This is a genomic window from Pseudomonas sp. NPDC087346, from assembly GCF_044744235.1.
Lineage (GTDB): Bacteria > Pseudomonadota > Gammaproteobacteria > Pseudomonadales > Pseudomonadaceae > Aquipseudomonas.
In genome coordinates, this window is record NZ_JBIUXX010000052.1 from 1 (window position 1) to 43466 (window position 43466).

The window sequence follows — 43466 nt, forward strand, 5'->3', positions numbered from 1 at the left end:
AAAGAAAGATGCAGGCCATCGTTGCGGTCATGCGCAAATACCTGACCGGACTGTGGGCCTGCATGCAAGCGGGTGAAGATTTTGATACGGCCAAGTTTTTTAGCGACAAACACCTCGCAAAAGCTTGACCGTGAACAGAGTATCTACAGAGATCGGGTTTACAAGGCGAGTTCGCGGTTCGAGGCCTTGAGGAACTCCTGCTTCAGCTCGGCAAACGTATGCACCGCCGGGAACTGCGGGAATTCGCGGATCACGTTATCCGGCGCATGGAACAGAATCCCCGCATCCGCCTCGCCCAGCATGGTGGTGTCGTTGTACGAATCGCCCGCCGCAATCACCCGGTAGTACAGGTTCTTGAAGGCCAGAACCGACTGACGCTTGGGATCTTTCTGACGCAGTTGATAACCAGTGACCCGCCCAGTGTCATCAGTAATCAGCCGATGGCAGAGCAAGGTCGGAAAGCCCAGTTGGCGCATCAACGGCTGGGAAAACTCGTAGAACGTATCCGACAGAATCACCACCTGGAAGCGCTCGCGCAGCCAGTTGGCGAACTCCACTGCGCCGTCCAGCGGCTTGAGGGTGGCGATCACTTCCTGGATGTCTGAAAGCTTCAAACCATGCTCGTCGAGGATGCGCAGGCGTTGCTTCATCAGCACGTCGTAGTCGGGAATGTCCCGGGTGGTGGCCTTGAGGGATTCGATTCCGGTTTTTTCGGCAAAGGCGATCCAGATTTCCGGCACCAATACCCCTTCAAGATCAAGGCAAGCAATTTCCACAAGACACTCCCGTTTGTATTGATTATTAAGTCGAGCGAGGCCGAACTCTAGCGACTCCGTCCCGGCCGCGCAACGCAGAGCGCGCCCCGATTCCCGCCACTTTTTGTTACCATCGGCGCCATATAGAGCGCCCAGCGCCACCGACCTGTAGGAAGCCGCCCTGATGAGTGCAACGTTCGACGTCGTGGAACTCGCCACGACCTATGCCAACAAATCCGCGCAAGACATCCTGAAACTCGCGTTTGCCGAGTTCGGTGATGATCTGTGGATATCTTTCAGCGGCGCCGAGGATGTGGTGCTGGTGGACATGGCCTGGAAGCTCAACAAGAACGTCAAGGTGTTCAGCCTCGACACCGGCCGCCTGCACCCGGAGACCTACCGGTTCATCGATCAGGTGCGCGAGCACTACAAGATCGATATCGAACTGGTGTCGCCGGACTACACGAAACTGGAACCGTTCGTGAAGGAAAAAGGCCTGTTCAGTTTCTACAAGGACGGCCACGGCGAGTGCTGCGGCATCCGCAAGATCGAACCGCTGCGCCGCAAGCTGTCCGGCGTCAAGGCCTGGGCCACCGGCCAGCGCCGCGACCAGAGCCCGGGCACCCGCAGCGCCGTAGCCGCGATGGAGATCGATACCGCGTTCTCCACCCCCGAGCGCACGCTGTACAAGTTCAACCCGTTGGCGCAGATGACCAGCGAAGAAATCTGGGGCTACATCCGCATGCTTGAGCTGCCTTACAACAGCCTGCATGAGCGCGGTTTCATCAGCATCGGCTGCGAGCCTTGCACCCGTCCGGTGCTGCCGAATCAGCACGAACGCGAAGGCCGCTGGTGGTGGGAAGAAGCAACCCAGAAAGAATGTGGGTTGCATGCCGGGAATATCATCAGCAAGGCATAACACACCGCAACAGCAGTTCCCCTGTAGGAGTGAGCCTGCTCGCGATAGCGTAGTGTCAGTCGAAACATTCATTGACTGGTACACCGCTATCGCGAGCAGGCTCACTCCTACAGTGGTTTGTGGTGCCGTAAAAATGTGTACACACGAATGTCACCATCAGTGCCATTTATGTGTGCACTTTTAGTTTCTGCGCCCTGAAAAGTTACATCCCCTCCGGAAACACCTCCCTTCCGCGTCTCGCAAAAATCCCCCGCTGAAAATAAATAGCTGTTCAATCGGTCAATTTATATCGACCGGATTTCAGTCACTTAACCCTCATCCATAACAAAACGAAATCAGCAGCGCATTCCATAGATCCTGAACTGGCATAGATCTGGCTAAGGTGCATACATGTTTTGTATACAATAATTCAAGACATACACACTTTCGATCCGCAAGCCTGAAGCGCCCTATCCCGTACAGGCTGCAGATGCCCCGAATATCAGGAGCCTGCCGGAATGCGTACAAGTCTCTCCAATAACAACATCGCGCTGAATCTGCCTTCCTCCACGTTTGATCAGCCGTTGCCCGGCGAGCTTGCCGGGGAACCGCTGCAATTGAGCCCGCGCCTGCACAACAGCGACCTGGCACCGACCAAGGCCGAAGGGCGGCGCTGGGGCCGTTACAGCATCTTTGCCCTGTGGACCAACGATGTGCACAACATCGCCAACTACTCGTTCGCCATCGGTTTGTATGCGCTGGGGCTGGGCGGCTGGCAGATTCTGCTGTCGCTGGGGATCGGCGCGGCGCTGGTGTACTTCTTCATGAACCTGTCCGGCTACATGGGACAGAAAACCGGGGTGCCGTTTCCGGTCATCAGCCGGATCAGTTTCGGCATCCACGGCGCGCAGATTCCTGCGCTGATCCGGGCGGTGATCGCCATCGCCTGGTTCGGAATTCAGACGTATCTGGCGTCAGTAGTGCTTCGCGTATTGCTGACGGCAGTTCACCCGGGATTCGCCGATTACGATCACAACTCGATCCTCGGTCTGTCGACGCTGGGCTGGGTGTGTTTCGTGGCGATCTGGTTCGTGCAACTGGCGATCCTCGCCTACGGCATGGAAATGGTGCGCCGTTACGAAGCGTTTGCCGGACCAGTGATTCTGCTGACCGTCGCCGCCCTCGCCGCGTGGATGTACACCCAGGCCAACGCAACCATTGCCTGGTCGATCCGCGAACCGCTGAGCGGTGGCGAGATGTGGCGCAACATCTTTGCCGGCGGTGCCTTGTGGCTGGCGATCTACGGCACGCTGATCCTCAATTTCTGCGACTTCGCGCGTTCCTCGCCGTGCCGCAAAACGATCAAGGTCGGAAATTTCTGGGGCCTGCCGGTAAACATTCTGGTGTTCGCCTCGATCACCGTCCTGCTCTGCGGCGCGCAATTCCAGATCAACGGGAGGATCATCGAAAGCCCGACCGAGATCATCGCCTCGATCCCCAACACGTTCTTTCTGGTGCTCGGGTGTCTGGCATTCCTGATCGTCACCGTGGCAGTGAACATCATGGCCAACTTTGTCGCGCCGGCCTTTGTCCTGAGCAACCTGGCGCCGAAGTACCTGACCTTCCGCCGCGCCGGGCTGATCAGCGCAACCATCGCCGTGCTGATCCTGCCGTGGAATCTCTACAACAGCCCGTTGGTGATTGTGTATTTCCTTTCCGGCCTCGGCGCCCTGCTCGGCCCGCTGTACGGGGTGATCATGGTCGACTACTGGCTGATCCGCAAAGGCCGGGTCAACGTGCCGCAGCTCTACAGCGAAGATCCCAATGGCGCTTATTACTACAGCCACGGGGTGAATTTCCGTGCGGTCGCGGCGTTTATTCCTGCGGCACTGATCGCCATCGTCCTCGCATTGGTACCGGGTTTTCACAGCGTTTCGCCGTTCTCCTGGCTGATCGGCGCCGGGATCGCCGGAATGCTCTATCTGATCATCGCCAAACGTCAGCCGCACTACGCCGACGTCAGCGGTGAATCGATTGCCGTCGATAACGTCAGCCATTAATCCCTTCGCGGCCCGCACTTCGGGCCGCAGAACCACCCTGCTATAAGGACTTCCCATGCGAATTCTCGTGGTCAACGTCAACACCACCGAGTCCATCACCCAGGCCATCGCCCGCTCTGCGCAGGCCGTCGCTTCACCCGGCACGGAAATCGTCGGCCTGACGCCGTTTTTCGGCGCCGATTCAATTGAAGGTAATTTCGAAAGTTATCTGGCAGCCATCGCCGTGATGGATCGGGTGATGTCCTACGACCAGCCCTTCGACGCAGTGATTCAGGCCGGTTACGGCGAACACGGACGCGAAGGTTTGCAGGAACTGCTCAACGTGCCGGTGGTGGACATCACCGATGCGGCGGCCAGCACGGCGATGTTCCTCGGCCACGCCTATTCAGTGGTGACCACACTGGATCGTACCGTGCCACTGATCGAGGATCGGCTGAAGCTTTCCGGCCTGTGGGATCGCTGCGCCTCGGTGCGCGCCAGTGGTCTGGCGGTGCTGGAACTGGAACATGAACCGCAACGCGCACTGGAAGCCATCGTGCATCAGGCTGAACTGGCGGTGACTCAGGACAAGGCTGAGGTGATCTGCCTCGGCTGCGGCGGCATGGCCGGGCTGGATGAGCAGATTCGGCGGCGCACCGGGGTGCCGGTGGTGGATGGGGTGACGGCGGCGGTGACGATTGCTGAATCGCTGGTGCGGTTGAGATTGTCGACGTCCAAGGTGCGGACTTATGCGACGCCGCGGCCGAAGACCATCATTGGCTGGCCGCAGCGGTTTGCCCGTTAGACCGCGTTATCGTTCATCGCGGGCAAGCCACGCTCCCACAGGATTTGTGCAGAATCACCTATCAGTGAACGCCACAGAACCTGTGGGAGCGTGGCTTGCCCGCGAAGGCCACGACTCGGTCCCACGCCATACTCAAATAGCACTAAACCGCTGCCCCAACCCCCGCTCCGCAAACTGCTCAATAATGAAATCCACAAACGCCCGAGTCTTTCCCGGCAGCAATTTGTGCTCGGCGTAATAAATCGACGTGTAACCGTCATCGATGTACCAGTCGGGCAAGACCCGCTGCAACTTGCCCGTCTCCAGATACCCCGCCGCAAACGGCATGCTCACCAACGCAATCCCCAACCCCTGAGCCGCCGTGGCGCAGGCCGCTTCGGAATCACTCATGGTCATCCGTGCCTTCAGCGTCAATGGGCGGCAGATCTGCGGATCGCGACCGGTCAACTGCCAGGAGCGCACCCGCCCGGTTTGCGGTGAGCGGATCAGAATCCCGTCGTGATGCTTGAGATCGTCCGGCTCGGTGATCTCGGCGTTGGCTTGCAGATACTCGCTCGACGCCACCAACACCCGATGTGCCGGACTCAGTCGGCGCGCAACCACGCCCTGCGGCAGTTCGAAGCCGCCACCAATGGCCGCATCGAAGCCCTGGCCGATCAGATCGACCTGACGATTATCGAAATGCCAGTCCGGATTGATCGCAGGAAAACGCCGCAAGAACTCGCCGAGCATCGGCACGATATACAAACAGCCGAACGCGGTGCCCATGCTGACTTTCAACGTCCCGGCCGGCAGCCCTTCGACACTCGCCAGATTGGACACCGCGTTCTGAATGGTGGTGAGACTGCTGCTGACCTGACTCAGAAATAGCTGCCCGGCCTCGGTCAGCGTCAGGCTGCGTGTACTACGCTGGAACAGCCGCACACCGAGGCGCACCTCAAGTTTCGCCACACTTTTACCGACTGCCGCCGGAGTCAGACTCAGACGCCGGGCGGCCTCGGCGAAGCTGCCGACCTCGGCGCTGCGCACAAAGCATTCGATGCTGCTGAAGGTTTCCATGATCGCCACTATAAACTTCTGGTTTACACAGACTATAGCAATCATGGTCTACACGGTTGTCGATGAGAGGCCGATACTCGGCTCCAACAACAAGGCACCCCCGCCTTGAACACTCTGGAAATCGAACATGACTACTCAAAACCTCAGCGGTAAAGTTGCTCTGATTCAAGGCGGTTCCCGTGGTATCGGTGCAGCCATCGTCAAACGTCTGGCCGCTGAAGGCGCCAGCGTCGCCTTCACTTACGTGAGTTCCGCCGCCAAGGCTGAAGAGTTGCAGAACAGCATCACTGCCAACGGCGGCAAAGCCCTGGCAATCAAGGCTGACAGCGCCGACGCCGCGGCCATCCGTCATGCAGTGAGCGCCACCGTCGAAACCTTCGGCCGCCTCGACATTCTGGTGAACAACGCCGGTGTCCTCGCCGTTGCGCCGCTGGAAGATTTCAAGCTGGAAGACTTTGATCAGACCGTGGCGATCAACATCCGCAGCGTGTTCATTGCCTCTCAGGAAGCCGCCAAACACATGGGCGAAGGCGCGCGCATCATCAACATCGGCAGCACCAATGCCGACCGCATGCCCTTTGCCGGCGGCGGTGTATATGCGATGAGCAAATCCGCACTGGTCGGCCTGACCAAAGGCCTGGCCCGCGATCTCGGCCCACGCGGCATCACCGTCAACAACGTGCAGCCTGGCCCGGTGGATACCGACATGAACCCGGCCAGCGGCGAATTCGCCGACAGCCTGATCCCGCTGATGGCGGTCGGTCGTTACGGTACAGCCGCTGAAATCGCCAGCTTCGTCGCCTACCTCGCAGGTCCGGAAGCCGGTTACATCACCGGTGCCAGCCTGACCATCGACGGTGGCTTCGGCGCCTGACCGTTGTAAATCACGGACACAAAAAAACGCCGCTCATCTTTAAATAGAGAGCGGCGTTTTTTGTTGTCACGGCTTAGATCAGGCCCATTCAAGCGCCGGCAATCCGCAGGCTCCTGGGGTGAACGCCTTTAACGTGCGCAGAATTCCGTCAGCATGCGCATATTTTTCATCGGCCATGGCAGCATCGGGAATGGCGATGGCAGTCATGCCTGCCGCTTTCGCCGCAGTGACGCCAAATGGCGAATCTTCAAACACCAGACAATCTTCCGGCGCAACGCCCAAACGACGCGCAGCGGTCAGGAAAATATCCGGCGCCGGTTTTGCCGCACCGACTTCCGGGTCATCAGCGGTGACGATGAAGTCGAACAGCGCAAACCAGTCGCGGTGCAAAGTGGTTTTCTGGCCGAACGACTGACGCGACGAACTGGTGCCTACCGCGATTGGAATGTTATGGGCCTTGAGGTGACGAATCAGCTCTTCGGCGCCCGGCATCGCTTGCGCGGTAGGGAAACGCTCGCGCATCAGCGGCTCGCGGATCACCAGAAACTCTTCGGCAGTGATCGGCAGATCCAGCGCCTGCACCACGTAGTTCGCCAGATCATTCGCGCCACGGCCAATGATGTTCTGTTTGACGCTCCAGTCGAAGGTGCGCCCGTAACGCCCGGCGATGATCGAGGTGACTTCGGTGTAGATACCCTCGGTGTCCAGCAGCAAACCGTCCATGTCGAAAATCACGGCCTTGATCGGGCCGAACGTCTTCAGCGGTGCATTCATTATCGGATCCGTATCAATGACATCCCAGGCGGCGCGGGTGGTGGCGCGGCTCGGATCTGATTAAAGGGTTCAGCAGCATAACGAGCACGACCGCCATTGAGCAACGGGCAATATCGCCTGCGCCGCCGAACTGCTGGCGTGCATTTAGAGATTTTCCCTACAACCAAAGTCTCCTTGGCTGGCTTATTTCCTGTTTGATCCCCCGCAAAGTCTCGCGCCTCTTTATCGATATGCGCGAGTGACTGTCAATGCTTCCATCCGAGCGGCTCCTGGCCCTGAACAACAGCATCGGCCTGCTGGTGGTCGCCGCCCTCAATCCCGAACATCCCGACTTCGACACCCTGCTCGAAGAGTTTCGCCTGTGCCTCAACGATTACGACTCGTGGGCCGAGCAGTTCTGGACTGGATCAGCGCTGAATATCGAGCAGGTGTTCAAGGTCGGCAACGACGTGCACCTCAGCACTTCGGTCAACCAGCACAAACCCATCAGTTCCTCGGTGGCGATGTGTCCCGCCAGCGGCCCGTTGACCCTGGTCCATATGTTCGAGGCCGCACGTTTCGTCCCCATCGGCGATACCCCGGTGACGCTCGAGCCGGTGATCGCTGAAGTCGATGGCGTGTTGCGCTATGGCGAACCCCTGCATTATCGAATCGGCCCGAGCGGCATTCTGGAAGTCCCCGAGTGTGAACGGGGCCAGCGTTATCGCATCACCTTCTTTCCCGATGTTTCCGCCGCCCACATCAAAACCCTGTATGCGTCCTATCAAGGAGTGCTGGATGGACTGGAAACCTGGCTGCGCGGTGAATGGGTGGAGTTTCAGCCGCTGTGGACGGAGTTTTCCGGCGCCGGATTCACCGAGCGTTATGGCCAGTTGCAGCAAGCTGACTGGCGCGGATTCGAGAAAGCCCTGCACGGTTTCTGGGACGACATTAAACAGGTTTTCGCCCTGCTCGCCGACTTGCAGGCCAACAGCGAAAAACTCCTGCAATACCTGAGCGATATAGAACTCGATGCCTTGCTCGCGGCCTCCTCCGAAGCAATTGCCAATGGTCTGCTGATCCTCAGCGACGAACCGTTGCTGTTTATTCACCTCGCCGCGTTTACCAGTTGGTTGAAGATGCTGCCGCCGCAATATCTGGCGGAAGTGGTGGCGGAAGTTCGCGCCGAATTGCTGGTGAGCTTTCTGTTGATGCGCGTGGCCGGTGGGGTCGGCGTGCAGTTGCACTTGAGCAGTAAAGTGCTCGGCAGGATCAAATCGCCTCGGGCGCGGGAGTGGCTGGCGGCTTCGGCGTTGCGGTTGGCAGAGCTGAGTTCCACGCCTGAATTGGGCAAGCATGCGGGCGTGCTCAAGCCGGTGGCGATCAATGCGCGGGACGTACGGTTGAAACCGACGCCGTTGATTCCGCTGGAAATTGTTTCGGCGGACTCTTCTGTTTTGCAGGTTCGCAATCCAGCGCCGATTGCGCGCGACAAGTCGCAGAGCATGGCTCGGCTGGAGCGGCATGAGCCCCATGATGACTCCCCAAATCAGGCGAAAAACCCCAATGGCGACAGTGCTGATTGTGGGCCGCTGACCTGCACCAATGGCTGTCCGGTGTCGATGGTCACGGGCGAGGAACTGCTGACCCTGACGGATGGCACGCTGGATGGGCGGCTTCCGTTTTCCTTCACCCGCGTTTACCGCACCAGTGCTGTTGAACTGGATGTGGGCCTGGGGTTTGGCTGGAGCCATTCGCTGGCGCATCGGCTTGAGTTTGATGGCGACGCGGTGGTTTGGGTCGATCACGAGAACCGCCGGACGCGGTTTCCGTTGCCGAGTGTTGAACGGCCGGCGATTCATAACAGCCTGTCGCGGGCGGCAATTTTTCTCGGGGATGAACCGGAGGAATTGATCCTCGCACTGGCTGGGGAAGCGTCGCGGTTTTATCACTTTCGGGTCGGGCGACTGACGGCGATCAGCGATGCGTATGGCAATCGTCTGACGGTGTTTCGCGATCGGTCTGACAGGATTTCGCGCCTCGATAACGGTGCCGGTCGGGCGCTGTTGTTGCGTTACGACCGGGCGCAGTTGATCGCTGTCGACTACCAGCGGTTTGATCCGGCGCTGAACCTCGCCGAGCCCTGGGTGACCGAGCAGACGCTGGTCAGTTACCGCTACGACGCCCCGCGCCGGTTGATCGAAGCGACTAACGCGGCCGGAGAAAGCGAGCGTTACGACTACGACGATGCGCACGTCATCCTGCAGCGGCAACTGGCCGGGGGCGCGAGTTTTTACTGGGAGTGGGAGCGTTCGGGGATAGCGGCGCGTTGCGTGCGGCATTGGGCGTCGTTTTCGCAGATGGACACGCGGTATGTCTGGGATGACGCCGGCAGTGTCGCGGTGCATTACGTTGATGGCACCGAAGAGGTTTACGTTCACGACGACCGTGCGCGGCTGGTGCGCAAGGTCGAGGCCAATGGTGGCGAACATCTCAAGGCGTATGACGCTCAGGGGCGTTTGACGGCGGAGCAGGACGCGCTTGGCGCCGTCACTGAATACCGTTACGACGATGTCGGACGGCTGATTGCGCTGATTCCGCCAGGTGATGCGCCAACGTCCTACGAGTATCGCAACGGTTTCCTGCACAGCCGTACGCGAGGCGATGCGGTTTGGGTCTATCGCCGCAATGCTCAGGGTGATGTCACCGAAGCGGTCGATCCTGATGGCCAGATTACCCATTACCACTACGACGCTCGCGGGCAGTTGCTGTCGATCCGTTATCCGGACACCAGCCGCCATGTGCTGCTGTGGAACGATCTTGGGCAACTGACCGAAGAAACCCTGCCTGACGGTGGCGTAAGGCGCTTTTCCTACGATGCGCAGGGGCGCCGGACCACAACGCAGGACGAGCATGGTGCGATCACTCGTCAGCAATGGGACGCGGTTGGCCGACTGGCTCAGACGACGTTGCCTACGGGTGCTACCCGGGCTTACAGCTACGGCGCCTACGGCCAGGTCACCGCCGAGCGCGATGAGCTGGGCCATATCACCCGATATGAATATGACGACGATCTGCACCTGGTCAGCCGGCGGATCAATCCTGACGGCACGCGGTTGCACTACCGCTACGACCATGCGCAGCTGTTGCTCACAGAGATCGAGAATGAGTCCGGCGAAAAATATCAGCTGGACTACACGCCGAGCGGATTGATCCGACAGGAAACCGGCTTCGACGGACGCCGTACCGCGTATGCCTATGACCTGAATGGTCATCTGCTGGAGAAGACCGAGTTTGGGGATGACGGTTCGCGGCTGATCACCGGGTATGAGCGGGATTCAGCGGGGCGCCTGTTGATCAAGACCCTGCCTGATGGGATCAAGGTTACTTATCAATACGACCGCCTCGGTCGTTTGGTGGGTGTTGATGACGGCCAGGATCATCCGCTGGCCTTCGAATATGACGTGCAGGATCGGCTGATCACCGAGCATCAGGGCTGGGGCACCTTGCGTTATGCCTACGACGTCTGCGGTCAGCTGCAACGCATGCGTCTGCCGGACAACAGCAAGCTCGATTACCACTATGCCAAGGGCGGTGCGCTGACGGCGATTGACCTCAATGGCGCCCGGCTCACCAGCCATGTTTACCAGTCGGGTCGTGAGCAGCAGCGTCAACAAGGCCTGCTGACCAGCGACTATGCCTACGACGAACAGGGCCGTTTGCAGGCGCATGCCGTAGGCCATCAGCACGATTCGTTGTACCGCCGAGATTATGCCTACAGCGCCAACGGCAACCTGGAGCACATCGTCGACACCCGCCACGGGCAGCGCACCTACGGTTACGACGCCCTCGACCGCTTGATTCGTGTGCGTCACTCACGCGACGAACTCCCGGAATCCTTTGCCCACGACCCGGCCGGCAACCTGCTGATGCAGGATCGCCCCGGGCCTTCGCAGATCAAAGGCAACCGCCTGCTGATGCAGGGTGATCGCCACTATGACTATGACGCGTTTGGCAATTTGATCCGCGAACGGCGTGGCACCGCGCACAAGCTTGTCACCGAATATCGCTACGACAGTCAGCATCGCCTGATTGGTCTGACTCGACCTGATGGCCAAACCGCCAATTACCGTTACGACGCTTTTGGCCGTCGTATCAGCAAGACCGTTGACGGCCAGACCACCGAGTTCTTCTGGCAAGGCGACCACCTCGTCGCCGAAAGCAGCCCGACGCAACACCGCAGCTTCGTCTATGAGCCCGGCACCTTCCGCCCATTGGCCCTGCTCGACGGCAAAGGCCCGAAGAAAGCCTGCCCGTTTTACTACCAACTCGATCACCTCGGTACGCCGCTGGAGTTGACCGATTACAGCGGTGAGATCGTCTGGTCGGCGCAGTACGACGCTTACGGAAAAGTGGCTGCGCTGACTTTGGCGGCGGACGATTATCTCGACCAGCCGCTGCGGTTTCAGGGGCAGTATTTCGATGCGGAAAGCGGGCTGCATTACAACCGGCATCGGTATTACGATCCGAGGGTCGGACGGTATCTGACGCCAGATCCGGTGAAGTTGGCGGGTGGGCTGAACCAGTACCAGTACACGCCGAATCCGACGGGGTGGGTTGATCCGTTGGGGTTGGCTTGTACTACGTGCCCGGGGGTGAGTACCGCCGATGGCCCCTATAGTGAAATAGTGCCCGGGGGCGGATTAGAAGCACACGAAAAAAAGGGAGGCCATCTGATTGAAAAACACATCGGTCGAACAGAAACTCAACTGGCTCAACGACTGATAGAGGAGCCATGGCTAAGTAGGGCGTCTACTTTTTATGATCGAGCGACGGCAGAAAAAGCCATGTCCAGTGTTATTGCCAAGAACCAGGCCATGATCGATAAATTTCTAACAGGGAAAGAGAGCCAAATTATTATCAGTGATTCCTTACCCTATCCGGTTGGCATGGTTTTGAAGAAAAAATCTACCAAGGTGAAACCCGTATCGGGGGTATTCCTACTTTTACGAAAAGATAAGAAGCTCCCAAATACTTATCGCATACATACAGGATATGCAGAATGAGCAGAACGAAATTCCCGGAGCTCTTTCAGTTCTTAGCGGGATATTTTCATCAAGATTGGAAATGTGATCATGAGAATGAAGATGAGGTTATCCAGCTATTTATAGAAAACTCGTCACCTGAAACACTCTCTCTAGTAAAAAGCGAGTTAAATTCAGTATTAATTTCCTTTCCAGACGAGGAGGAGTTAAAGAGCTTTTTATTTGAGGAAATAGGATGTTCTTACTATTACCCCTATGCATGGCCCTCTGGCAAAGCATGGTTAGAACACATCCTTGAAATGCTTGAGCAGAAAGACAGAAATGTTCCGGTTTGAGCTTCACTCTCACGCCCCAAAGCCTCTGCGATAAAAAGAGACGAACGATTCGTCGAAGTTTCATGGGAATTGTCAGTCGCCGAGTCATCTTCCTCCAACGGCAACTGATCCCGCCTCAACGGATCAGTCGGCGAAGGCAGCGGATATTCCGGCGTCTCATCAACATCATCTGCCTTCGTATCATCACCCATCACACACCTCTCGAAGGGCCTGCCCTCAGGCCCTGAAGATTCAATCCTCATCTTCCTCATCCACATACTCACTGTCCGCCGCATCATCAGCATCATTAAGCGGCACAGTCGCATCATCCATCAACGACCCAGGATCTTCATTCCCCGGATCATTGATAAACGGCAGCCCACTCGGGCCTTTTTCTTCCTTGCCTTCAGTTTCGGGAGTCATGGCAAACCTCGTGAATTCAGGTGCGTGTTTAACGTTCGAAAGGCAGCTCAACAAATCGTTCCTGCCTTGAAACTATAGAAGCAAAAAACCCGGCACTTGGCCGGGTTCACTGTAATCACCATCACCTCAGTGATGCCGATTTTTATGTTTGTGCTTATGCCCGCCATTCGAGTGCGACTTGCCTCCATCGCTGCCCAAATTATTACCGACTGCCCCGCCCGCTGCGCCGCCGAGACCCGCGCCAACAGCCGAACCGGTTGAGCCGCCCAAGCTGTTGCCAACCACGGAACCACCCGCCGCCCCCAATCCACCCCCCACGGCGGCTTCAGTGCGGCTGCCTTTCGGTGCGCCTACGGCGCCGCCGGCCGCGCCGCCTACTCCCGCGCCAACCGCAGCTCCGGTGCTGCCGCCGAGCTGTCCGCCGACCACATTGCCCAACACACCACCCAGTCCGCCGCCCACTGCCGCCGAACCATCGCCGGCGGCCATTGCGCCTTGTGCGACCAGCAATCCGAAAACCAGTGCGGATAATGTCAAACGCATAACAACCTCACAGTTCCCGAAACGGGACAGTACGCCCGAGAAAGGGGCTGTATGAATTTGGAGGCATTTCCCGCGAAAACGTTCAGCAACGAAAAAGCCCGACATCAAGTCGGGCTTTTTCTGACAGGCAAACCGTCTTAGTGACGCTTGTGTCCCTTGGACAGATTGCTACCTACCGCGCCGCCAGCTGCACCGCCCAGACCGGCGCCAATCGTTGCGCCGTTTTTACCGCCGAGACTGTTACCGATCACCGATCCACCGGCCGCGCCAACGCCGCCGCCAATCGCTGCTTTGGTCCGGCTACCTTTGCCGGCCGCCATTGCACTGCCAGCGGCACCGGCCAGACCGGCACCAATCGCAGCACCGTTGCTGCCGCCCATTTTCTGGCCGACCACATTACCCAATGCGCCACCCAGACCGCCGCCAAGAGCAGCGGTGCCATCACCAGCAGCCATCGCACCTTGAGCAACCAGAAGCCCCATAACCAGAGCGGGCAGTGTTAAACGCATGACGAAAACCTCAAAAATAGGGACAACAAAAAGGGTCGCGATTGAATGCCGTCGGGGAGAAAAAGTCCAGACGAAATCAGAGACCACCGCGCACTGAGCGCCGATTTGACAGCGTTTTTCGAAAAGGTTTTATGACAGGCAAAAAAAAGCCCGCTGGGGAGACGGGCTGGAGACTTGCTTTCTAACGGATGGCTTCACCCTACGACGGTGGACGTGAAAAGTTTGTGAAAGCCATCTAACCCAACCTACCGTCTGTAGGACATTTCGCAATCCATGGAGCCGGGCATAAAAAACCCCGTTCATAGACGGGGTTGTTCGACAGCCGATTACTTTCTGGCTCGCGTCGTAACCTTGGGTAGGAACTTTGCTTTCGGTCCCTTGGGAGCCGTGGACTTGATCTTGCCGGTCTGAACCGGGTCTTCACCAAAGCCAGCCTGATACTCCGTCTGGCCGCAACGTACGCAATTGTTAAACGAAAACTCAGCTCCATCATCTTCGATATACGGATCAGTCATAACGTCTCCCCTTTGCCAAGGATCGATACCGGCAAACCCCTTTTGCCTGAAAAAATATCGACCTCCAAGGCTTTTGAGACTAGCCGGTCATTACTGGACTTGTGATTCAGATTGACCGATGCCCGACGAATGGCCTGCGCAAATTAAACAGATCAACCGGCACCCCCGAGCTCACGCGTCTAAAGATTGGACAAACCGATACTGCTCGAGCCTGGCGTCATCTAGCACCCTAGATCCGCCAACGGCGATCAGCGCAACTTCACCGCAGTCCCCGTCACAAACACCACAACCATGCCGCCCTTGCCGGCCGGCATGCTGATCTCGAAATCCAGACCCACCACAGCATCCGCCTGCAACGCCCGCGCTCGCTCCTTGATCTCGTCCGTCGCCTGAACGCGCGCCTCCTTCAGTGCCCGCTCCAACGTCTGCGAACGCCCACCAAAGAAATCCCGCATCCCGGCGAACATGTCACGAATCACATTGACCCCTTGCACCGACTCGGCACTAACGATGTCCAGGTACGCGGTGATTTGTCGGCCTTCGATGGAATGAGTGGTGGAGATGATCATGGGAGAAATCCTTTGAACGGCAGAAAATTTGCCGATTGTAAGTCACCAGCGACCGGCCCCCATTCCCATATCGTTCCCATACAGGACTTTTTCAGACGCCAGAAACCACAAAACCCCTGACTTCTTTCGAAATCAGGGGTCTTGTGTGTATCGAATGTGGCGGTGAAGGAGAGATTCGAACTCTCGATACAATTTCTTGTATACACACTTTCCAGGCGTGCTCCTTAAGCCACTCGGACACTTCACCGTATCTCTTCAAACATGTTCTGTCTGTCGAGGCGCGCTAATGTAGTCGAAAGCTTTTCCGATGGCAAATATTTTTTTCAGAATTTTCATGCGGTTAAGAGAAAAAGCCGTTTCTCCCGGAATGGGGCCATGGCAAACCGGCCATTCTTGGGTGAGCGCGCGCCTTCTATATAGAGGGAGATGCGCGACCATACGGCGTGCAACACTGGGCGAGGGGTAAAACGGTGACTGGCGAGTCAGTCACGGCGCTTTACCTGGCCTACGGCGGTGGGTAACGTCTGCTTCATCTTTCTTACAAGGAATAGCGTCATGAGTGAGTTGATTTCCTACCACCTCGAAGACGGTATCGCGACCCTGACCTTGAGCAACGGCAAGGTCAATGCCATTTCCCCGGACGTGATTGCGGCGTTCAACACGGCGCTGGATCAGGCTGTGACTGATCGCGCCATTGTGATCATTACCGGTCAACCGGGGATTTTGTCCGGTGGCTACGATTTGAAGGTGATGACGGCTGGCCCTAAAGAAGCCGTGGCATTGGTGACTGCCGGTTCGACTCTGGCCCGTCGCCTACTCTCTCATCCGTTCCCGGTGATTGTTGCCTGCCCTGGCCATGCCGTGGCCAAAGGTGCGTTCATTCTGTTGTCCGCCGATTACCGCATTGGTGTCGATGGCCCGTTCAGCATTGGTCTGAACGAAGTGCAGATCGGCATGACCATGCACCACGCCGGCATCGAGTTGGCGCGTGACCGTCTGGGCCGTGCGGCTTTCCATCGTTCGGTGATCAATGGCGAGATGTTTGATCCGAAAGGCGCGGTAGACGCCGGTTTCCTCGATAAGGTGGTGTCGGCCGAAGAGCTGCAGGGTGCAGCGCTGGCTGCGGCGCGTCAGTTGAAGAAGATCAACATGACTGCTCACAAGAACACCAAGCTGAAAGTGCGCAAAGCACTGCTGGAAACCCTGGATAGCGCGATCGTTCAGGATCAGGAGCATCTGGGTTAACCCCAGGTTCCAGCCACCTATAAGAGCCCGACCGTCGTGTCGGGCTTTTTCTTACGTACTCTGTCGAAATAGCCGTAGTGGCTCTAGGACGCGTCTGACCATCCACTTGGAAACATGCGCTTAAACATCGCCTATCTCCTGCCTCTATAGCAGCAATTGCCGAAAACAGTGCACATCCGTACACTGCGCCACCTTTTGTCCCGGTGGGCCCTGTAAATGCTGTTTTTGTTTCGTATGTTATTGATGGGTCTGCACTTTGTTCTGGCTGGTGTGCTTGGGGTAATCCTCGGTCTGTGCCGTCCTTTCAACCCGGACAACAGTCGCCTGTGCGCGCGCCTCTATGCGCTGCCGGCAATGTGTATTTTGCGTCTGCGAGTGAAATCCGAAGTCAGCGGTTTGATGAACAAGCCCGACAGCTGCGTGATCATCGCCAACCATCAATCCAACTACGATCTGTTCGTGTTCGGCAACGTCGTTCCACGCCGCACCGTGTGCATCGGCAAGAAGAGCCTGAAATGGGTGCCGCTGTTCGGGCAGTTATTCTGGCTGGCCGGCAATGTGTTGATCGACCGTGGCAATGCGCAAAAGGCGCGTCAGTCGATGCTCACCACGACCAACACTTTGCAAAACGAACACACCTCGATCTGGGTATTCCCGGAAGGCACGCGCAACCTCGGCGAAGAACTGCTGCCATTCAAGAAAGGCGCCTTTCAGATGGCGATTGCTGCCGGCGTGCCGATTGTTCCGGTGTGTGTCAGCAGTTACGTCAAGCACATGCGCCTGAATCGCTGGCGCAGCGGGAAAATCCTCATACGCTCGCTGCCGGCAATTCCTACGGCAGGACTGACCATGGACGACATGCCCATGCTCATCACCCAGTGTCGCGAGCAGATGCGCGAGTGCATCGCCGACATGGATAAGCAGCTACACGCTGCGTGAAAAAGCGACCCGCCCTGTGCGGGTTTTCTTTTGCCGGCTGAACTGTGCAGATTTCACTGACTCTCAAGCAGCGACACGGCTAAGCTGAAGCCTTGTATTCCCTGCCATCTGCCAAGAAGAAGTGAACCACCACCATGGGTCGAGTTGTTGCTGCTGCGGTTTACAGTGCGGGTAAGAAAGTCACCAATATTTCCCTCGACGAAGGCGCAGCCTGGGCCGCCAAACCCGGCCACTTCGTCTGGATCGGCCTCGAAGAGCCGAGCGCGCAGGAACTGTCCAACCTGCAACGTCAGTTCAACCTGCACGAACTGGCGATTGAAGATGCTCTGGAAAAACACAGTCGGCCCAAACTGGAAACCTTCGGTGACGCTTTGTTTATCGTCACTTACTCGCCGATTCGTGAACATGGCATCTTGCAGTTTATCGAGACGCATATTTTCGCCGGCAAGGGCTACATCATCACCGCACGCAACGGCCACTCGGCGTCTTACGCTCACGTCCGCCAACGCTGTGAGGCGCGGCCGCTGTTGCTGGAGCATGGCGAAGATTTTGTGCTGTATGCCCTGCTCGACTTCGTGATCGAAAACTATCAGCCAGTGGGCGAAGCGATCCACGCTGAAATCGATGAGCTGGAGCGCAACGTGTTGTGCAGTGCGCTGAACGAGCGCGACATTCAGAAGCTGCATGGCCTGCGCCGCGATGTCGTACGTCTGCGCCGTTATGCAGCGCCGATGGTGGAAATCAGCGAAGAGCTGCAAAAGCTCAGCTTCCCGTTTATCGACAAGAACATGCGCCCGTACTTCCGCGATGTGCAGATTCATGTAACGCGGCAGATGGAAGATCTGACGACTCTGGCGGACATCGCCAGCCAGACCATCGAAATTGGTGTGTTGCTGGAAGCGTCACGACAAAGTGTGGTGCAGCGCAAGTTTGCTGCTTGGGCGGCGATTCTGGCGTTCCCGACGGCGGTGGCGGGGATTTACGGGATGAACTTCCAGAACATGCCGGAGCTGAGCTGGCATTACGGCTATTTCACCGTGCTGGGGTTTATTGCGGTGGGATGTGTGAGTTTGTGGGCGAGTTTCAAGAAGTCGGGTTGGTTGTAAGGAATACCTTGTCGCCAGGGAAAATCGCTAGCAGGCTAGCTCCCACAGGGTCTGCGCAATAACGCAGATCCCCCTTTGGGAGCCAGCCTGCTGGCGATGCTTTTCAGCTTCAGGCCGCCGCAGGTTTGTGCGCCACAAAGCGCATCATCCATTCAGCCACTGTAGCGCCGTGGTGCTCTTGCTCCAGGCTGGCCACACCTTTGCTGTAAATCTGCGAACCCAACGCTTCCTGACGCAGCTCCAGCAGCGCTCGCGAATAGTCGTGAATGAATTCCGGGTGCCCCTGGAAGCACAGCACCTGATCGTTGATGTGGTACGCCGCAAACGGGCAGAAATCGCTGGAGGCGATGACCGTGGCGTTTTCCGGCAGTGCGGTGACCTGATCCTGATGGCTGATCAGCAGCGTCAGCTCTTCCCGTACCGGGCTCATCCACGGCGCTTTGGCCGCCAGTTTGTAGTTGTGGGTGCCGACGCCCCAGCCCTGAGTCGCACGCTCACTCTTGCCACCCAGCAACAGCGCCAGCAATTGGTGGCCGAAGCACACGCCGAGCAGCTTGTCGCCACGCTCGTAGCGGGTCAGCAGGTATTGCTTGAGGGTCTGAATCCACGGATCGGTGCCAAACGAATCGGCCTTGCTGCCGGTGACCAGGTACGCATCGAAAGTCTGATCGTCGCTCGGGTATTCGCCCTGCATCACGTTGTACACGGTGAACTCGGCGGCAATCGGTTGCTGCGAGAACAGGCGCTGGAACATCTGCCCATAACCCTGATATTGATCGACCAGTTCCGGACGCAGGATGTCGGTTTCCAGAATGCAGATGCGTAGCGACATAAAAAATACCTGACACGTGATGGGAATAATGAACACCCCAGAGCCTGCCTTGAAACACCCTGACAAGGCAAGCCCCGGAATGTGTCCCGTGTCGCTTAGAACAGCTCTCCTTTCGCAGCTTTCTCCAGCAGCAGCGCCGGTGGCGTAAAGCGCTCGCCATACTGCTCGGCGAGATACTGCGCACGGGCGACGAAATCCTTCACCCCGTACTGATTGATGAACTGCAATGCGCCACCGGTCCACGCTGCGAAACCGATACCGAAGATCGAGCCGACGTTGGCATCCGCCGTCGAAGTCAGCACGCCCTCCTCCACGCAGCGCACGGTTTCAATGGCCTGCACGAACAGCAGACGATCACGTACATCCTTCGGCGAAATCTGCCCGTCAGCCTTCTCGAAACGGCTTTTCAGCTCGGGCCACAGATGTTTCTGCCCACCCGCCGGATAATCATAGAAACCGCCGCCTGCGGCCTTGCCGGGCCGTTTGTATTCGTTGAGCAGCAAGTCAATTACGGCGAAGGCCGGATGCTCTATCAGCGGTTTCCCTTCTGCTTGCAGGTCTTTGGCCGTTTGTTGACGGATATGGCTCATCAGGCTGAGGGAAACTTCGTCAGAGATTGCCAGAGGCCCGACCGGCATCCCGGCCTTGCGCGCTTCGGTCTCGATCATCGGCGCGCTCACGCCCTCACCGAGCATGGCGATGCCTTCGTTGGTGAAGGTGCCGAACACCCGCGAGGTAAAGAAGCCTCGGCTGTCGTTGACCACAATCGGGGTTTTCTTGATTTGCAGGACGAAGTCGAAGCCGCGCGCCAGGGTTTCGTCGCTGGTCTGCGCGCCTTTGATGATTTCCACCAGCGGCATTTTTTCTACCGGACTGAAGAAGTGCAGGCCGATGAACTTGCTTTGATCCGGCACCGCAGTCGCCAGCCCGGTGATCGGCAAGGTCGAGGTATTGGAAGCGATGACCGCATCGGCGCCGACAACTTTCTGCGCTGCTGCCGAAACCTTGGCCTTGAGTTGACGATCTTCGAATACCGCTTCGATGATCAGATCGCAGCCAGCCAGATCGGCATCATTTTCCGCAGGATGAATCCGCGCCAGAATCGTCTCCCGCTGCGCAGCCGTCATCTGCCCACGGCCGACTTTCTTGTCCAACAGCGCTGCCGAATGCGCCTTGCCCTTCTCGGCTGCGGCGAGGGTGATGTCCTTGAGCACCACTTCGAGACCCGCCGAGGCGCTGACGAACGCGATGCCCGCGCCCATCATGCCGGCGCCGAGCACGCCGACCTTATGCGTGACTGATGGCGCAAATCCTTTCGGACGCGAGCCGCCAGCGTTGATTTCATTGAGCTGGAACCAGAACGTGCCGATCAGGTTTTTCGAGATCTGCCCGGTAGTCAATTCGGTGAAGTACCGGGTTTCGATCAGGTGCGCGGTGTCGAAATCAACTTGGGCGCCCTCTACTGCCGCACACAGGATTTTTTCCGGCGCAGGCATCGTGCCCTGGGTTTTGCTGCGCAGGATCGACGGAGCAATGGCCAGCATCTGCGCGACTTTCGGGTTCGACGGCGTGCCGCCCGGAATCTGGTAACCCTTGACGTCCCAACGCTGCACCGCCGACGGATTGGCGAGAATCCATGCACGGGCCTTGGCCAACAGCTCATCACGATCCGCCGCCAACTCATCGATCAGACCGGCCTGCAACGCCTGTTGTGGCCGAACTTTTTTGCCTTCGAGCAGATACGGCAGGGCTTTTTCGATGCCGAGCATGCGCACCATGCGCACCACCCCGCCGCCGCCCGGCAGCAGGCCGAGCGTCACTTCCGGCAGACCGAGTTGCACCGACGAATCGTCCAGCGCCACCCGATGGTGGCAGGCCAGACAGATTTCCCAACCACCACCGAGTGCCGCGCCATTGATCGCCGCGACCACCGGTTTGCCGAGGGTTTCCAGCGTGCGCAATTGGCCCTTTAGGGTCAGCACCATGTCGTAAAAGGCCTTGGCTTCAGGTTTGCCGACCTTGATCAATTCATTGAGATCGCCACCGGCAAAGAAAGTCTTCTTCGCCGACGTGATGATGACCCCGGCAATGCTGTCCTTTTCAGTCACCAGCCGCGCGACGCAGGCGGCCATCGCCTCGCGATACACCGCGTTCATGGTGTTGGCGCTCTGGCCCGGCATGTCGATGGTCAGGACAACGATAGCGTCCTGGCCTTTTTCGTAACGAATGGCTTCGCTCATAACAAGGTTCCTTGAATTCGGGGCTCAGAGGCGTTCGATGATGGTGGCAATGCCCATGCCGCCGCCGACACAAAGCGTCGCCAGGCCATAGCGCAGGCGTCGTGCCTCCAGCTCATCGAGCAAGGTGCCGAGGATTGCGCACCCGGTGGCGCCCAACGGGTGGCCCATGGCGATGGAGCCGCCGTTGACGTTGACCTTGTCCGGGTCGACTGCCATGTCCTTGATGAACTTCAACACCACCGAAGCAAACGCCTCGTTGACCTCAAACAGGTCGATGTCCTCGACGCGCAAGCCGGCCTTGGCCAGTGCCTTGCGCGTGGCCGGCGCCGGGCCGGTGAGCATGATGGTCGGGTCGGTGCTGGTGACCGCTGTGGCGACAATTCGCGCCCGAGGCTGCAAGCCCAGCGCCCGGCCCTTGGCTTCGGAGCCGATCAGCATCAACGCCGCGCCGTCGACAATCCCGGAGCTGTTGCCCGGGGTGTGCACGTGATTGATCCGCTCGACATGGCTGTAGACCCGCAGCGCAGTAGCGTCGAAGCCCATTTGCCCGATCATCTCGAAACTCGGTTTGAGCTTGCCCAAACCTTCCAGAGTCGATTCGGCGCGAATGAATTCATCGTGATCGAGCAGAATGATGCCGTTCTGATCCTGCACCGGCACCAGCGATTTATTGAACGAACCATCTGCTCGCGCCCGCGCCGCTTTCTGTTGCGAGTACAACGCGTAGGCATCGACGTCCTGGCGACTGAAACCCTCAAGTGTGGCGATCAGATCCGCGCCGACGCCTTGCGGGGTGAAATGGCTGTGCAGATTGGTCTGCGGGTCCAGCGCCCAGGCGCCACCATCGCTGCCCATCGGCACCCGCGACATCGACTCGACGCCACCAACCACCACCAAGTCTTCAAAACCTGAGCGCACTTTCATGGCGCCGAGGTTCACAGCCTCCAGTCCCGAAGCGCAGAAACGATTGATCTGCACACCGGCCACGCTGACATCCCAATCGGCTACTTGCACCGCAGTCTTGGCGATGTCAGAGCCCTGATCGCCAATCGGCGTGACACAACCGAGCACCACGTCATCGACCTGGCTGGTGTCCAGCGAGGTCCGCTGCTGCAGCGCAGTGAGCAATCCCGCAACCAGATTGACGGGTTTGACGCTGTGCAAGGCGCCATCGGCCTTGCCCTTGCCACGGGGTGTGCGTAACGCATCGAAAATCAAAGCTTCGGTCATGACGTCCTCGAACCTGTGCGGTGAGTGATTTCTTGTGCTCTCACTGTTGGCCCGGGCGGTCACGGATTCAATGACCACAGCGCTCAATGGCATTGACGCACACGCTCAGACGGACGGTCATGGGACGCGAGGTGAACCGGTTCAGGTCAGCGAGTTGTCTAGCAAGCGGGCGGCGAAGAAGCTGGCAATACGCCTCATGCCTTTTTCATCGCAACTGGCAGTAAATAAATACGAAATGGATCTAAGCCAAGTCTGACGCGGGCCCTAAGGTAGAAGATGTACGTCATGGTCGTCGGGTTTTGCCGAGGCAGGCGTTCTTCAACAGGAAGTGCAACGTTTGCCGTCATGGATATGCAGGCAGACATCAGGAAATAACAAAAAAGGCGGTCAAGCCATGTTCAAACATTCGAAAGTTCGTCAAGCAGGGCTCATTCTCTTCGCCACGACGCTGTTACTGATTTTGCCGAACCTGACGCGGGTAATCGGCTGATTCAAACGGCACGAGTTGATTATTGCCACCAAGAAGTGTGACTGGCCTGCTAGGCGGGCCAGCGTGGCTGTGCCAACCTTTGCGCATTTCCAGGACATGGATGGCGATCATTTGAAAGCGCTCATGGTGTTTGGGGCTTTGCTGTTGAGCTCGCCCTTGTCTGCCGCACAGCTGAATCTGCAGTTGGGCGAAACTACTCGCACCTGGCAGACCGAGGAATTGCTCAAGCATCCTCAGGTGCAGACCCTCACGATCAAGAATGATGTGTCCTACAAGAAGGACATGACCTATCGGGCAGTGCCTCTGGCTGCGCTGCTGACCGGTATCAATCCCGACGATCACCTGCAAGCGGTGGCGCTGGACGGATTTGCCGCCGAACTGGCTGCTGCGCCGCTGCTCAATACATCAGGCTCACGCGCCTGGCTGGCGATTGAAGACCCCGCTCACCCGTGGCCGCCACTCTCCGAAGGCAAGCACAGCGCCGGACCGTTTTATCTGGTGTGGACGGACCCGCAGGCCGGCAATATCAGCCCGGAGCAATGGCCGTTCGAAGTGGCCAGCATCAAGCGCATGGCGCCAGTGGCGGAGCGCTTCCCTGCCCTGCTGCCGGACGCTACGCTGAAGGCTGATGACCCGGTGAATCTGGGTTTTGCGCTGTTTCAGAAGAATTGCCTGGCGTGCCACCGGTTGAACGGCGCGGGAGATGCGCAGTTCGGGCCGGATCTGAATATTCCGTATAACCCGACTGAATATTTTGGTGCGGATTTCCTCAAGCGCTACATTCGCGATCCGCAGAGTTTGCGGCAGTGGCCGCAGGCGAAGATGCCGGGGTTTTCTAAGGAAGTGCTGCCGGATGGGGATTTGCAGATGCTGGTTGGGTATTTGCAGCACATGACGGGGCGCAAGGTCAGGCCCTGATCGTTTGAGCCTTTGGTTGCCCTCACCGGCCTCTTCGCTGGCAAGCCAGCTCCCACAGGATCACCGTTGACTCAGGATCGGTGCTTTACCTGTGGGAGCTGGCTTGCCAGCGATAGCGGTGTCCCGGATTTTACTGTTGCTGGACGGAGATCACCGGCATCGGGGTGGGCGATACAAACACCTTCGCATGCATCTGCTCACACCCGCCGCCCCGGCGCATTCCGCGTACCGGGCAGGCATCGAGGTAATCCAGACCTACCGCCAGTTTCAGATGTCGTTCTGGCCGGGCCAGTTCGTTGGTCACATCGAAGCTGTACCAGGCGTCATCCAGCCAGGCTTCGGCCCAAGCGTGACTGGCCAGGTGTTCGCAATCCTCGCTGTACAGATAACCCGATACATAACGCGACGGAATCCCCAGGCTGCGTGCGCAGGCCAGAAACGCATGAGCGTGATCCTGACAAACGCCTGCACGTCCGGCGAACGCCTCAGCCGCGCTGGTATCGACTTCGGTAGAGCCCGGCGTGTAGGTCATGTACTGATTCAGGCCGTGCATCAAATCAATCAGCCCAGAGCGGTCGCGACGTTGCTTGCAGGTTTTGGCTGCAAACGCTCGTAAAGCCTCGTCAGCCTCGGTCAGTCGGGTGAAACGCAAAAACGGCAACGCTGACTGGCTCTCATGCTCAGCCTCGCGCAATTCGTCGATATCGACCTGACCGCGAGCACCAATGATGATCGCCTCGTGCGGCTCATCCATGGTCAGCACATGCAGGATATTGCCGAACGGATCGAGTTGCGCACGCACCGGGCGTGGCAGGTCAAGTTGCCAGCTCAGCACATGCTGACGCTCGCTGTCGTGGGGTGTCAGTCGCAGGTACTGGATGCTCGCCCGCACCTGATCTTCATAGTGATAGGTGGTCTCGTGGCTTATGGAAAGTCTCATGCAGCCTCCAGGTAGGAACTGTGAATAGCGTTGCCCAATTGGCGCACCAGCGGGATGAATTCGGTCAGCCAGGCGTGCAGGCCTTCCTCGAGGATTTCGTTGATACCGGTGTAGCGCAGGCGTGCGTCCATTTCGGCGGCGAGCCGTTGTGCCGGACGGCCGTTGGCGCCCGGTAGTTGCGCAAGAATCTGGTCGATTTCTTCGGTGCAAGCCCTTAGCGAACGCGGTACATCGGCGCGCAACAGCAGCAGTTCGGCGACATGCCGGGCACCGGGTGCGTCGCGGTAGATTTCGGTGTAGGCCTCAAACGATGACAAGGCCCGCAGCAAAGCACTCCACTGATAGTAGGCGTGGGCCGTGCCGTCGCTGACTGCTTCGGCCTGATCACCAGCCATTTCGTAACGCGCATCAAGCAGCCGTAGGGTGTTATCCGCACGCTCGATGAACGTACCGAGACGAATGAAGCGAAATGCATCGTTACGCATGATGGTGCCGTAAGACGCGCCACGGAACAGGTGCGAACGCTCCTTTATCCATTCGCAAAAACGGCTCATGCCGTAACGACTGAGGCCCTGCTGCGCGATGCCGCGAATCTCTAGCCAGGTGGAATTGATGTTTTCCCACATGTCAGCGGTGATTCGCCCACGTACCGCGTGCGCACTGGCCCGCGCCGAACCCAGACAGCTGTAGATGCTCGCCGGGTTGGCGGCATCGAGAGCAAAGAAATGCAGCAGCCGTTCGGCGTGCAGTTCACCGTGGCGTTCGAGGTAATCGTCGAGAGTGCCGGTAATCAGCAACGGCATTGCCAGTTCGTGCAGACCATCACCGCGCCCGTCTTGCGGCATCAGCGACAGCGAATAGCTGACGTCGAGCATCCGTGCGAGGTTTTCCGCCCGCTCCAGATAACGCGACATCCAATACAGATCCGAGGCAGTTCTACTTAACATGGCAAGCTTCCTTCAATCCTCGACCACCCAGGTGTCCTTGGTTCCGCCACCCTGGGATGAATTCACCACCAGAGAGCCTTCACGCAGCGCGACCCGGGTCAAACCGCCCGGTACGACCCGCGTTTCGCGACCCGACAACACGAACGGGCGCAAGTCGATGTGGCGCGGCGCAATACCATTTTCGACAAAGGTCGGACAGGTCGACAGCGACAACGTCGGTTGCGCGATGTACGCGTGGGGTTTGGCTTTGATCCGCTCGCGGAACGCGTCGATCTCCGCCTTGGTTGACGCCGGCCCGACCAGCATTCCGTAACCGCCCGAGCCCTGGGTCTCCTTGACTACCAGATCTGGAAGATTGGCCAGCACGTGGGAAAGTTCAGACGGATTGCGGCACTGCCAGGTCGGCACGTTCTTCAGGATCGGCTCTTCGTCGAGGTAGAAACGGATCATGTCGGTGACAAACGGGTACACCGATTTGTCGTCGGCGACACCAGTGCCGATGGCGTTCGCCAGCACCACGTTGCCGGAGCGATAGGACGACAGCAGCCCCGGCACGCCCAACATTGAATCCGGATTGAACGCCAGCGGATCGAGGAAGGCGTCGTCGAGGCGACGGTAAATCACATCGACCGATTTCGGGCCGTCGGTGGTACGCATGAAGACCTTGTCGTCACGCACGAACAAGTCCGCCCCCTCGACCAGCTCAACGCCCATTTCTCGTGCGAGAAAGGCATGCTCGAAAAACGCGCTGTTGAAGCGCCCGGGCGTCAGCACCACCACGCTCGGATCATCAATCGGGCTGGAGCTTTTCAGGGTGTCGAGCAACAGGTTCGGATAATGGTCGATAGGCGCGATGCGCTGAGCGGCGAACAGCTCGGGGAACAGGCGCATCATCATCTTGCGGTCTTCGAGCATGTAGCTCACGCCGCTCGGGGTGCGCAGGTTGTCTTCGAGCACGTAATACGTGCCGTCGCCATCGCGCACCAGATCGACGCCGGAAATATGTGAATAGATATCGCGGTGCAGATCCAGCCCTTGCATCGCCAACTGATATTGCTCGTTGGCCAGCACCTGCTCAGCCGGAATGATCCCGGCCTTGATGATGCGCTGCTCGTGATAGAGGTCGGCGAGAAACATGTTCAACGCCTTGACCCGCTGGATGCAGCCGCGCTCGACGATCCGCCACTCGCTGGCAGGAATGCTGCGCGGAATGGTATCGAAAGGAATCAGGCGCTCTGTGCCCTGCTCGTCTCCGTAGAGCGTGAAGGTAATCCCGGCGCGATGAAACAGCAGATCGGCCTCGCGTCGCCGTTGGGCGAGAAGCTCGTCAGGCGTCTCGGCAAGCCAACGGGCAAACTCCCGATAATGCGGGCGGACCTGGCCGCCAGCGTCGTACATCTCATCAAAATAGGTGCGGATCATGCCGTACTCCTTGTCACCCGGACATCCAGACCATCGCAAGGCCCGTGCCATCGGCAGAAACGCTTTGATTTCAATCGGTTGGATAATCACGTCGCTGGCACCGCACCATTCCTGTGCGGCCAATGCCCCAACCAGACCGCCCCCGCCTCATTGCGACGCAGTGCAATCGCCTATCACCAGCATAGTCAGAGTTGATTTCACTGCTCGCCGTTGGCTGCGGATAATCCGCACATCTGCTGGAAACTTCATTGCAGGAGTTGTCAGCTCAATCGCTCTTCCCTTTAGCCACCTGCCCAGGTGGCTTTTTTTTGCGCTTGAAAAACGACAACGGCCGACCCGAAGGCCAGCCGTTGTTCATCCACACACTGAGTCAGTTCAGGCGATGGCGGTTGCGCACCTCCTGCTTGACACCCCAGCCCTCAATAATGCCGCCCAACGGCTCGACCACGGCGGAGAAGCCCTGCTCGAAATCGCCGATGTCGTCGTAGGTCGCGTACATCACCTTGCTTAGCTCCAGGGCCCACGCGCCGTCGTCGCGCACGCTGACCTGAGCATTGATGGATTCACCGCGAAATTTGCCTGCTGCTATGCGCGCCCGCTCCTCGTCCGGGAAAATGGCGTAGAACTCGATGGGATGGAACCGGGAAAAATCGAAACCGCCTTCTTTCATGCGGCGCAGCACGTGGGTGCTGATGTCTTCTTGATAGGCTGTGCTCATGAATCGTCCCCCTCGCATAGATGGATAGACTTTCCGTATTCCCTGCACCGGGTCGATTGACCAGGGCGCTACGACAACCGTGTTGTCGGCGGGAAGCAAGCATGTAGCTGACAAGACCAGACCTTAGCGATCCGTTCGCTGATCTCGATTGCAGAGTAGCCTCAAGATAGAGCCGCTGCCAAGGTCTGGAGCTGAAGATAATCGGAAGAATTTCAGACGGGAGTGATACTGCGGATTTCGATGCTGTTCTGGGTTTTCAGGCTTTTCACGCCAGCATCGGCGGTGCGCCCTTCCAGATCGTTCAGGTCCAGTTCGGCGGCAACGGGAAGCAGCCGGCCTTTGATGAGTTTGGCGGCCTGCTCATGGTTCGGGCATTCCTCGCACTCGAAGACTTCATTGATCGTTTCACCATGATCGTCCACGAAAGTGACTTTCCACTTTTGCATCGGTGCCTCCTCGATCAAACCCGTAGATGGGCTTACCTATATCTCGACTTTGAATAGCGAGAGTTGGTTCAAAAGGATTACAGCGGCCGAAGATGAAAAAAATCACATGTAGGAGCTGCCGCAGGCTGCGATCTTTTGATCTTTAAAAGCAAGATCAAAAGATCGCAGCCTGCGGCAGCTCCTACAGGGGAAATGCGTTTTTTCAGTCGTTGCTTGGCTTGTTGATCGCTTGCAGCACGTACTGCGGCAGAGCGAACGCGCCGATGTGGATTTCCGGGTTGTAGTAGCGCGTGACGATGCCGCTGCCGATGAAGCGCTGCTGCAGGGTTTCACGGCTCAGTTTGCGGTAGGCAGGGTTGGTCGAGCCCCAGGCAAAAGTCATCGAACCGCCAATGTAGGTCGGCACGGCCGCCTGATAGAAGTGCCAGTCCGGGAACAGGCTGCGCAGGCGACCGGCGGTGGTTTTGACTTCGTCGATCTGCATGAACGGCGTGCCGTTCTGGGTTACCAGAATCCCGCCTTCGTTCAGGCAGCGGTGGCAGGCCTGGTAGAAGTTTTCCGAAAACAGCACTTCACCCGGACCAATCGGGTCGGTGGAGTCGGAAATGATCACGTCGAATTTTTCAGTGGTGGTGGCGACGAAACGCATGCCGTCGTCGATCACCAGGTTCAGACGTGGATCGTCGTAGGCGCCCTTGGAGTGGTTCGGCAGGAACTCTTTGCACATGTCGACCACGGTGCCGTCGATCTCGACCATGGTGATGTGTTCGACACCTGCGTGTTTGGTCACTTCACGCAGCATACCGCCGTCACCGCCGCCGATGATCAGCACGCGCTTGGCGCTGCCGTGGGCGAGGATCGGCACATGGGTGAGCATTTCGTGGTAGATGAATTCGTCGGCTTCGGTGGTCTGGATCACGCCGTCCAGCGCCATTACCCGGCCCATGCGCGGGTTCTGGAAGATCACCAGATGCTGGTGTTCGGTGCGCACTTCGTGCAGCAGTTTTTCCATGCGAAAACGCTGGCCGTAGCCTTCGTAGAGGGTTTCCAGGTACTCGCTGGTTTTGTTGACGGTCATGGTGAAGTGCTCCGATGAATGCGCGGGCGCCGATCGTGGTGCAGATTGCCCGGGAAAGGCGCGCATTCTACGTTGCGCAAGATGACAGGTCGAACCTCTGTTGATCGGCAAACCACAATCCCTTGTAGGAGTGAGCCTGCTCGCGATAGCTATCTACCAGTCGATGTGTTTTTGACTGATATTCCGCTATCGCGAGCAGGCTCACTCCTACAGGGGTATTGCAGGGTTCTGGAGATCGCGTCAGATCCGGACGTTGCCCCGCGGCCCGGCGATGGCCCAGATGATCAGGCCCAGCACTGGCAGGAGGATGATCAGCAGTACCCAGAGGATTTTCATCCCGGTTTCGGCGCCGCTTTTCAGCACATTGATGATGGCCCAGATATCGAGGGCAAGAATGATCAGGCCGATCAGACCGTTGAACGTGGAACCCATGGTGTCGCTCCAGAGTAGTGGCATCCACTCTTAGGATAGACGGGCCTGAGCAGGGTTCCCTTTTATTGTGTTCAGACGTGAATCGCGATCTTCAAGGCTTCCAGCGCCGGCGCAGCGGTGATGCCGACTTGGGCACACAACTCCAGCACACGCGGAATATCGTTGCCGAAGACCAGCACCATTTGCAGCTCATCGTCGAGCAACTGGCTGAAGTTCATCAGCGTGTAACCGCCATTTTCCTTGTTCATGCTGCTCATCTGCACCTGAATGCGGTTGAGCGCAGTCAGCGCTTCGGTCTTGGCCAGTTGCTTGGGCTTGAGGTTGAAATCGACACCGGGGCCGAACGAAGCAACGATCTGCGCAAACAGGTCAACGTAGGTGTCGGCCTGGAACAGCACGGTTTCCGGCAGGCTGCCGACCACGACCCACTCGCCCAATGGAATCGGGAAAGTTTCGTCGTAGTTGATGTCCGGATTGGCGGCCAGAAAAGCGTCGGTATCGGCGTAGGCCTGCGCCGCTTCGTCAGCGACCTTCAGGATCTCGTCCTCGCCCATGCAGCCGGAGCTGATTTTGCTGATGAGTTCGACGAGTGCAGCTTTCATGGGGCAGATCCTGTGGCGATGGGAGTTTTGAGGGCGCGAAGGATAGCGCAGAAAAGCAAAAGATCGCAGCCTTCGGCAGCTCCTACGGGTTCAGCGTTCATCCGCAAAATGGCCGGCGAACACAGTCAATGTAGGAGCTGCCGCAGGCTGCGATCTTTTGACCTGATTAACCGAGCAGTTTTTCAAGCTGCGCCGTGGTATCGACAGCGCCCATGGTGCGGGCAGCGTCCAGCGCGGTCACGCCATTGGCGTCTTTGGCTTGCGGATTGGCACCCTTGCTGATCAGGTAATCGACGATTTCAACGCGGTTGAACATCGCCGCCATCATCAGCGCGGTGCGACCATCGAACGACGAGCCTTCGATTTCAGCGCCGGCCTCAACCAGTGCCTTGACCACCGCCAGATCACCTTTGAACGCCGCACCGGCAATCGGGCTCTGGCCATTGCCATTGCGCTGCTCTGGATCAGCCTTGTGCTTGAGCAACACGTTTACCGCGTCGATGTGGCCGTAATAGCTGGCGAGCATCAGCAAGGTATCGCCCTTGCTGTTTTTCAGATTCACCGGCAGACCGGCGCTGACCAGGCGATCAAGCATCTGCGCATCACCGTCGCGTGCCTTGTTGAAAACCTGCTCGCTGAATTCGGCGGCTTCTTCAGGGGTCATCTGGCGGCTTTGTTCGGACATGGGGCAACTCCACTTTCGGTCAATCGGAAATGCCGACAGTTTCCCGAGCGAGACGAAAGCTGTCACCCCCTTTTTCTAAAAATCACCGATAGCCAGAATCAATAACGGTACTTGCCTTGATGTATTTCAGCCAAAACCTGATCGGTGACCTGCACATACGTCTGACTGCCGGGCAACCACGCGTAGATCGGATCATCGCCCGTCTGCCCGGGGTCGAAGCCTTCGCTTTTCAGTCGTGTTTTCTGATATTTGAAGGTGCCGGTGGTTTCCATTTTCACCTTGACCCTCAGGAACAACGGCACTGCATAGGCTGGCATGCGCTCGCGGGCGAAGGTCAGCAGTTCAGCGAAATCCAGGGTTGCAAGGGATTCGGCGGGAGTGATCGCGGCCATGCCAGCACGCCCGTTGGTGTTGCGAACCTCCACGCCGTAAGCCACGGCTTCGGAGATATGCGGATGTTGCAGCAGCAGGTTTTCGACTTCGGTGGTCGAGACGTTTTCGCCCTTCCAGCGGTAGGTGTCGCCCAGGCGATCAACAAATTGCGCATGACCGAAACCGATATTGCGCAGCAGATCACCGGTATTGAAGAAGCGGTCGCCGTTGACGAACACATCGTGCAGCACGACCTTGGCAGTCTTCTGCGGATCGGTGTAACCGTCGAGCGGTGCCTTTTCATCGATCCGCGCCAGCAACAGGCCCTGCTCACCCTTGTCGACCTTGCGCATGAATCCATCGGCGCTGCGCAGCGGTTCCCCGCTGTCATGGTCGTAGGCCACCAACTCCCAGGCCATCAGCGAAAAACCGATGGTGTTATCGAAGTTGAGGATGTTGGTGAAACCGATATTGCCGTCACTCGCCGCGTACAACTCGCAGATGTGATCGACCGCAAAACGCGTCTTGAACTCGGCCCAGGCGCCGGGGCGCAGGCCATTGCCGATCATCTTGCGCACGTCGTGACGGCTGTCATCGGCGCTGCGCGGTTGGTCCACCAGATAGCGGCACAGTTCGCCGACATAACCGATGGTGGTCGCCCGGTAGCGGCGTACGTCGCTCCAGAACTGACTGGCGCTGAATTTGCGGCGGATCGCAAACCCTGATGCCCCATTGATCGCCGAGCCCCAGCACACGCAAAGGCCGGTGGCGTGATACAGCGGCAAGGTGCAATAAACGACGTCTTCGGGACGCATATCGAGGGCGATCATGCCGAAGCTCGCCGAACTGCGCATCCAGCGCCCATGCTTGAACACGCCAGCCTTGGGCAGGCCGGTAGTGCCGGAGGTGTAGATGTAAAAACAGGGATCGTCGAAGAAAATCTGCTGACTGCTTGGCGGATTTTCCCCGGAAGCATCAGCACTGGCGCTGATCAGATTGACGTAACCCTCGGGGGCAATCCCCGGGTGGCTGTAGGTGTCCTGATCGGCGACAAACCAGCAACGCTGCGGCGCAATCGACACTTGCTCGCGCACAGCGGCAAACGCCGGCAGCAACTCTTCACCGACGACAATCGCCACTGGCGCTACCAGGTTCACGCTGTGGATCAGCGTATCGCGGGTCTGCGAAGTGTTGAGCAACGCACTGACCGCGCCGACCTTGGCCAGCGCCAGAATCGTCACCAGCAGTTCCGGGCGATTCTCGATGAACACTGCGACCACGTCGCCTTTGCCAATGCCCTGCTCGACCAGATAGTGGGCGATGCGATTGGCCCATTGATTGACCTGCGAATAGCTCAGTAGCACCTCGCCCTGCAATAACGCCGGGCCATCGGGATTGCGCAGGGTCGCTTGTTCGAATGTCCAGCCGAGGCCACACGTTTGGGTCGGGTCCGTGACGTTGGCGACTTTCATGCCCTTGACCACCCGTGGGATGGCTTTGGCGATCATCGGCAGTTTGCGGAGCATCATGCTCCAGGTAATCGTGTCGCTTGGCGCGTGACTCATGGCGGTTCCCCGTTCGGCCATGACGTGCTGGCCGGTTTTTTTATTGTCGGGCAATTGGCTGACGCAACCGGCGTTTGGCAACGAAGGTCGAGGTCGAAAATACGTCAGCGCTTCTCGGGCTGTACACGCGGTTTTTGCAATGTTTTGTATCCGCCAATCCTTGAGGCGTGGCGAGGATCGTGGCGTTGTCGATTGGTTCCGTTGAATCGACAACGATCCCGCAAAATGCAGGATGCACGATGGCCATTCATGCAGATTGCACGAGCAGCGAAATTAACGAATTTTATAACTCGTTGTTTTATAACGTTTTATTTAAATTCGAATGCTGGCACAAACGCTGCAACCTCCTCTGCATGCTTGCCATTCAAGTGCATACGGAGCTGAAAGACATGAGCCTGATCCAAGAAAAATTTACCTCCCTGTTCTCCAACTTCGACGTCACCACTGCCCCACGCCCCGATGGCGGGATTCTGCTGACCCTGCGCAGCAGCGACGGCAAAGTGTTTAAACGCGCACTGACCTATCAGCAAATGCATGCCGGCGATCAACTGTCGTGGGCAATCAGCGCGATCCGCCGTGACCTGGCTGAACAAGCCAGCGAATTGCCGCAGATCGGCATGCTGCAAAGCCAACAGCGTTTTGCTCTGCCGACCTATCATTCGGCATAAGACAGACACGTTAAACAAAACAGGCCGTGGAGCGAAAGCTTCACGGCCTGTTTTTTGTGGCTGATACAAAACCCTGTGGGAGCCAGCCTGCTGGCGATTGCGGTGGGTCAGGCAACATCTGTTTATAGGAATTACCGCTATCGCCAGCAGGCTGGCTCCCACATTTGATTTATGTGGATTAAAAGGCTTCTGGTTCGATGCCGGTGAAGCTGTCGACGGTTACGTGGCCTTGCAGCTCGCCGCCTTCACGGGCCAGGCCGCAGGTTTGCAGGCCGGCTGCTTGGGCTGCGTCGAGTTCTTCGACGATGTCCGAAAGGAACAGGATCTGCGCCGGTTCAACGCCGATGGCTTGTTGGATGTTGCTGTAGGACTGCGCCTCGCGCTTGGGCCCTGAGGTGGTGTCGAAGTAGCCGCTGAACAACGGCGTCAGATCGCCTGCTTCCGAGCAGCCGAAAATCAGTTTCTGCGCCTGGATCGAGCCGGACGAATACACAAACAGTTGATAACCGGCCTGATGCCAGCGCTTCAGCGCTTCAACGGCATCCGGATAAACGTGCCCCTTCAACTGCCCCGCCTGATAACCCTGCTCCCAGACCATGCCCTGCAATGCCTTGAGCGGCGTGGCTTTGCGGTCTTCGGCGATCCAGTTCAGGAGAATTTCAACGACGCGTTCAACATCAGCCTGCGGCTCATTGCTGTCACGGCGCACGGCTTCGATCTGCGCAGCAACATCGGCGCGGTCGGCGTTCTGGCGAACGAAGTCCGGCAAGTATTTGGCGGCGTAGGGAAACAGCACGTCGAAGACGAAACTCACCGCGCTGGTGGTGCCTTCGATGTCGGTGAGGATGACTTTGATCGACATCGGCTCAGTCCTCCAGACGCGGGAAGCGGCCGGCGATGTCTTCGCCGGTGAAGTTGGCAACCCAGCCGTCAGGGTTGTTGAACAGACGAATCGCCACGAAATGCGGATGCTCGCCCATGTCGAACCAGTGTTTGGTGCCGGCCGGGACCGAGATCAGATCGTTCTTCTCGCAAAGTACCGCGTAGACGTAATCGTCGATGTGCAGGGTAAACAGCCCACGGCCAGCGACGAAAAATCGTACTTCGTCTTCACCATGGCGGTGTTCTTCGAGGAACTTGGCGCGCAACTCGGCTTTTTGCGGATGATCGCTGTTGAGGCTGATGACATCGACAGTGATGTAGCCACGCTCGGTCATCAGCTTGTCGATCTGCTCTTTATAAGCGCTGATCACTTCTTCCTGACTGGCGCCGGGCTGGATCTTCGCGGCGGCTTGCCAGCGGTCGAAACGCACGCCCTGCTCGGCCAGCGTCGAGGCGATGTCTTCGAGATGGGTCAGCACCTTGTTCGGAATGTCGGGGCTGGAAACGTGATAGACGGACAGGCTGCTCATTGGGGCAATTCCTCGGTATCGGCCTTGCCGTCCGGTTCTTTGAGACCGGTCGGGCACAGCATTTCATCAGGCAAATGGGCTACTTCTGGTGAAGTCAGCCTTGGCGGTTCATGACGCTGCGGGTTTTCAACTCGCATTCAAACAGGAATTCGAAGGCCTCGATCTGCCGCAGCGCGTCGTTCATCTGCGCGCCCCAGGTGTAGAGGCCGTGGCCACGGATCAGATATCCGACGCAATCGGGATGGGCTTCGAGCCAAGGCTGCACCTTGGCGGCGAGGCGCGCAATGTCCTGATCGTTGTCGAAAATCGGCACGCGCACCCGGGATTCGTGGGTCGAAACGCCGCTGAAGGCTTTTTGCAGTTCGTAGTCTTCGAATTCGATGAAGTCTTCCGGGGTCAGGCGCGACAGCACCGTGGCGTTCACAGAATGGGTGTGCAACACCGCACCGATCTCCGGGCGCCAGCTATACAGCTGAGTGTGCAGCAGGGTTTCGGCGGAGGGCCTTTTGCCCGGTTCCAGACTATTGCCGGACAAATCGGTGGCCAGCACATCGTCCAGACCCAACTGGCCTTTGTGCTTGCCGGACACGGTCAGCAACGCTTCGCTCGGCGACAGGCGCGTCGAATAATTGCTGCTGGTGGCCGGCGACCAGCCGCGACCATATAAAAAACGCCCGGCGTCGATGATCTGCTGGGCAAGCTGTTCACGCGTAAGGCTCATGGCCTGTCCTCTTGCATTCGGGTGGCAATGATAACGGCAGCAGCGAGCGCTGCGAGACTGGCAATACTAAAGGTCAATGTCGCGCCGAGGGCATTCCAGCTGTAACCGGAATACAACGCGCCCAATGCGCCACCGGTACCGGCCAGCGCAGCGTACAACGCCTGACCCTGCCCTTGCTGGCGCGCACCGAAGCTACGTTGCACGAACTGGATGGCAGAAGCATGAAAACTGCCGAATGTGGCGGCGTGCAGCACTTGGGCAAACAGCAGCACCCAAAGAAATTCAGCGAATGAACCTAGCAGCAACCAGCGCAGCGCTGCCAGCAGGAAACTGACCATCAGCACCCGACGCAGGGAAAAGCGCGCCAGAATCCGGCTCATGGCCATGAACATCAACACTTCGGCGACCACACCGACCGCCCAGAGCATGCCGATCACGCCGCGACTGTAGCCGAGTCGTTCAAGGTGCAAGGTCAGAAATGTGTAATACGGGCCGTGGCTCATCTGCATCAGCGCGACGCAGCCGTAAAACGCCAGCACGCCGGGACTGCGCAGCTGTTTAAGGAAGCCCTCGCCCGTCGGCCGATTGCCCTGCGCCGGTTGCGCGTTCGGCACCCACAGACTGCTCAGCACAATGCCGGCCATGATCAGCACTAGCGCCGCCGGGTAAATATCGAGGCTCAACCATTCGAACAGGCGCCCAAGGACTACCACGGTGATGATGAAACCAATCGAGCCCCACAGACGAATCTGGCTGTAACGCGAGGTTTGCCCGTTTAAATGCGCAAGGGTGATGACTTCGAATTGCGGCAGCACGGCGTGCCAGAAGAAGGCGTGCAAGGCCATGACCATCGCCAGCCAGGCGTAGGTCTTGCTGACGAAAATCAGCGAAAACGTCAGCAACGTGCACACCGCGCCGAAACGCACGATGGCCAGCCGTTTACCGGTGTAATCGCCGAGCCAGCCCCAGATGTTCGGCGCCACGCAGCGCATCAGCATCGGTATCGCCACCAGCTCGCCGATGCGTGCGGCGCTGAATCCGAGGTGATCGAAGTACAGCGCCAGAAACGGCGCCGTCGAGCCGAGCAAGGCGAAATAGAACAGGTAGAAACTGGACAGCCGCCAGTAAGGGAGCGCCGCCACGCCGGTTATGCCGCAGCGGCTTTAGGGTTTGCCATTAAAGCTGACCCAGCACCGGAGTGCTCACGCGCACATCGGCGTTCTGCCCACGGTGACGCAGCAGATGATCCATCAACACGATGGCCATCATCGCTTCGGCAATCGGCGTGGCGCGGATGCCGACACACGGGTCGTGACGCCCCTTGGTGATCACGTCCACCGGGTTGCCGTGGATGTCGATCGAGCGGCCCGGCGTGGTGATGCTCGACGTCGGTTTCAGGGCCAGATGCGCAACGATCGGCTGACCGGAGGAAATGCCGCCGAGGATGCCGCCAGCGTTGTTGCTGAGGAAACCTTCCGGAGTCATTTCGTCGCGATGCTCGGTGCCGCGTTGGGCGACGCTGGCGAAACCGGCGCCGATTTCCACGCCTTTCACCGCGTTGATGCTCATCAGCGCGTGGGCCAGTTCAGCGTCGAGACGGTCGAAAATCGGCTCGCCGAGCCCCGGCATCACACCTTCTGCAACCACGGTGATCTTCGCCCCGACCGAGTCCTGATCGCGACGCAGTTGGTCCATGTAGGCTTCCAGCTCCGGGACTTTGTCCGGATCAGGGCTGAAAAACGCATTGTCTTCGACCGAATCCCAGGTCTTGAACGGGATTTCAATCGGGCCGAGCTGGCTCATGTAACCGCGAATGACGATGCCCTGGGTCGCCAGGTACTTCTTGGCAATCGCACCGGCCGCCACGCGCATTGCGGTTTCACGGGCCGAGCTGCGGCCACCGCCGCGATAGTCGCGCTCGCCGTATTTGTGGTGGTAGGTGTAATCGGCGTGGGCCGGACGGAACAGGTCTTTGATCGCCGAGTAGTCCTTGGACTTCTGATCGGTGTTGCGGATCAGCAGCCCGATGGAGCAACCGGTGGTGCGCCCTTCGAACACGCCGGAGAGGATTTCGACTTCGTCGGCTTCCTGGCGCTGGGTAGTGTGGCGGCTGGTGCCTGGCTTGCGGCGATCAAGGTCGCGCTGCAAGTCTTCGAGCGAGATTTCCAGGCCCGGCGGGCAGCCGTCGACAATGGCGACCAACGCCGGACCATGGCTTTCGCCCGCGGTGGTGACAGTGAACAACTTGCCGTAGGTATTGCCGGACATGCAGGACGCTCCGTGAAATCAAACCCAAATTCGTATTGCGCGCCAGTATACGCAGGCTAACCGACTAGTTCATCCTCGAACCTTAGTGGTGTTGGTGAGTCCAACCGGCACCTTGGCGAATGATGGCGTGATGATGCTGCGAGTTCTGATCTTGAGTCTTACCCTGTTTACCGGTTTTGCCCATGCCACCGTCCTGCAACGTCCGATGACTTTGGATACAGGTACTGGTGAGCTTTTTGGTTCGCTGCTGCTGCCAAAATCTGACAACCCGGTGCCGGTTGTCCTGATCATTTCCGGCTCTGGTCCTACAGATCGTGACGGCAACAACCCGGACGGCGGGCGCAACGACAGCCTCAAGCGTCTGGCCTGGGTGCTGGCCAAACACAACGTCGCCAGCGTGCGTTACGACAAGCGTGGCGTGGCCGCGAGCCTTGCTGCGACGCCGGATGAGCGCAATCTGTCGGTCGAAGCCTACGTCGCCGATGCTCAGGCCTGGGCGCGCAAGCTCAAGGCTGACCCGCGTTTCGGCTCGCTGATTTTGCTCGGCCACAGTGAAGGCGCGCTGATTGCCACGCTGGCGGCGCCGGGTGCCGATGCGGCGGCGGTGATTTCTTTGTCCGGCAGTGCCCGCCCGGTCGATCAGGTGATCCGCGAACAATTGGCCCGTAGCCTGCCGCCGCCGCTGATGCAGCGCAGCAATGAGCTGCTCGACAGTCTCAAGGCCGGCCACACCGATGACAATGTGCCGGCGCCGTTGCAGACGATTTTCCGGCCGAGTGTGCAGCCGTATCTGATTTCGCTGTTCCGGCAGAACCCGGCCAAGGCCTTCGCGCAACTGAAGATGCCGGCGCTGATCGTTCAGGGCAGCAACGACATGCAGGTCGAAGTCGGTGATGCGCAGGCGCTGAAAGCCGCCAAACCCGATGCTCAACTGGCCGTGATCGAAGGCATGAACCACGTCATGCGCATCGTCCCCGCCGACGTGAAACGGCAAATGGCCTCGTACAAGGACCCGAATTTGCCGTTGGCGGCGGAACTGGGCAGCCGAATTCTTGAGTTTATTGACGGACTTCACACCCGTTAACCGAGGTTTGCCCTCCAGTCCTGAAGAAAACGGCCGATAAGCCTTTGTCGCCAGCGCAACAGCTGGCGGCAAGCAGGGCTTGGACAGGATCTCGCCGTTATGACTGATACCCCGACTTCACCCGACACCACCGCTGAAAAAGACGCACCGCCAGCGGTCGAGCTGCCGTGGGCGGATGTCCACGTCGAGCACCACAAGATGCTCCGCCTGGCCCCGCTGCAGACCGACCGCAATACCGGCGGCCGGCCGCTGCGCTTTGTCGAGTTCGGTTACGCCGAGCGCACCAGCAAAGAACGCAGCCTGATGCGCATGGCGATCAAGTTGCCCGGCCAGCGTGTGCGCAAAGAACAGAATATTCTTGATGTGTGGGTCGATCACGCCACCAAGCGCGTGCATTTCGGCCCGGACAGCGGCTTGCAGATCGAGCCAATGAACCGTGGCATCGGCCGCTTCATGGCTGCTCAAGGCATCACTTGGGCGAAAAAGCGCTGGCCCGCCTACACCGTCGACGGCATGGACTTGAACAACAAGGACGCGCTGAACGAAGACACCCGTCTGCGTCGTGATCACTTTCTGCGAGTTCACGGTTTTGACGTGGTCTACGCCGATGCCCAGCATTTGAAGGGCAGCGTCAAGGAAGTGCAGGTCGGTGACTTGCTCGGTGACTGGAACAGCGAAAAGCTGCAGATCGTCGAGATTCTCGAAGCCGCGCAGATGCTGCAACAGGCTGAGCAGAATCTGGCCGAGCAGGAAGTGAAGCTGAAGAAGCAGGAAGACAAGGTCAGCAAGTTCAAGCGTGAAGACGCTGGGCTGCGCTTTACCATTACCTGTCTGGTGGCGTTTGCGGTGTTTCAGGCCGGGTTGCTGATCTGGATTGCTACGCACCGGTAAAGTTTTAGACCGAGGCGACCCCATCGCGGGCAAGCCACGCTCCCACAGGATTTGTGTAGTGCCCGAATACTGCGGCACACATAGAATCTGTGGGAGCGTGGCTTGCCCGCGATGCTTTTAGGGTTACATGCGGGAAGCGAACAGGGCCTGATGGTTGCGGCACTGTTCGGCGGTCAGCATGAACACGCCATGCCCGCCGCGCTTGAACTCCAGCCAGGCGAAGTCGACTTCCGGGTACAACGCATCAACGTGCACCTGGCTGTTGCCCACTTCGACAATCAGCAAACCCTTCTCGGTCAGATGATCCGCCGCTTCGGCGAGCATCCGGCGTACCAGGTTCAAACCGTCATCACCGCAGGCCAGGCCCAGCTCCGGTTCATGCTGGTATTCGTCCGGCATGTCGGCGAAATCCTCGGCATCGACGTAAGGCGGGTTCGACACGATCAGGTCGAAACGCTGACCCGGCAAACCATCAAAGCCATCGCCCTGCACCGTGTAAACACGCTCATCGACGCCATGACGCTCGATGTTCTGGTTGGCCACTTCCAGCGCTTCAAACGACAGATCCGCCAGCACCACTTCGGCGTTCTGGAACTCGTAGGCGCAAGCGATGCCGATGCAACCGGAGCCGGTGCACAGATCGAGAATCCGCGCAGGCTCGCTGCCGATCCACGGCGCAAAGCGGTTTTCGATCAGCTCGCCAATCGGCGAACGCGGGATCAGTACGCGTTCATCAACGATGAACGACATGCCACAGAACCACGCCTCGCCCAGCAGGTACGCGGTCGGAATGCGTTCTTCGATGCGGCGCTTGAGCAGGCGTTGCAGGTTGACCAGTTCGTCGTCTTCCAGCGCGCAGTCGAGGTAGCTGTCGTTGATTTCCCACGGCAGGTGCAACGCACCCAGTACCAATTGCCGGGCTTCGTCCCAGGCGTTGTCGGTGCCATGGCCGAAAAACAGATCCTCCCCATGGAAGCGGCTGACGGCCCAACGGATATTGTCACGCAGGGTGCGAAGGCGGGAAGTGATCACGGCGCAAAACTCCAGAAAAAACGACTGGCGATTCTACCAGCCAAAACGCGCCACGACGACGCGGGAAAAACATAGTGGTGGCAGTGGGAGTTTTCTGATTTTTGCATCAGCTTTTCAACATAAAGTGTAACTTGACATGGCTGCACGCCAGTAACGACGGTGCCTACGATGGTAGCGATTCACAGAACCGCTCAGCCAGAGGACAATGTCGCAAAAGCCCCACCCCAAGGAGCCCCCGAATGTCCGTTCCAAAAACGATGTTTCAACTCAGCGGCCGCGGTTATGCAGCAGCCACACTGAGCCATGCCACTGTGGTCATCATCGATGCCCAGAAAGAATATCTCAGTGGCCCGCTGGCCCTGAGCGGCATGGATGCGGCCGTCGCGAACATCAAACAACTGGTCGCCGCGGCCCGTGCAGCCGGTCGGCCGATCGTGCACGTGCGCCATCTCGGCACCGTCGGTGGTCTGTTCGATCCGCAAGGCGAGCGCGGAGAGTTCATCCCGGGCCTGGAACCGCAGGGCGACGAAACCATCATCGGCAAACTGCTGCCGAGTGCCTTCCACGGCACCGAGCTGCTGGACCGTCTGCAAAACCTTGGTTCGCTGGATCTGATCGTCTGCGGTTTCATGAGCCACTCCAGCGTCAGCACCACCGTGCGCGCGGCGAAGAACCTGGGTTTCCGTTGCACGCTGGTTGAAGACGCCTGCGCGACCCGTGACCTGCCGTTCAAGGGCCGGGTGATCAGCGCGGAACTGGTACAGGAAGCCGAAATGGCGATCATGGCCGATAACTTCGCCACCCTCGCCCTGACTCAAGATCTGATCTGATCGTTCGCACCGGTCGAGCTCTGATGAGCGGCTTACACCGCCGCTCATCCGCAAAAGCCTCTCATTTGCTGCAATTGCCTTAGCCTCAGGAACAACCCGGTCAACTCCCGGTCGAAGGGCCGATACCATTGAGGAAGGTCGGAATGAAGTTATCCGATGGATTTGACGCTCGCCGCTTGCGGCCCAAAGGCCAAAGCAACTGGCGTTTTCGATTCGGCGCAATGATCGCCGCCATTCTGGCGACGTTCGGTGTGCTGCTGGCGATGGCCGGAGCCGCCAGCCTGCTGGGGCGCCCTCCCGCGCTCGGCGACTTGAACGCAACACCGCTCGGTTCGGCAATCATTCTGGCGGTCGGCTTGTTGTTTCTGTACTTCGGCGTCGCCCTGTGGCGTCGTTGCCGCCGTCGCGCACGGCAATCGCGGGAACTGAACATGTCCCCGCATCTGATGAAAAAACACGACTGACTCAACGGCCTGGCTTTTTGCCGGGCCGTTTTGTGTCGACTTGGGTAAACTGGCCGCCCTTCGCGGAGGCTGACATGCAAGACGACGATTTTTCCCTGTTCAAAAGTGCGATCCAAGGCGTCAAGCCGATCAAGCACGACCGCGCCGACACCGGCAAACCCAAGGCTGACCGCGCCCAGATCGCCAAACTGCGCCAGTCCGCGACCGTGCGCACTGAAACCACCACCGTTGATGGTCTGTCCGATCAGTTCGTGATCGACGTCGGCCCGGAAGACGAGTTGATGTGGGCCCGCGACGGGGTTCAGGAAAGCCAGATGCGCAAGCTCAAGGTCGGCCAGATTCCGTTCGAAGGCAGCCTCGACCTGCACGGCATGAGCGTCGAAAAGGCCCGCGAGACCCTTTGGGCATTTCTCGCCGAAGCGACCAAATTCGAAATCCGCTGCGTACGCGTCACCCACGGCAAGGCTGTGCGGCTGGACGGCAAGCGCCCGATGATCAAAAGCCACGTCAACACCTGGCTGCGCCAACATGCGCAGGTGCTCGGCTTCTGCTCGTGCCAGGCCAAGCACGGCGGTGCCGGCGCGGTTTACGTGATACTTAAACGCACCATGATGGAAGGTCGCGACGAGTAAAGCCGTCACACCGAACTTGCAGGGTTGTGTCCGCCACCGTACCCTTGTCCTTTGCGAAAATCCCCACAGGTAGTTTCATGTCCCTGGAACAGAATTACACCGCGATTCTCGGCCAACTGGGCGAGGACGTTTCCCGCGCGGGCCTGCTCGACACGC

At 58.6% G+C, this 43466-nt stretch carries 43 protein-coding genes, 1 tRNA gene and 1 pseudogene; 17 read left to right on the top strand and 28 right to left on the bottom strand.

The genetic code is table 11. The annotated features are described in order from the left end of the window. Window positions 1-158 precede the first annotated feature (158 nt). Complete coding sequence (gene thrH / locus ACIOZM_RS24370; protein ID WP_401218306.1) at window positions 159-776, bottom strand: bifunctional phosphoserine phosphatase/homoserine phosphotransferase ThrH; 618 nt, start codon at window positions 774-776, stop codon at window positions 159-161. Between the two features lie 163 nt (window positions 777-939). On the opposite strand from thrH, the gene ACIOZM_RS24375 reads away from it, so the two are divergent. The 3 genes from ACIOZM_RS24375 to ACIOZM_RS24385 all read left to right on the top strand — a co-directional run bounded on the left by ACIOZM_RS24375 (window position 940) and on the right by ACIOZM_RS24385 (window position 4497). Next, window positions 940-1674, top strand: coding sequence for a phosphoadenylyl-sulfate reductase (locus ACIOZM_RS24375; protein WP_282353091.1), 735 nt, complete (start codon window positions 940-942; stop codon window positions 1672-1674). Window positions 1675-2171: 497 nt separating this feature from the next. Continuing rightward, entirely contained in the window at window positions 2172-3713 is a 1542-nt protein-coding gene (locus ACIOZM_RS24380) for an NCS1 family nucleobase:cation symporter-1 (protein ID WP_401218309.1), read from the top strand. A gap of 55 nt (window positions 3714-3768) precedes the next feature. Then, window positions 3769-4497: an aspartate/glutamate racemase family protein gene (locus ACIOZM_RS24385; protein WP_401218312.1), complete on the top strand. Its 729-nt coding sequence runs from the start codon at window positions 3769-3771 to the stop codon at window positions 4495-4497. Window positions 4498-4629: 132 nt separating this feature from the next. Here ACIOZM_RS24385 and ACIOZM_RS24390 read toward each other — a convergent pair whose 3' ends face one another. Next, complete coding sequence (locus ACIOZM_RS24390; RefSeq protein ID WP_401218315.1) at window positions 4630-5556, bottom strand: LysR family transcriptional regulator; 927 nt, start codon at window positions 5554-5556, stop codon at window positions 4630-4632. 127 nt (window positions 5557-5683) lie between these two features. Between ACIOZM_RS24390 and ACIOZM_RS24395 the strand changes: the two genes are divergently transcribed. Next, window positions 5684-6430: a 3-oxoacyl-ACP reductase family protein gene (locus tag ACIOZM_RS24395; protein WP_401218318.1), complete on the top strand. Its 747-nt coding sequence runs from the start codon at window positions 5684-5686 to the stop codon at window positions 6428-6430. 78 nt (window positions 6431-6508) lie between these two features. Here the strand turns inward: ACIOZM_RS24395 and ACIOZM_RS24400 are convergent, their stop codons facing one another. After that, window positions 6509-7204 carry an HAD-IA family hydrolase gene (locus ACIOZM_RS24400; protein ID WP_401218321.1) on the bottom strand — a complete coding sequence of 232 codons (696 nt, stop codon included), beginning with the start codon at window positions 7202-7204 and terminating at the stop codon, window positions 6509-6511. Between the two features lie 248 nt (window positions 7205-7452). Between ACIOZM_RS24400 and ACIOZM_RS24405 the strand changes: the two genes are divergently transcribed. Together ACIOZM_RS24405 and ACIOZM_RS24410 are read left to right on the top strand one after the other, a co-directional pair. Continuing rightward, window positions 7453-12249 carry an RHS repeat-associated core domain-containing protein gene (locus ACIOZM_RS24405; protein ID WP_401218324.1) on the top strand — a complete coding sequence of 1599 codons (4797 nt, stop codon included), beginning with the start codon at window positions 7453-7455 and terminating at the stop codon, window positions 12247-12249. After that, window positions 12246-12563 (top strand): contact-dependent growth inhibition system immunity protein, encoded by a 318-nt coding sequence (locus ACIOZM_RS24410; protein ID WP_401218327.1) that lies wholly within the window; start codon window positions 12246-12248, stop codon window positions 12561-12563. The genes ACIOZM_RS24405 and ACIOZM_RS24410 overlap by 4 nt, the downstream gene beginning before the upstream one ends. Before the next feature lie 231 nt (window positions 12564-12794). Here ACIOZM_RS24410 and ACIOZM_RS24415 read toward each other — a convergent pair whose 3' ends face one another. The 6 genes from ACIOZM_RS24415 to ACIOZM_RS24440 form a co-directional block, all read right to left on the bottom strand. Continuing rightward, a complete protein-coding gene (locus ACIOZM_RS24415; protein ID WP_401218329.1) occupies window positions 12795-12965 on the bottom strand; it encodes a hypothetical protein in 171 nt (56 codons plus the stop codon). Window positions 12966-13091: 126 nt separating this feature from the next. Continuing rightward, window positions 13092-13508, bottom strand: a complete 417-nt coding sequence (locus ACIOZM_RS24420; RefSeq protein WP_401218332.1) for a hypothetical protein — start codon at window positions 13506-13508, stop codon at window positions 13092-13094. Between the two features lie 137 nt (window positions 13509-13645). After that, window positions 13646-14017: a bacteriocin gene (locus tag ACIOZM_RS24425; RefSeq protein ID WP_401218334.1), complete on the bottom strand. Its 372-nt coding sequence runs from the start codon at window positions 14015-14017 to the stop codon at window positions 13646-13648. 326 nt (window positions 14018-14343) lie between these two features. Further along, entirely contained in the window at window positions 14344-14532 is a 189-nt protein-coding gene (locus ACIOZM_RS24430; RefSeq protein ID WP_129391353.1) for a hypothetical protein, read from the bottom strand. Window positions 14533-14780: 248 nt separating this feature from the next. After that, window positions 14781-15101 carry a YbjQ family protein gene (locus tag ACIOZM_RS24435; RefSeq protein ID WP_401218337.1) on the bottom strand — a complete coding sequence of 107 codons (321 nt, stop codon included), beginning with the start codon at window positions 15099-15101 and terminating at the stop codon, window positions 14781-14783. 157 nt (window positions 15102-15258) lie between these two features. After that, window positions 15259-15348: transfer RNA gene (locus ACIOZM_RS24440), tRNA-Ser, on the bottom strand. A 308-nt stretch (window positions 15349-15656) separates the two neighbouring features. On the opposite strand from ACIOZM_RS24440, the gene ACIOZM_RS24445 reads away from it, so the two are divergent. The 3 genes from ACIOZM_RS24445 (at window position 15657) to ACIOZM_RS24455 (ending at window position 18391) form a co-directional block, all read left to right on the top strand. Continuing rightward, window positions 15657-16346 (top strand): crotonase/enoyl-CoA hydratase family protein, encoded by a 690-nt coding sequence (locus ACIOZM_RS24445; protein ID WP_401218340.1) that lies wholly within the window; start codon window positions 15657-15659, stop codon window positions 16344-16346. A 216-nt stretch (window positions 16347-16562) separates the two neighbouring features. Then, the gene (locus ACIOZM_RS24450; protein ID WP_401218343.1) at window positions 16563-17285 is read left to right on the top strand and encodes a 1-acylglycerol-3-phosphate O-acyltransferase; all 723 of its coding nucleotides are present in this window, start codon (window positions 16563-16565) and stop codon (window positions 17283-17285) included. A gap of 134 nt (window positions 17286-17419) precedes the next feature. Next, window positions 17420-18391: a magnesium and cobalt transport protein CorA gene (locus ACIOZM_RS24455; RefSeq protein ID WP_401218345.1), complete on the top strand. Its 972-nt coding sequence runs from the start codon at window positions 17420-17422 to the stop codon at window positions 18389-18391. Window positions 18392-18500: 109 nt separating this feature from the next. Here the strand turns inward: ACIOZM_RS24455 and ACIOZM_RS24460 are convergent, their stop codons facing one another. The 3 genes from ACIOZM_RS24460 to ACIOZM_RS24470 all read right to left on the bottom strand — a co-directional run bounded on the left by ACIOZM_RS24460 (window position 18501) and on the right by ACIOZM_RS24470 (window position 22693). Continuing rightward, window positions 18501-19223: an amidotransferase gene (locus tag ACIOZM_RS24460; protein WP_401218348.1), complete on the bottom strand. Its 723-nt coding sequence runs from the start codon at window positions 19221-19223 to the stop codon at window positions 18501-18503. A gap of 95 nt (window positions 19224-19318) precedes the next feature. Further along, entirely contained in the window at window positions 19319-21463 is a 2145-nt protein-coding gene (locus tag ACIOZM_RS24465) for a 3-hydroxyacyl-CoA dehydrogenase NAD-binding domain-containing protein (RefSeq protein WP_401218351.1), read from the bottom strand. 24 nt (window positions 21464-21487) lie between these two features. Continuing rightward, window positions 21488-22693, bottom strand: coding sequence for an acetyl-CoA C-acetyltransferase (locus ACIOZM_RS24470; RefSeq protein ID WP_401218354.1), 1206 nt, complete (start codon window positions 22691-22693; stop codon window positions 21488-21490). A gap of 586 nt (window positions 22694-23279) precedes the next feature. Here ACIOZM_RS24470 and ACIOZM_RS24475 point away from each other — a divergent pair. Beyond that, complete coding sequence (locus tag ACIOZM_RS24475; protein ID WP_401218412.1) at window positions 23280-24101, top strand: c-type cytochrome; 822 nt, start codon at window positions 23280-23282, stop codon at window positions 24099-24101. 130 nt (window positions 24102-24231) lie between these two features. Here ACIOZM_RS24475 and ACIOZM_RS24480 read toward each other — a convergent pair whose 3' ends face one another. The 10 genes from ACIOZM_RS24480 to ACIOZM_RS24525 all read right to left on the bottom strand — a co-directional run bounded on the left by ACIOZM_RS24480 (window position 24232) and on the right by ACIOZM_RS24525 (window position 33308). After that, window positions 24232-25041: a transglutaminase N-terminal domain-containing protein gene (locus ACIOZM_RS24480; protein ID WP_401218357.1), complete on the bottom strand. Its 810-nt coding sequence runs from the start codon at window positions 25039-25041 to the stop codon at window positions 24232-24234. Beyond that, window positions 25038-25988, bottom strand: coding sequence for an alpha-E domain-containing protein (locus ACIOZM_RS24485; protein WP_401218360.1), 951 nt, complete (start codon window positions 25986-25988; stop codon window positions 25038-25040). The genes ACIOZM_RS24480 and ACIOZM_RS24485 overlap by 4 nt, the downstream gene beginning before the upstream one ends. 12 nt (window positions 25989-26000) lie before the next feature. Next, window positions 26001-27410 (bottom strand): circularly permuted type 2 ATP-grasp protein, encoded by a 1410-nt coding sequence (locus tag ACIOZM_RS24490; RefSeq protein WP_401218363.1) that lies wholly within the window; start codon window positions 27408-27410, stop codon window positions 26001-26003. 370 nt (window positions 27411-27780) lie between these two features. Then, on the bottom strand, window positions 27781-28128 hold the full coding sequence (locus ACIOZM_RS24495) for a ribonuclease E inhibitor RraB (protein ID WP_401218366.1): 348 nt from the start codon (window positions 28126-28128) through the stop codon (window positions 27781-27783). A 212-nt stretch (window positions 28129-28340) separates the two neighbouring features. Continuing rightward, window positions 28341-28574 (bottom strand): hypothetical protein, encoded by a 234-nt coding sequence (locus ACIOZM_RS24500; RefSeq protein WP_401218369.1) that lies wholly within the window; start codon window positions 28572-28574, stop codon window positions 28341-28343. A 202-nt stretch (window positions 28575-28776) separates the two neighbouring features. Beyond that, window positions 28777-29652: a polyamine aminopropyltransferase gene (gene speE / locus ACIOZM_RS24505; protein ID WP_401218372.1), complete on the bottom strand. Its 876-nt coding sequence runs from the start codon at window positions 29650-29652 to the stop codon at window positions 28777-28779. Window positions 29653-29892: 240 nt separating this feature from the next. After that, the gene (locus tag ACIOZM_RS24510) at window positions 29893-30084 is read right to left on the bottom strand and encodes a PLDc N-terminal domain-containing protein (protein WP_003223221.1); all 192 of its coding nucleotides are present in this window, start codon (window positions 30082-30084) and stop codon (window positions 29893-29895) included. A 71-nt stretch (window positions 30085-30155) separates the two neighbouring features. Further along, on the bottom strand, window positions 30156-30686 hold the full coding sequence (locus ACIOZM_RS24515; protein WP_401218375.1) for a hypothetical protein: 531 nt from the start codon (window positions 30684-30686) through the stop codon (window positions 30156-30158). Window positions 30687-30852: 166 nt separating this feature from the next. Next, on the bottom strand, window positions 30853-31371 hold the full coding sequence (locus ACIOZM_RS24520) for an ankyrin repeat domain-containing protein (protein WP_401218378.1): 519 nt from the start codon (window positions 31369-31371) through the stop codon (window positions 30853-30855). Window positions 31372-31469: 98 nt separating this feature from the next. After that, entirely contained in the window at window positions 31470-33308 is a 1839-nt protein-coding gene (locus ACIOZM_RS24525) for a long-chain-acyl-CoA synthetase (RefSeq protein WP_401218381.1), read from the bottom strand. 389 nt (window positions 33309-33697) lie between these two features. Here ACIOZM_RS24525 and ACIOZM_RS24530 point away from each other — a divergent pair, with 389 nt between their 5' ends. Beyond that, entirely contained in the window at window positions 33698-33976 is a 279-nt protein-coding gene (locus ACIOZM_RS24530; protein ID WP_401218414.1) for a DUF3509 domain-containing protein, read from the top strand. Window positions 33977-34154: 178 nt separating this feature from the next. Here the strand turns inward: ACIOZM_RS24530 and mtnC are convergent, their stop codons facing one another. The 5 genes from mtnC to aroC all read right to left on the bottom strand — a co-directional run bounded on the left by mtnC (window position 34155) and on the right by aroC (window position 38377). Next, a complete protein-coding gene (gene mtnC / locus ACIOZM_RS24535) occupies window positions 34155-34838 on the bottom strand; it encodes an acireductone synthase (RefSeq protein ID WP_401218384.1) in 684 nt (227 codons plus the stop codon). Between the two features lie 4 nt (window positions 34839-34842). Continuing rightward, window positions 34843-35388 (bottom strand): 1,2-dihydroxy-3-keto-5-methylthiopentene dioxygenase, encoded by a 546-nt coding sequence (locus tag ACIOZM_RS24540; protein ID WP_401218387.1) that lies wholly within the window; start codon window positions 35386-35388, stop codon window positions 34843-34845. Between the two features lie 94 nt (window positions 35389-35482). Further along, a complete protein-coding gene (locus ACIOZM_RS24545; protein ID WP_401218390.1) occupies window positions 35483-36109 on the bottom strand; it encodes a methylthioribulose 1-phosphate dehydratase in 627 nt (208 codons plus the stop codon). After that, the gene (locus ACIOZM_RS24550) at window positions 36106-37251 is read right to left on the bottom strand and encodes an MFS transporter (protein ID WP_401218393.1); all 1146 of its coding nucleotides are present in this window, start codon (window positions 37249-37251) and stop codon (window positions 36106-36108) included. Before ACIOZM_RS24550 ends, ACIOZM_RS24545 begins: the two co-directional genes overlap by 4 nt. Window positions 37252-37285: 34 nt before the next feature. Continuing rightward, on the bottom strand, window positions 37286-38377 hold the full coding sequence (gene aroC / locus ACIOZM_RS24555; RefSeq protein WP_099758435.1) for a chorismate synthase: 1092 nt from the start codon (window positions 38375-38377) through the stop codon (window positions 37286-37288). A 130-nt stretch (window positions 38378-38507) separates the two neighbouring features. Between aroC and ACIOZM_RS24560 the strand changes: the two genes are divergently transcribed. Both ACIOZM_RS24560 and ACIOZM_RS24565 read left to right on the top strand, forming a co-directional pair. Next, window positions 38508-39461 carry an alpha/beta hydrolase gene (locus ACIOZM_RS24560; RefSeq protein WP_401218417.1) on the top strand — a complete coding sequence of 318 codons (954 nt, stop codon included), beginning with the start codon at window positions 38508-38510 and terminating at the stop codon, window positions 39459-39461. 99 nt (window positions 39462-39560) lie between these two features. After that, window positions 39561-40352: a hypothetical protein gene (locus tag ACIOZM_RS24565; protein WP_401218397.1), complete on the top strand. Its 792-nt coding sequence runs from the start codon at window positions 39561-39563 to the stop codon at window positions 40350-40352. Between the two features lie 123 nt (window positions 40353-40475). Here ACIOZM_RS24565 and prmB read toward each other — a convergent pair whose 3' ends face one another. Continuing rightward, window positions 40476-41384 carry a 50S ribosomal protein L3 N(5)-glutamine methyltransferase gene (prmB, locus tag ACIOZM_RS24570; RefSeq protein WP_401218400.1) on the bottom strand — a complete coding sequence of 303 codons (909 nt, stop codon included), beginning with the start codon at window positions 41382-41384 and terminating at the stop codon, window positions 40476-40478. Window positions 41385-41623: 239 nt separating this feature from the next. Here prmB and ACIOZM_RS24575 point away from each other — a divergent pair, with 239 nt between their 5' ends. From ACIOZM_RS24575 to ACIOZM_RS24590, 4 genes and pseudogenes are all read left to right on the top strand, one after another. Next, on the top strand, window positions 41624-42214 hold the full coding sequence (locus tag ACIOZM_RS24575) for a cysteine hydrolase family protein (RefSeq protein WP_401218403.1): 591 nt from the start codon (window positions 41624-41626) through the stop codon (window positions 42212-42214). Window positions 42215-42357: 143 nt separating this feature from the next. Continuing rightward, window positions 42358-42678 carry a hypothetical protein gene (locus ACIOZM_RS24580; RefSeq protein ID WP_401218406.1) on the top strand — a complete coding sequence of 107 codons (321 nt, stop codon included), beginning with the start codon at window positions 42358-42360 and terminating at the stop codon, window positions 42676-42678. A gap of 74 nt (window positions 42679-42752) precedes the next feature. Beyond that, complete coding sequence (locus ACIOZM_RS24585; RefSeq protein ID WP_401218409.1) at window positions 42753-43310, top strand: Smr/MutS family protein; 558 nt, start codon at window positions 42753-42755, stop codon at window positions 43308-43310. Window positions 43311-43387: 77 nt separating this feature from the next. After that, window positions 43388-43466 (top strand): annotated as a pseudogene (locus tag ACIOZM_RS24590) (GTP cyclohydrolase I FolE); the annotation flags it as partial.

Bases quoted from the DNA above. Each gene is read 5' to 3' on its own strand.
- ACIOZM_RS24375 (WP_282353091.1), top strand. From the start codon at position 940: ATGAGTGCAACGTTCGACGTCGTGGAACTCGCCACGACCTATGCCAAC.
- ACIOZM_RS24380 (WP_401218309.1), top strand. From the start codon at position 2,172: ATGCGTACAAGTCTCTCCAATAACAACATCGCGCTGAATCTGCCTTCC.
- ACIOZM_RS24385 (WP_401218312.1), top strand. From the start codon at position 3,769: ATGCGAATTCTCGTGGTCAACGTCAACACCACCGAGTCCATCACCCAG.
- ACIOZM_RS24390 (WP_401218315.1), bottom strand. From the start codon at position 5,556: ATGGAAACCTTCAGCAGCATCGAATGCTTTGTGCGCAGCGCCGAGGTC.
- ACIOZM_RS24395 (WP_401218318.1), top strand. From the start codon at position 5,684: ATGACTACTCAAAACCTCAGCGGTAAAGTTGCTCTGATTCAAGGCGGT.
- ACIOZM_RS24400 (WP_401218321.1), bottom strand. From the start codon at position 7,204: ATGAATGCACCGCTGAAGACGTTCGGCCCGATCAAGGCCGTGATTTTC.
- ACIOZM_RS24405 (WP_401218324.1), top strand. From the start codon at position 7,453: ATGCTTCCATCCGAGCGGCTCCTGGCCCTGAACAACAGCATCGGCCTG.
- ACIOZM_RS24410 (WP_401218327.1), top strand. From the start codon at position 12,246: ATGAGCAGAACGAAATTCCCGGAGCTCTTTCAGTTCTTAGCGGGATAT.
- ACIOZM_RS24415 (WP_401218329.1), bottom strand. From the start codon at position 12,965: ATGACTCCCGAAACTGAAGGCAAGGAAGAAAAAGGCCCGAGTGGGCTG.
- ACIOZM_RS24420 (WP_401218332.1), bottom strand. From the start codon at position 13,508: ATGCGTTTGACATTATCCGCACTGGTTTTCGGATTGCTGGTCGCACAA.
- ACIOZM_RS24425 (WP_401218334.1), bottom strand. From the start codon at position 14,017: ATGCGTTTAACACTGCCCGCTCTGGTTATGGGGCTTCTGGTTGCTCAA.
- ACIOZM_RS24430 (WP_129391353.1), bottom strand. From the start codon at position 14,532: ATGACTGATCCGTATATCGAAGATGATGGAGCTGAGTTTTCGTTTAAC.
- ACIOZM_RS24435 (WP_401218337.1), bottom strand. From the start codon at position 15,101: ATGATCATCTCCACCACTCATTCCATCGAAGGCCGACAAATCACCGCG.
- ACIOZM_RS24445 (WP_401218340.1), top strand. From the start codon at position 15,657: ATGAGTGAGTTGATTTCCTACCACCTCGAAGACGGTATCGCGACCCTG.
- ACIOZM_RS24450 (WP_401218343.1), top strand. From the start codon at position 16,563: ATGCTGTTTTTGTTTCGTATGTTATTGATGGGTCTGCACTTTGTTCTG.
- ACIOZM_RS24455 (WP_401218345.1), top strand. From the start codon at position 17,420: ATGGGTCGAGTTGTTGCTGCTGCGGTTTACAGTGCGGGTAAGAAAGTC.
- ACIOZM_RS24460 (WP_401218348.1), bottom strand. From the start codon at position 19,223: ATGTCGCTACGCATCTGCATTCTGGAAACCGACATCCTGCGTCCGGAA.
- ACIOZM_RS24465 (WP_401218351.1), bottom strand. From the start codon at position 21,463: ATGAGCGAAGCCATTCGTTACGAAAAAGGCCAGGACGCTATCGTTGTC.
- ACIOZM_RS24470 (WP_401218354.1), bottom strand. From the start codon at position 22,693: ATGACCGAAGCTTTGATTTTCGATGCGTTACGCACACCCCGTGGCAAG.
- ACIOZM_RS24475 (WP_401218412.1), top strand. From the start codon at position 23,280: ATGGATGGCGATCATTTGAAAGCGCTCATGGTGTTTGGGGCTTTGCTG.
- ACIOZM_RS24480 (WP_401218357.1), bottom strand. From the start codon at position 25,041: ATGAGACTTTCCATAAGCCACGAGACCACCTATCACTATGAAGATCAG.
- ACIOZM_RS24485 (WP_401218360.1), bottom strand. From the start codon at position 25,988: ATGTTAAGTAGAACTGCCTCGGATCTGTATTGGATGTCGCGTTATCTG.
- ACIOZM_RS24490 (WP_401218363.1), bottom strand. From the start codon at position 27,410: ATGATCCGCACCTATTTTGATGAGATGTACGACGCTGGCGGCCAGGTC.
- ACIOZM_RS24495 (WP_401218366.1), bottom strand. From the start codon at position 28,128: ATGAGCACAGCCTATCAAGAAGACATCAGCACCCACGTGCTGCGCCGC.
- ACIOZM_RS24500 (WP_401218369.1), bottom strand. From the start codon at position 28,574: ATGCAAAAGTGGAAAGTCACTTTCGTGGACGATCATGGTGAAACGATC.
- speE (WP_401218372.1), bottom strand. From the start codon at position 29,652: ATGACCGTCAACAAAACCAGCGAGTACCTGGAAACCCTCTACGAAGGC.
- ACIOZM_RS24510 (WP_003223221.1), bottom strand. From the start codon at position 30,084: ATGGGTTCCACGTTCAACGGTCTGATCGGCCTGATCATTCTTGCCCTC.
- ACIOZM_RS24515 (WP_401218375.1), bottom strand. From the start codon at position 30,686: ATGAAAGCTGCACTCGTCGAACTCATCAGCAAAATCAGCTCCGGCTGC.
- ACIOZM_RS24520 (WP_401218378.1), bottom strand. From the start codon at position 31,371: ATGTCCGAACAAAGCCGCCAGATGACCCCTGAAGAAGCCGCCGAATTC.
- ACIOZM_RS24525 (WP_401218381.1), bottom strand. From the start codon at position 33,308: ATGAGTCACGCGCCAAGCGACACGATTACCTGGAGCATGATGCTCCGC.
- ACIOZM_RS24530 (WP_401218414.1), top strand. From the start codon at position 33,698: ATGAGCCTGATCCAAGAAAAATTTACCTCCCTGTTCTCCAACTTCGAC.
- mtnC (WP_401218384.1), bottom strand. From the start codon at position 34,838: ATGTCGATCAAAGTCATCCTCACCGACATCGAAGGCACCACCAGCGCG.
- ACIOZM_RS24540 (WP_401218387.1), bottom strand. From the start codon at position 35,388: ATGAGCAGCCTGTCCGTCTATCACGTTTCCAGCCCCGACATTCCGAAC.
- ACIOZM_RS24545 (WP_401218390.1), bottom strand. From the start codon at position 36,109: ATGAGCCTTACGCGTGAACAGCTTGCCCAGCAGATCATCGACGCCGGG.
- aroC (WP_099758435.1), bottom strand. From the start codon at position 38,377: ATGTCCGGCAATACCTACGGCAAGTTGTTCACTGTCACCACCGCGGGC.
- ACIOZM_RS24560 (WP_401218417.1), top strand. From the start codon at position 38,508: ATGATGCTGCGAGTTCTGATCTTGAGTCTTACCCTGTTTACCGGTTTT.
- ACIOZM_RS24565 (WP_401218397.1), top strand. From the start codon at position 39,561: ATGACTGATACCCCGACTTCACCCGACACCACCGCTGAAAAAGACGCA.
- ACIOZM_RS24575 (WP_401218403.1), top strand. From the start codon at position 41,624: ATGTCCGTTCCAAAAACGATGTTTCAACTCAGCGGCCGCGGTTATGCA.
- ACIOZM_RS24580 (WP_401218406.1), top strand. From the start codon at position 42,358: ATGAAGTTATCCGATGGATTTGACGCTCGCCGCTTGCGGCCCAAAGGC.
- ACIOZM_RS24585 (WP_401218409.1), top strand. From the start codon at position 42,753: ATGCAAGACGACGATTTTTCCCTGTTCAAAAGTGCGATCCAAGGCGTC.